The sequence below is a fragment of the Clostridium tertium genome, from assembly GCF_017873245.1.
Classification (GTDB): domain Bacteria; phylum Bacillota; class Clostridia; order Clostridiales; family Clostridiaceae; genus Clostridium; species Clostridium tertium.
This window is the reverse complement of the sequence record NZ_JAGGJY010000017.1, coordinates 1-57671: the sequence shown is the minus strand read 5'-3', so window position 1 is coordinate 57671 and position 57671 is coordinate 1. Positions and strand designations below refer to the sequence as shown.

The 57671-nt window shown below is 28.9% G+C and carries 50 protein-coding genes, 8 tRNA genes, 1 pseudogene and 2 riboswitches (1 of these 61 running past the window's edge); of the genes and pseudogenes, 9 read left to right on the top strand and 50 right to left on the bottom strand.

Annotated elements, in window-relative coordinates:
* From J2Z25_RS15975 to J2Z25_RS15960, 4 genes are all read right to left on the bottom strand, one after another.
* A protein-coding gene (locus tag J2Z25_RS15975; RefSeq protein ID WP_209741277.1) for a ligand-binding sensor domain-containing protein crosses the window boundary here: on the bottom strand, positions 1-1207 show its beginning. Its footprint begins 2033 nt before the window's first position; 1207 of the gene's 3240 nt are visible here — the first part of the coding sequence; its start codon is at positions 1205-1207; its stop codon lies off the left edge, out of view.
* Between the two features lie 156 nt (positions 1208-1363).
* A tRNA-Trp gene (locus J2Z25_RS15970) sits at positions 1364-1439 on the bottom strand.
* A 205-nt stretch (positions 1440-1644) separates the two neighbouring features.
* Positions 1645-1720, bottom strand: a tRNA-Trp gene (locus J2Z25_RS15965).
* A 52-nt stretch (positions 1721-1772) separates the two neighbouring features.
* Positions 1773-2651: a metal ABC transporter substrate-binding protein gene (locus tag J2Z25_RS15960; RefSeq protein ID WP_008676652.1), complete on the bottom strand. Its 879-nt coding sequence runs from the start codon at positions 2649-2651 to the stop codon at positions 1773-1775.
* 379 nt (positions 2652-3030) lie between these two features.
* On the opposite strand from J2Z25_RS15960, the gene tsaE reads away from it, so the two are divergent.
* The 3 genes from tsaE to rimI are packed head-to-tail and all read left to right on the top strand — an operon-like array spanning position 3031 to position 4650.
* Entirely contained in the window at positions 3031-3492 is a 462-nt protein-coding gene (gene tsaE, locus J2Z25_RS15955) for a tRNA (adenosine(37)-N6)-threonylcarbamoyltransferase complex ATPase subunit type 1 TsaE (protein ID WP_209741276.1), read from the top strand.
* Positions 3489-4205, top strand: coding sequence for a tRNA (adenosine(37)-N6)-threonylcarbamoyltransferase complex dimerization subunit type 1 TsaB (gene tsaB / locus J2Z25_RS15950; RefSeq protein ID WP_209741275.1), 717 nt, complete (start codon positions 3489-3491; stop codon positions 4203-4205). Before tsaE ends, tsaB begins: the two co-directional genes overlap by 4 nt.
* Positions 4189-4650 (top strand): ribosomal protein S18-alanine N-acetyltransferase, encoded by a 462-nt coding sequence (gene rimI / locus J2Z25_RS15945; protein ID WP_035284919.1) that lies wholly within the window; start codon positions 4189-4191, stop codon positions 4648-4650. The genes tsaB and rimI overlap by 17 nt, the downstream gene beginning before the upstream one ends.
* Before the next feature lie 26 nt (positions 4651-4676).
* Here rimI and J2Z25_RS15940 read toward each other — a convergent pair whose 3' ends face one another.
* Positions 4677-6059, bottom strand: coding sequence for an MATE family efflux transporter (locus J2Z25_RS15940; RefSeq protein ID WP_209741274.1), 1383 nt, complete (start codon positions 6057-6059; stop codon positions 4677-4679).
* Between the two features lie 927 nt (positions 6060-6986).
* On the opposite strand from J2Z25_RS15940, the gene J2Z25_RS15935 reads away from it, so the two are divergent.
* The gene (locus J2Z25_RS15935) at positions 6987-7562 is read left to right on the top strand and encodes a GGDEF domain-containing protein (protein WP_209741273.1); all 576 of its coding nucleotides are present in this window, start codon (positions 6987-6989) and stop codon (positions 7560-7562) included.
* Positions 7563-7599: 37 nt separating this feature from the next.
* Here J2Z25_RS15935 and J2Z25_RS15930 read toward each other — a convergent pair whose 3' ends face one another.
* The 3 genes from J2Z25_RS15930 to J2Z25_RS18850 all read right to left on the bottom strand — a co-directional run bounded on the left by J2Z25_RS15930 (position 7600) and on the right by J2Z25_RS18850 (position 11383).
* The gene (locus tag J2Z25_RS15930) at positions 7600-8202 is read right to left on the bottom strand and encodes an ECF transporter S component (RefSeq protein WP_209741272.1); all 603 of its coding nucleotides are present in this window, start codon (positions 8200-8202) and stop codon (positions 7600-7602) included.
* A 219-nt stretch (positions 8203-8421) separates the two neighbouring features.
* A riboswitch (FMN riboswitch) is annotated at positions 8422-8539 on the bottom strand.
* A 264-nt stretch (positions 8540-8803) separates the two neighbouring features.
* A complete protein-coding gene (locus tag J2Z25_RS15925; protein WP_209741271.1) occupies positions 8804-10969 on the bottom strand; it encodes a Tex family protein in 2166 nt (721 codons plus the stop codon).
* Positions 10970-11254: 285 nt separating this feature from the next.
* Complete coding sequence (locus J2Z25_RS18850; protein ID WP_268875675.1) at positions 11255-11383, bottom strand: hypothetical protein; 129 nt, start codon at positions 11381-11383, stop codon at positions 11255-11257.
* Positions 11384-11590: 207 nt separating this feature from the next.
* On the opposite strand from J2Z25_RS18850, the gene J2Z25_RS15920 reads away from it, so the two are divergent.
* Positions 11591-12946, top strand: a complete 1356-nt coding sequence (locus J2Z25_RS15920) for a M28 family metallopeptidase (RefSeq protein WP_209741270.1) — start codon at positions 11591-11593, stop codon at positions 12944-12946.
* 134 nt (positions 12947-13080) lie between these two features.
* Here J2Z25_RS15920 and prfB read toward each other — a convergent pair.
* From prfB to recD2, 6 genes are all read right to left on the bottom strand, one after another.
* Positions 13081-14182 (bottom strand): peptide chain release factor 2 gene (gene prfB / locus J2Z25_RS15915; RefSeq protein ID WP_209741269.1). Its coding sequence is split into 2 segments (ribosomal slippage): positions 13081-14103 and positions 14105-14182, totalling 1101 coding nucleotides; the frame shifts between segments, so codons are not numbered across the junction.
* 74 nt (positions 14183-14256) lie between these two features.
* Positions 14257-16770 carry a preprotein translocase subunit SecA gene (gene secA / locus J2Z25_RS15910; protein ID WP_008676639.1) on the bottom strand — a complete coding sequence of 838 codons (2514 nt, stop codon included), beginning with the start codon at positions 16768-16770 and terminating at the stop codon, positions 14257-14259.
* 237 nt (positions 16771-17007) lie between these two features.
* Positions 17008-17544 (bottom strand): ribosome hibernation-promoting factor, HPF/YfiA family, encoded by a 537-nt coding sequence (hpf, locus tag J2Z25_RS15905; RefSeq protein WP_209741268.1) that lies wholly within the window; start codon positions 17542-17544, stop codon positions 17008-17010.
* 475 nt (positions 17545-18019) lie between these two features.
* Complete coding sequence (locus J2Z25_RS15900) at positions 18020-18664, bottom strand: ComF family protein (protein ID WP_209741267.1); 645 nt, start codon at positions 18662-18664, stop codon at positions 18020-18022.
* Entirely contained in the window at positions 18637-19659 is a 1023-nt protein-coding gene (locus tag J2Z25_RS15895; protein WP_209741266.1) for a hypothetical protein, read from the bottom strand. Before J2Z25_RS15895 ends, J2Z25_RS15900 begins: the two co-directional genes overlap by 28 nt.
* 15 nt (positions 19660-19674) lie before the next feature.
* Entirely contained in the window at positions 19675-21903 is a 2229-nt protein-coding gene (gene recD2 / locus J2Z25_RS15890; protein ID WP_209741265.1) for an SF1B family DNA helicase RecD2, read from the bottom strand.
* 284 nt (positions 21904-22187) lie between these two features.
* Here recD2 and nagA point away from each other — a divergent pair, with 284 nt between their 5' ends.
* A complete protein-coding gene (nagA, locus tag J2Z25_RS15885) occupies positions 22188-23318 on the top strand; it encodes an N-acetylglucosamine-6-phosphate deacetylase (RefSeq protein ID WP_209741264.1) in 1131 nt (376 codons plus the stop codon).
* A 72-nt stretch (positions 23319-23390) separates the two neighbouring features.
* On the opposite strand, the gene metK is transcribed toward nagA, so the two are convergent.
* The 8 genes from metK to J2Z25_RS15845 form a co-directional block, all read right to left on the bottom strand.
* The gene (gene metK / locus J2Z25_RS15880) at positions 23391-24566 is read right to left on the bottom strand and encodes a methionine adenosyltransferase (protein ID WP_097033582.1); all 1176 of its coding nucleotides are present in this window, start codon (positions 24564-24566) and stop codon (positions 23391-23393) included.
* A 98-nt stretch (positions 24567-24664) separates the two neighbouring features.
* A riboswitch (SAM riboswitch) is annotated at positions 24665-24773 on the bottom strand.
* Between the two features lie 150 nt (positions 24774-24923).
* Positions 24924-25008 (bottom strand) — tRNA-Tyr (locus J2Z25_RS15875).
* Between the two features lie 8 nt (positions 25009-25016).
* A tRNA-Thr gene (locus J2Z25_RS15870) sits at positions 25017-25091 on the bottom strand.
* A gap of 104 nt (positions 25092-25195) precedes the next feature.
* Positions 25196-25271, bottom strand: a tRNA-Val gene (locus tag J2Z25_RS15865).
* 17 nt (positions 25272-25288) lie between these two features.
* Positions 25289-25373: transfer RNA gene (locus tag J2Z25_RS15860), tRNA-Tyr, on the bottom strand.
* A 6-nt stretch (positions 25374-25379) separates the two neighbouring features.
* A tRNA-Thr gene (locus J2Z25_RS15855) sits at positions 25380-25454 on the bottom strand.
* A 24-nt stretch (positions 25455-25478) separates the two neighbouring features.
* Positions 25479-25563, bottom strand: a tRNA-Tyr gene (locus tag J2Z25_RS15850).
* Positions 25564-25859: 296 nt separating this feature from the next.
* Positions 25860-26426, bottom strand: a complete 567-nt coding sequence (locus J2Z25_RS15845) for a hypothetical protein (protein WP_008676625.1) — start codon at positions 26424-26426, stop codon at positions 25860-25862.
* A 110-nt stretch (positions 26427-26536) separates the two neighbouring features.
* Here J2Z25_RS15845 and yyaC point away from each other — a divergent pair, with 110 nt between their 5' ends.
* Entirely contained in the window at positions 26537-27073 is a 537-nt protein-coding gene (gene yyaC / locus J2Z25_RS15840; RefSeq protein ID WP_008676623.1) for a spore protease YyaC, read from the top strand.
* Between the two features lie 53 nt (positions 27074-27126).
* Here yyaC and mreB read toward each other — a convergent pair whose 3' ends face one another.
* The 24 genes from mreB to J2Z25_RS15720 all read right to left on the bottom strand — a co-directional run bounded on the left by mreB (position 27127) and on the right by J2Z25_RS15720 (position 49404).
* The gene (gene mreB, locus J2Z25_RS15835) at positions 27127-28161 is read right to left on the bottom strand and encodes a rod shape-determining protein MreB (RefSeq protein ID WP_008676621.1); all 1035 of its coding nucleotides are present in this window, start codon (positions 28159-28161) and stop codon (positions 27127-27129) included.
* A gap of 137 nt (positions 28162-28298) precedes the next feature.
* Complete coding sequence (spoIIID, locus tag J2Z25_RS15830; RefSeq protein ID WP_008676619.1) at positions 28299-28550, bottom strand: sporulation transcriptional regulator SpoIIID; 252 nt, start codon at positions 28548-28550, stop codon at positions 28299-28301.
* 94 nt (positions 28551-28644) lie between these two features.
* Complete coding sequence (locus J2Z25_RS15825) at positions 28645-29373, bottom strand: M23 family metallopeptidase (RefSeq protein ID WP_209741263.1); 729 nt, start codon at positions 29371-29373, stop codon at positions 28645-28647.
* Between the two features lie 285 nt (positions 29374-29658).
* Positions 29659-30705, bottom strand: a complete 1047-nt coding sequence (spoIID, locus tag J2Z25_RS15820) for a stage II sporulation protein D (protein ID WP_209741262.1) — start codon at positions 30703-30705, stop codon at positions 29659-29661.
* 178 nt (positions 30706-30883) lie between these two features.
* Positions 30884-32143, bottom strand: a complete 1260-nt coding sequence (gene murA / locus J2Z25_RS15815; protein WP_008676614.1) for a UDP-N-acetylglucosamine 1-carboxyvinyltransferase — start codon at positions 32141-32143, stop codon at positions 30884-30886.
* Positions 32144-32164: 21 nt separating this feature from the next.
* Positions 32165-32812, bottom strand: a complete 648-nt coding sequence (locus J2Z25_RS15810) for a hypothetical protein (RefSeq protein WP_209741261.1) — start codon at positions 32810-32812, stop codon at positions 32165-32167.
* A gap of 192 nt (positions 32813-33004) precedes the next feature.
* The gene (locus J2Z25_RS15805; protein WP_209741260.1) at positions 33005-33409 is read right to left on the bottom strand and encodes an ATP synthase delta/epsilon chain alpha-helix domain-containing protein; all 405 of its coding nucleotides are present in this window, start codon (positions 33407-33409) and stop codon (positions 33005-33007) included.
* An 11-nt stretch (positions 33410-33420) separates the two neighbouring features.
* Positions 33421-34812, bottom strand: a complete 1392-nt coding sequence (gene atpD / locus J2Z25_RS15800) for a F0F1 ATP synthase subunit beta (RefSeq protein WP_008676611.1) — start codon at positions 34810-34812, stop codon at positions 33421-33423.
* Between the two features lie 15 nt (positions 34813-34827).
* Entirely contained in the window at positions 34828-35679 is an 852-nt protein-coding gene (gene atpG, locus J2Z25_RS15795) for an ATP synthase F1 subunit gamma (RefSeq protein ID WP_008676610.1), read from the bottom strand.
* Positions 35680-35715: 36 nt separating this feature from the next.
* Positions 35716-37230, bottom strand: a complete 1515-nt coding sequence (atpA, locus tag J2Z25_RS15790; RefSeq protein ID WP_209741259.1) for a F0F1 ATP synthase subunit alpha — start codon at positions 37228-37230, stop codon at positions 35716-35718.
* A 10-nt stretch (positions 37231-37240) separates the two neighbouring features.
* Positions 37241-37780, bottom strand: a complete 540-nt coding sequence (locus tag J2Z25_RS15785) for a F0F1 ATP synthase subunit delta (protein WP_008676608.1) — start codon at positions 37778-37780, stop codon at positions 37241-37243.
* Positions 37780-38262 (bottom strand): F0F1 ATP synthase subunit B, encoded by a 483-nt coding sequence (locus tag J2Z25_RS15780; RefSeq protein WP_035285569.1) that lies wholly within the window; start codon positions 38260-38262, stop codon positions 37780-37782. Before J2Z25_RS15780 ends, J2Z25_RS15785 begins: the two co-directional genes overlap by 1 nt.
* A 39-nt stretch (positions 38263-38301) precedes the next feature.
* Positions 38302-38532, bottom strand: coding sequence for an ATP synthase F0 subunit C (atpE, locus tag J2Z25_RS15775; RefSeq protein ID WP_008676605.1), 231 nt, complete (start codon positions 38530-38532; stop codon positions 38302-38304).
* Positions 38533-38606: 74 nt separating this feature from the next.
* Complete coding sequence (locus J2Z25_RS15770; RefSeq protein WP_008676604.1) at positions 38607-39305, bottom strand: F0F1 ATP synthase subunit A; 699 nt, start codon at positions 39303-39305, stop codon at positions 38607-38609.
* The gene (locus J2Z25_RS15765) at positions 39306-39668 is read right to left on the bottom strand and encodes an ATP synthase subunit I (RefSeq protein ID WP_008676603.1); all 363 of its coding nucleotides are present in this window, start codon (positions 39666-39668) and stop codon (positions 39306-39308) included.
* A gap of 639 nt (positions 39669-40307) precedes the next feature.
* Positions 40308-41489: an acetyl-CoA C-acetyltransferase gene (locus J2Z25_RS15760; RefSeq protein ID WP_008676601.1), complete on the bottom strand. Its 1182-nt coding sequence runs from the start codon at positions 41487-41489 to the stop codon at positions 40308-40310.
* Positions 41490-41606: 117 nt separating this feature from the next.
* Positions 41607-42758, bottom strand: a complete 1152-nt coding sequence (wecB, locus tag J2Z25_RS15755) for a non-hydrolyzing UDP-N-acetylglucosamine 2-epimerase (protein WP_209741258.1) — start codon at positions 42756-42758, stop codon at positions 41607-41609.
* A 232-nt stretch (positions 42759-42990) separates the two neighbouring features.
* Positions 42991-43620 carry a uracil phosphoribosyltransferase gene (gene upp / locus J2Z25_RS15750; protein WP_008676599.1) on the bottom strand — a complete coding sequence of 210 codons (630 nt, stop codon included), beginning with the start codon at positions 43618-43620 and terminating at the stop codon, positions 42991-42993.
* 32 nt (positions 43621-43652) lie between these two features.
* The gene (gene rpiB / locus J2Z25_RS15745; RefSeq protein ID WP_209741257.1) at positions 43653-44102 is read right to left on the bottom strand and encodes a ribose 5-phosphate isomerase B; all 450 of its coding nucleotides are present in this window, start codon (positions 44100-44102) and stop codon (positions 43653-43655) included.
* A gap of 75 nt (positions 44103-44177) precedes the next feature.
* A complete protein-coding gene (locus tag J2Z25_RS15740; RefSeq protein ID WP_209741256.1) occupies positions 44178-45227 on the bottom strand; it encodes an L-threonylcarbamoyladenylate synthase in 1050 nt (349 codons plus the stop codon).
* Between the two features lie 20 nt (positions 45228-45247).
* On the bottom strand, positions 45248-45835 hold the full coding sequence (locus tag J2Z25_RS15735) for a hypothetical protein (RefSeq protein WP_209741255.1): 588 nt from the start codon (positions 45833-45835) through the stop codon (positions 45248-45250).
* Between the two features lie 51 nt (positions 45836-45886).
* A complete protein-coding gene (gene prfA / locus J2Z25_RS15730) occupies positions 45887-46972 on the bottom strand; it encodes a peptide chain release factor 1 (protein WP_209741254.1) in 1086 nt (361 codons plus the stop codon).
* Between the two features lie 63 nt (positions 46973-47035).
* A complete protein-coding gene (prmC, locus tag J2Z25_RS15725) occupies positions 47036-48799 on the bottom strand; it encodes a peptide chain release factor N(5)-glutamine methyltransferase (protein ID WP_209741253.1) in 1764 nt (587 codons plus the stop codon).
* 17 nt (positions 48800-48816) lie between these two features.
* Complete coding sequence (locus J2Z25_RS15720; protein ID WP_008676591.1) at positions 48817-49404, bottom strand: thymidine kinase; 588 nt, start codon at positions 49402-49404, stop codon at positions 48817-48819.
* 152 nt (positions 49405-49556) lie between these two features.
* Here J2Z25_RS15720 and rpmE point away from each other — a divergent pair, with 152 nt between their 5' ends.
* Both rpmE and J2Z25_RS15710 read left to right on the top strand, forming a co-directional pair.
* A complete protein-coding gene (rpmE, locus tag J2Z25_RS15715) occupies positions 49557-49763 on the top strand; it encodes a 50S ribosomal protein L31 (RefSeq protein WP_008676589.1) in 207 nt (68 codons plus the stop codon).
* A gap of 273 nt (positions 49764-50036) precedes the next feature.
* On the top strand, positions 50037-51137 hold the full coding sequence (locus tag J2Z25_RS15710) for an MGDG synthase family glycosyltransferase (RefSeq protein ID WP_008676588.1): 1101 nt from the start codon (positions 50037-50039) through the stop codon (positions 51135-51137).
* A gap of 46 nt (positions 51138-51183) precedes the next feature.
* On the opposite strand, the gene rho is transcribed toward J2Z25_RS15710, so the two are convergent.
* From rho to J2Z25_RS15690, 4 genes and pseudogenes are all read right to left on the bottom strand, one after another.
* The gene (gene rho / locus J2Z25_RS15705) at positions 51184-52632 is read right to left on the bottom strand and encodes a transcription termination factor Rho (RefSeq protein WP_209741252.1); all 1449 of its coding nucleotides are present in this window, start codon (positions 52630-52632) and stop codon (positions 51184-51186) included.
* Positions 52633-52917: 285 nt separating this feature from the next.
* The gene (locus tag J2Z25_RS15700) at positions 52918-56436 is read right to left on the bottom strand and encodes a 5'-nucleotidase C-terminal domain-containing protein (RefSeq protein WP_209741251.1); all 3519 of its coding nucleotides are present in this window, start codon (positions 56434-56436) and stop codon (positions 52918-52920) included.
* 228 nt (positions 56437-56664) lie between these two features.
* Positions 56665-57312 (bottom strand): fructose-6-phosphate aldolase, encoded by a 648-nt coding sequence (gene fsa / locus J2Z25_RS15695; protein WP_008676581.1) that lies wholly within the window; start codon positions 57310-57312, stop codon positions 56665-56667.
* 110 nt (positions 57313-57422) lie between these two features.
* Positions 57423-57671 (bottom strand): annotated as a pseudogene (locus tag J2Z25_RS15690) (ABC transporter permease); the annotation flags it as partial.

Here is a 57671-nt window from a genome sequence, read left to right as displayed (position 1 = left end):
TATCTATTAAATTTAATCCTTCATTCACTGTTCCAACCCATAAAAGGCCTTCATCATCTTCATATATTCCAGCCATCATATTTTCACTTAATGAATTCGTATTGAAAGGATCATTTTTATAATTCTTAAATGAATTTTGAGGGTTAAATAAACTTATCCCATCATAAGTTCCAACCCAAATTGCTCCTGATTTATCTTCAAATAAACTTAATACATTATTACTAACTATACTTTGTGGGTCATATATTTTAGATTTATAGTTAATAAATTTATTTTCTTCTTCATTCAATCTGCTTAATCCATTATTAGTTGCAATCCATAACTCATTTCTACTATCTCTTAATATGTATCTTATAAAATTTCCTGCTATGGAAGTGTCGTCATTAGGATCATTTTCAAACTTTTCTATTTTATTAGTTTTTAAGTCAAGTTTATTCAATCCTCCATTATATGTACCAATCCAGAGATTATCTAAATTATCAGCATATAGCTTAAATATGAAGTTATCATTAATAGAGTTATCTCCTCCATCAGAATAATATTTAATTATTTTCTGTGAATTATTTTCTATTTTATTTAAACCATTATCAGTTCCAATCCAATAGTTACCATAATTATCTTCCACAATAGAATATACAAATTGACTGCTTAATGAATTTTTTTTATCCCCTGAATTATATAATCTTATAAAATTATCATCTTCTTCATTATATAAATTTAATCCGTCTTCTGTAGCTATATATATATCGCCTTTTGAATCTATTAATATTTCTGTTATATTGTAATTGGATAAATTACATCCATTTATTCCTGGTAAATATGTTGTTATTTCACTTGTATGTGTATTTATTCTATTTAATCCTCTAGATGTACCAACCCATATGTTTCCTTCATCATCTTCAGTTATTGCAGAAATATAATTACCACTTATACTATTAGGCTTATCTTTACTATATCTAAATACTTCAAATCTACTTCCATTGTATCTATTTAATCCATCTATTGTTCCAATCCACATATATCCTTTACTATCTTGAAATAAATACTCTACTGATGTTTGTGATAATCCATCTTCTACTGTTATTCTTTTAAAATTTATATTTTTATCATCATTTGTTATCGCAAATGCATTATTTACGCTCATATTTATTATAAAAATAATACTTACTATAATCATAAATATAACTTTATATAGCTTTTTTCTCATCTTAACCCCTCGTAAAAGTTTAAAAATTCTTACAATTAAGTAACTATATTATATCAGATTTATCATCTATTTATATAAATTTATAGTACATTAATGTAGTTACTTGTAATTTTTCACAAAATAAATAAGAGAGTGTAATATCTACACTCTCTTATTTGGCAGGGGCAGTAGGAATCGAACCCACAACCAACGGTTTTGGAGACCGCTACTCTACCAATTGAGCTATACCCCTTCAACAAAACTTATTCTATCATGACATTTTAACACTTGTCAATAAAATAATTTACTTAACTTTCAATTATTCAATATATTATTTAGATTATTAATTATTTTTTATTTTAAAAAATATCATTCTTATTTACTTATATTTTTAAATTTATAATAATAAATCTTCTTTTACAAAAAAATAAATCGATAATTATCATTATCGATTTATTTGGCAGGGGCAGTAGGAATCGAACCCACAACCAACGGTTTTGGAGACCGCTACTCTACCAATTGAGCTATACCCCTTTGCAACAATAATTATTATATCTTATGTATACATAAAAATCAACCATTAATGTTAGTTTTTATTTTTTATACCATCAATTATCTTAGTAACATTATCTTTTAGTATATTATTGTCACCTTCAGTATTCAATTCTATATAATCACAACTTATTGCAATTTTATTTTTTAAATCGTCTAAGTTTCCTAATTTATTATCATGAATAAATATAATCTTAGAATTCTTATTTTCATTAGCAATATTTTTAATCTCTTCATTATTCTTTATCTTTTTTACTTGGATTCCAAGATCCTTAAATAAATAATCAAACTTATCACTATCTGTAACAATTAAATAATCCTTATGTTTTTTTAATTCTTCCTTTGAATTAGTTAAAAATTCATCTAAGTCCTGAATAATAGTATTATAATTTTCTTCATAATAATTTCTATTAATAATATCTCTTTCTTGTAATACGGTCTTTATATTATATAAAGCAATCTTGTACTCATTAAATCCTAATAAATAATAAGGATTTTCTTTATTTTCATCAGATAACTCTCTAGTAATTGATCTTATACCTCTACTCATATTTATAATACCTATACTTGAATTTTTTGCACTATCTATTACATCACTTATCCAAGTTTCATATCCTAATCCATTATATATAAATAAATCCATATTTAATATGTTACTTTTAACATTATCACTAACCTCAAAAGATTCCATATCACTTTCATTACTAAACAAATATTCAACGTTATGTTTATTTCCAACTAATGCTTTAGTCATCTTATATTGCTCTTTGTTAACTGTTAATATATTTAAAAAAGTCTCCTTTTCCTCATCAAATTCATCAGTAGGGTTAGCCATTAATGGATTATAGGAAAATGTCAGTCCCAAAAATAAAATAGAAGTAAAAATAACTAAAGCATATGTTAACTTCTTCATAAACCTTTCCTCCAGGAAATAAATAATTATATATATGTTTCAATTGATATATCTATTTCCTTAAAATATCAAAATCAAATCATATATTATTTAATTTTTTATATACGTTGCTAAAATTCTAACTTTATTTAACTTCCGTCAATATATTTATAGTTTTTTAAAATCAAATCTTTATTACAACTTATATACTTTCATAATATCTTATCACTGATAAATAAAAATTACAATTCTATTACATCTTAATTACAATTCCAATTATATTAATATTTTACTATATACTCACCTACAATTCCATATTATGTATATTATTTTACCTTTCTTTTTTTTCGTATTTTGGATAGAATATATTAATATAGAATATTTAGAAAGGAGTCTACTTATGCATTTTTATGTTAATGATATAGAAGAAACAACAAAAATAGGTTTTTCTATAGGTAAATTAATAAACCCTGGCGATATAATCTGCTTAACTGGTGATTTAGGAACAGGAAAAACTCATATAACTAAAGGAATAGCTAAAGGTTTAGATATTGATGATCATATAACTAGTCCAACATTTACTATTGTAAATGAATATGATTCAGGAAGACTAAAGTTATACCACTTCGATGTTTATAGAGTTAGCGATCCTGATGAAATTTATACAATAGGGTTTGATGATTATATATTTTCTGATGGTGTTTCTATAATTGAATGGGCAAATTACATAGAAGAAATTTTACCTAAAGATTACTTACATATATTGATTGAAAAGGACTTATCAAGAGGTGAAAACTTCAGAAAAATTTCTATTACTCCATATGGAGAAAGATATAATTATATAAAGGAGTTAGTCTTATGAGAATTTTAAGTATAGATTCAGCCTCTAAAGTAGCAACAGCTGCTCTTTTAGATGAAAATAACTTAATAGCAGAATATACATTAAATAATAAAATGGAACACTCTACTTTAATAATGGACATGGTAGATAAGTTATTAAAAGATTCTAATTTATCAATTGATGATATAGATGGATTTGTAGTATCAAAAGGTCCTGGATCATTTACTGGACTCAGAATAGGTATGGCTACAATTAAGGGGTTAAGCTTTGGTTCAAACAAGCCCTATATTAGCATTTCAAGTTTAGATGCCCTTGCATACTCTCTTATAAGTTTTGATGGTATCATTTGTCCTATAATGGATGCTTTAAGAGACAGCGTTTATACATGTCTATATAAAAATAATAATGGTAACTTGGAAAAATTAACAGATTATTCAGCACTTGATCTAGATGAATTAATAGAAGTTTTAAAGGAAAAAGGTGAAAAAGTCATATTTACTGGAGATGGATTAATTAAGCATAAGGAATATCTATCAACTAATCTTCCTAATGTCTACTTTGCACCTAATCATCTTAGTATAATAAGAGCATCATCATTAGGAGATTTAGGGGTAAAATTATTATTAGATAATGTGTCTGATGAATTAAATTCTTCTCCTTTTTATCTAAAAAAACCTCAAGCACAGAGAGAATTAGAAAAAAGGCTAGCATTAGAAAATGAAAATAAGCTATAACTTGATGAATGAAGATGATGTTAACGGTGTATTAGCTATTACAAATTTATGCTTTTCTACACCTTGGAGCAAAAGCTCTATTACTGGTGAACTAAATAATCCTTTGGCAAAGTATATAATTGCTAAAGATCTAGAATCAAACTCAATAGTTGGATTTGTTGGCGCTTGGATAGTTGTCGGTGAAGCTGATATAACGAACATAGCTGTTCATCCAAACTATCGAAATCTTGGAATTGGAAGTAAACTACTTTCTTCTTTAATAGTTCTTTGTGAAGATTTAAATTGTTCATTAATAAACTTAGAAGTTAGGGTTTCAAACACTTCTGCTCAAAATCTATACAAGAAATTTTCTTTTATAGAAAATGGTCTTAGAAAAGGATATTATGAAGATAATAAAGAAGATGCACTTTTAATGACTTACTTTTATAATAAGAAACAGGTATAAACTTTAAAGTTTATACCTGTTTCTTATTAATTTGCTTCTTTAAGCAATTCCTCTTCAACTTCTACTTTTTCTTTAACTTTCATACTTTTTACTAATATAAAAATCGTTACTGCAGTTGTTAATACATCACTTACTGGCTGAGCAATCCATACTCCATCTAATCCTAATCCAAAAGTTCTTGGAAGAATTATTATAAAAGGAACTAATAAAATTACTTGTCTAAGTAAACTCAAAAACATTGCAGTTTTAGCTTCTCCTATAGATTGTATATAATTTGAACCAGTTATTGATATTCCCACTATCGGAAGCATAAGTAGATATATTCTCATTCCTTTAACTGATATGTCCATAAACTGAGGATCTTTGTTGAATACTCCTATTATAGCTTCTGGGAATACTTGAACTGCAATAAATGCAATCACTAATATTATTGTAGCCACTATCGCTGAAAGTTTAAATGCCTTTTGAGCTCTTTCTTCTTGTTTTGCACCATAATTAAATCCTATTATAGGTTGTGCTCCTTGGTTTATTCCAAAGATAGGCATTAAGCACATTAAACTTACAGATGATATAGTTGCCATAGCACCTATTGCTAAATCAGTTCCATATTCCTTTAAAACATTATTAGATATAACTTGAACTAAACTTGCTGCTATTTGCATAGCAAATGGTGCAGCTCCAATTGATAATATCTTTAAAGTTATTTGCTTATCTAACTTTAAACTTGATTTAACAAATTTCAAATTAGACTTTCCACTAATATAGTACCCTAGCCCTATAACTGCTGTTACAAGTTGAGATATAACTGTAGCTATTGCTGCACCTTGTATCCCCATATTAAATATAAATATAAATACTGCATCTAAAATTATATTAGTTACGCATCCAATTACCATAATAGTTGCTGCTAATTTAGGATTTCCATCTCCTCTTATAGTATTATTTAAAGCAAATGCTACCATATTAAATACTGTTCCTAATAAAATTATATATATGTAAGCTTTAGCATAATATAAAGTTTCATCACTAGCACCAAATTTTGTTAAGATTACATCTCCAAAAACTAATCCAACAATTGTAAGTATAAGAGATAAAATAACTGCTAATGATATTGCATTTCCAATTACTTTAGCTGCTTCTTCTTTCCTTCCTTGCCCAAGCTTTATTGATATAGTTGTTGTAGCTCCTACTCCGACAAGCATGGCAAATCCAAGTATGATAGTTGTAATAGGCATTGTTACACCAACACCAGTAATAGCTAACGATCCTACCCCTGGTATATTTCCTATAAAAATTCTATCAACTACATTATACAAAGCATTTACAATCATTCCTATTATAGCTGGTACAGAATATTTTAATAATAATTTTCCTATTGACTCTTTTGCAAGTAATTCTTGTGTTCCCATTTAATCACCTCTTTCTATTTTTTTCAAACAAAATTTATTTTATTAATATAATCATATTATATAATTACATAAAAAAAGAAACTGCCCATATAAAATTTAAAGTTGAGCTAATTCCTTTAAAGAAATCATATTCTCTTTTCATTTTAAGAATAAATTTTTATATTTTTTGGTTATGAATACAACGTTATATTTTATCTAATTTCATACTATATTAATATACAACTGATTTACATTATATCATATTTATCAACTGTTGCAACCAGTTTTATATGGCATTAAATCTCAAAACAATTTTATCAATATATAACACACTTCATACATATAATATAAATAATATATTATATATACATCATGGAAGGAAGAAAAATGGATAAGATTATACAAACTCAAGTTAATATAATGAGCCTTTTCACATTATTTATGCTCATTTTTCACAGTTATGTAAAGCTTGATATGAAAAAAATGTCCAATAAACTATTCATAAATATATGTACTCTAACTTCTTTTATATTAATTTTAGAAATTCTAAAAGTCTTTATAAATATTAATATATTAAATTATAAATTTATATATATCAATAAATTAGTTAATACATTGTTACTTATAGCTTCACCACTTCCTATATATATGTGGAACAAATATTTATCAATATGGATTAGCAAAAAAATTATTAATTTTAAGATAAAAATAAGCTATTTTGAAATACCCTTAATCATAAATACTACAATACTTATTTTGAATTTAAAGTATAATATAATTTTTTCAATTAATAGTTCAAATTTATATCATCGTGAAAGCTTTTTTATAATTCCATTATTAACTTGCACATTATATTATATAAATAGTTATTTAATTTTACTAAAAGAAAGACATAACCTTTCTAAGGATATATATAAATTTTTACACATACTTTATATTTTCCCTATTTTGACATTAGTAATACAATCATTAATTCCTCAATACTTATTATTTTGGAATAGTATCGCAACTATTTTTGTATTTACTTATATTTTAGTACAACAAGAACTATTGGAAACTGACTCTTTAACTGAAGCTTTCAACAGAAATTATTTTAATAACTTTATTTCCAAACTAAATAAACTTAATATCAATTTATCTAGGCTAGGTGCAATAAACATAGATCTAGATGAATTTAAATATATAAATGATACCTATGGTCACCAGGCTGGTGATGAGGTTCTTAAAGATTTTGTCCTTATATTAAATAAATCCTTTGGAAAAAAATCAAAAATTATTAGAATGGGTGGAGATGAATTTTTAGTTATTATAGAAAACACTTGTCCCAAAGAAATTGAAAGTGACTTAGAATTATTAAATTCTATAATAGAATCTCATAATTCTCACAGTAAATATACCATTAAATTTAGTTTTGCATATTGTATTTATTCTGATGACTTTGATAACATATATGATTTTTTTAATTATATTGATAATAAAATGTATCAATATAAATACTTAAAAAAGACAGATAATATTAAATAAAGCTAACTATTAAATTTTTAATAGTTAGCTTTATTATTTATATTGAATTTAATTTACTTTTTCTAGAATTATCAAAATTTGAATCTACTTTAAAGATAGATAAAGAAACTCTTTTATATAGTACGTATGTTATTCCACATACTAATACAGATTTTATCCCATTAAAAGGTAATAATCCTATAGTAACATATTGAATTAATTCATCTTTTACCATATTCATTCCAAATGCAGGTAATAACAAATAAACATTTGCTATTATTCCTATAATTTCTATTGATAATGTTCCTAATGCCATTCCAAGTAATGCATTCTTTCTACTTTTATTTCTATGATAAACCCATGCTGCTGGAGCTACCAGAGAGACCCCTACTATAAAATTAGCAAGTTCTCCAACAAAATACGTTGATGTTCCCTTAACTATTAAAATTAATAAATTCTTTATCAATTCTACAACAATACCTGCCATAGGTCCAAAAGCAAATGCTCCCATAAGTGCTGGAATATCACTTAAGTCAATTTTAAGCCATGGAAATGGTAGAAATGGTATTGGAAAATCAAAGTACATAAGCACTACCGCTATTGCACCTAAAAGTGAAATTTTAATAAATTTGTTTAGGTTTTTGTTTTGTTGACTGTTCATTCTTTCTCCTCCCAAAAGTCTATCCCCTGGGGCAATGGGTTAGATTACATCTCAGTAAAATGACATTAATTTAACAATTTATTTTAATAATTTACCCATCTTATCTTAATTAGATACATATTAATAAATAAAAAATCCCTGATATATTAAAATATATCAGGGCTCAAAATACATAAGAAATAAGATGTGCTTAAAATAAATATCAAGCAATATCTAACCACTTACCTTCTTTCATCCAGACTATACTGTCGGCCTCGGAGTTTCACCGAATCATGCTAAAACTTAGCTCGCGGGCTATACCGCCGGTGGGGAATCACGCCCCGCCCTGAAGATAATTTATTTACACTCATATTATATGCCTTACTATACCTTTTTGCAAGTATCTTTTTTAACAATTGTATTATTTCGCGAAGCAAAATAGTGAAAAAATGAAAGAATGAAAAGTGAAAGAATTAAGGAGGTTTTGCTTTGCAAAACTTAAATTTAATTGTACAAAGCACTATTTATTCAAAAATCCTTAAGGATTTTTTACCTTAATTTTTTCATTCTTTCATTTCTTAATTATTTCATTAAAAATAAATTGCTTCGCAATTTATAACTATTATTCAGTAATGTCTTTCATTGATAATGAGATTCTATTTCTCTTACTATCTACTTCTAATATTTTAACCTTTACTATATCTCCAACTTTAACAACATCTAATGGATGCTTCACAAACCTATTAGCCATTTGACTTTTATGAACAAGCCCATCTTGATGGACTCCAATATCAACAAAAGCTCCAAAGTCGGATACATTTCTTACTGTCCCCATAAGTATCATACCTTCTGATAAATCTTTTAAATCAATTACTCCAGTTTTTAAAATAGGCTTTGGCATTTCCTCTCTTGGATCACGGCCCGGTTTTTTAAGTTCTTTTATTATATCTGACAAAGTAAGTTCTCCAATTTCTAACTCCTTAGAAATATTTGATATACCTTTATCCTTTACTCTTTCATCTATATCTTTAAGATTATTTTCTTTTAAATCTTCTTTAGTATATCCTAATAATTGAATTAAATTTCTTGCTGCATCATAAGACTCTGGATGAACTGATGTATTATCTAAAGGTTCATTACTTTCCATAACTCTTAAGAATCCTGCACATTGCTCATAAGCTTTTTGTCCAAGTCTTTTTACCTTTAACAACTCTTTTCTATTTTTAAATCCGCCAGCTTCATCTCTATAGATTACTATATTATTTGCAATGCTTGAATTTATACCAGCAACATAAGTAAGTAATGATGGTGTTGCAGTGTTTAAATCTACTCCAACCTTATTAACAGAATCTTCAACAACACCCTTTAATGATTCATCAAGTCTTTTCGGTGTAACATCATGTTGATATTGCCCAACCCCCAAGGCTTTAGGATCAATCTTAACTAACTCAGCCATAGGATCTTGTAATCTTCTTCCTATAGAAATTGCTCCTCTTACTGTAACATCTAAATCTGGATATTCTTTAGTAGCAAGCTCTGAAGCTGAATAAACTGATGCACCAGCCTCTGAAACTATAACATATGCTATTTCTTTTCCTGTTTCCTTTTTTACTTCTGATATTATTTCAGATACCACTTCTTCTGATTCTCTTGAAGCAGTCCCATTTCCTAATGAAATTACTTCTACATCGTACTTATTAATTAAATCCTTTAATATATCTTTAGTTTCTTTAACTTTGTTTTGTGGAGCAGTTGGATATACTGTTGACTTATCTAGGAACCTTCCAGTACTATCTAATATTGCTATCTTACAACCTGTTCTAAATCCTGGATCATACCCCATAACTACTTTGCCCTTTATAGGTGGTTGCATTAATAATGCCTTTAAATTTTCATTAAATATTTTTATAGCACCTTCTTCACCTATATTTGTAAGCTCACTTCTAACTTCTCTTTCTATAGATGGATATATTAATCTTTTTAGAGAATCTCTTATTGCTAATTTTAAGTATTCATCAGTAATATTATTATTTTTTAATATTTCATTTTCTAAGTAACTTATTATTTTCTCTTCATTCACTGCTATTTTTACTGATAATACTTTTTCTTTTTCTCCTCTATTTATGGCTAAAATTCTATGTGGTGGTATTTTAGCTACTTCTTCACTATAGTCGTAATACATCTCGAATGGTGTATGTTCATCGCTTTCACCTGTTGACTGTATCTTCCCTTCCTTGAATACTAATTCCCTTATCCACTTTCTATATTTTGCTTCATCAGATATTTCTTCTGCTATTATATCTAAGGCTCCATTAATTGCATCTTCTTTACTATTAACACCCTTTTCTTCATCAATAAATTTAAGTGCTTCACTATTTAAATCAGCATTAAATTCACCTCTTGAAATAATATCTGCAAGTGGCTTTAATCCTCTTTCCAAAGCCATAGTTGCTCTTGTTCTCTTTTTTTGCTTATAAGGTCTATATATGTCTTCTACTTCTGTCAAAGTCTTTGAAGCTTCCAAGGCCTTTACTATATCATCATTTAATTTTCCTTGCTCATCTATAAGTCTTAAAACATCTTCTTTTCTTTCTTTTAAATTTCTAAGATATATAAGTCTTTCTTGAAATTTTCTTAATACTTCATCACTTAAAGCGCCTGTTTGTTCTTTTCTATATCTTGAAATAAAAGGAACAGTATTTCCATCATCAAGCAGTGATATTACATTATTTACTTGGGTTATACTTATTCCTAATTCAGATGATAATCTTTCAACAATATCTACCATAAAGTCCTCCTATGCTATAAAAAATTTTTCTCCAAATTTTACATAATGATATTATAATACAATATCATACTTTTATGTAACATATAATTCATTTTTATAAATATATTAATAAATATGGAACATTTACTTTAATTACAATATTGATATTATGTAAAATTAAGATTATAATATAATTGTAAAAATTTTACAAATAGGTGATGATATGAATAAATTTATAATGATAATTAATAAAATAATAAGTATTCTTCTAATCTTCTTTATAGTCTTTATTATACTAAATGAATATTATGTAATAGAGTTTTCCACTACTTTAAAGTATGTTTTGTATTTCTTAACATTAATACTTATACTTATTTCTTCAACAAAAGAAATAATAGTAAATAAGTCTGGATTATCTAAATTTATAAACTGCATAATATTATTTTCATCAATAGTTGGTGGTGTTTTTTCAATAGTTACAAACCAAATAAATATCTTTATTTATATATGCATTCTTTTCTCACTAATCTATGGATTTATAGAATTAGTTTATAAAAAGGCATAAATGACTACACTTATTTTTTCATAATCTCATACCTCAAGTAATAGTATTAAGTATAACTATTATTTGAGGTATATTTTATGAAAAAAAAATTGTTTTATTCTGTATCACTAATTACTAGCATAGTATTATTATCTATTTCTATATTTTTTAATTTTACATATTCGCCTTTCAATGCTAATAATGTAAAAGAAAATATTGCGATATTTTCTTCTGAAACTTATGGTGGTAGACTAGCTGGTAGTAACGGTAATTTACTTGTAGGAGAAATAATAAGAAAAAACTTTGAGGATAATAAATTGGTTCCACTTAATGAAAATTATAAAGAGAGCTTTAAAACACTATGTCCAATAAATAATAATAGCTCTCCATATCTTAAAATATCATTAGATGACGAAGTTGTTGAAACTTTAAAGTATGGCGTTGACTACAAAGAGGATATGCTTAATTTTAAGATCAATAGTTTAAGCTTTTCTGAAGATGATAAGGTAAATATTTATACAACTTCAATTGAAGTTGTAACTGATGAAGGAAATTGTTTATTTTATGTAGCTCCTAATAATGATTTTTCATTTAGAAGTTCATTTATGAGTAATTTTCCTTATGATATGATAGTTTTAATAACAACTGATACTTATAATAAAATATTAGATTCAGTTCGTTCTGGACTAACGGTTTCTGTTAATTTACCATTTTCAACTTCTGAAAAAGAGCTAGTAAATATAGTCGGAGTTCTAAAAGGATCTTCTAGCGATCTTCCCCCTCTTGTTTTAACTGCTCATTATGATCACTTAGGTCAAGATGGTCTAAAAAACACTTATTACGGTGCCTTAGATAATGCATCTGGAACAGCATTTTTATTAGAATTACAAAGGTCCATTACTAGCTTCGGAACACCAAAAAGAGATATAATTTTTGCTGCTTTAAATGCTGAAGAGTTTGGACTTCTCGGCTCTAAGAGTTTTGCAGAAAATAATCTTGAAAAGCTTAAAGATGCCGAAGTAATTAATTTTGATATGATAGGTAGTGATAATTATCCTCTTACTTTAATGCTTGGAGCATCTTATAAAGATAAGGATTCTGAACTACTTAATTCTGTTGAAAAGATTTCTAAAAAAAATAATGTTGATACTAATGTTGTTTACGAAGATTCAAGTGACCATGCTAGCTTTAACAACTTAGGTATAGATGCTTTAAGCTTTTGTCATAGTGATATGACTAAAATTCATACCCCTAATGATACTGTTGATTATATAAGTGTTGATGCAATAGACAGTGCTTATAGTGTCATAGAAGATAAGATAAATGAATCTTGTTATGGAACACTCACTTTATTTTTCCATAATAAAACTTCACTATTTATATTTGCAATAATATTTGGCTTCTTAGCTTCAGCACCATTTGTATCTTATATAAAAAAGAAGAAAATAAGTTAATAAAAGTAGTTACTTATTTAAAGTTATAAAAAGTAGTTACTTATTTAAGTTATAAAGTAACTACTTTTATTTTAAACTCTATATTAAAAATTAAGGGGCGTTTTTATACAGCCCCTTTACCTTCAATAAATTTTTTAGTTATTATTTTTTAAATATGCAGTAATAAAATTATCTATTTCACCATTCATAACCGCATTTAAATTAGCTGTTTCTTCCCCAGTTCTATGATCTTTAACCATATTATATGGATGGAAAACATATGATCTTATCTGACTTCCCCATCCCATATCTTTTAATTCACCTGTTAGATCCTCTATTTTCTCCTTATGTGCTCTTTCCTTTAGGTCTATAAGTTTAGATTTAAGCATTGCCATAGCTGTATCTTTATTAGAAAACTGACTTCTTTCACTTTGGCATTGTACAACTATTCCAGTTGGCAAATGTGTTATTCTTATTGCTGATTCTGTCTTATTTACATGCTGACCACCAGCTCCACTTGCTCTATAAGTATCTATCTTTAAATCTTCACTTCTTATTTCAATATCTTGATCTTTTGTTAGTTCAGGAAGTACTTCAACTGATGCAAATGAAGTTTGTCTTTTACCATTTGCATTAAAAGGAGATATCCTTACTAATCTATGAACTCCCTTTTCGGCTTTTAAATATCCATATGCAAACTCGCCTTTTACCTTTAATGTTACACTCTTTATTCCAGCTTCATCGCCTTCTAAATAATCAAGAGTTTCTACCTTGAAACCTCTTTTTTCACACCATCTTGTATACATTCTAAGTAGCATTTCAGTCCAATCATTTGCATCACTTCCACCTACTCCAGCATGTAGTGTTAATATAGCATCGTTTCTATCATACTCTCCTGATAAAAGTAATTCTATCCTATAACCTTCTACATCTTTTTCTATATACCTTATCTCTCTTATAACTTCATCTATAGATTCTTCATCATCTTCATCTATTAATTCTGCTAGTATCTCGACATCTTCAATTCTTGATACTAATGATTCATATCTATCTATTTTGTCTTTAATTCTTTTACTTTCCTTTGTAACTTCTTCTGCTCTTTTTATATCTTCCCAGAATCCATTTTCCTGCATTTGAAGTTCTAATTCTTTTAATTGCTTTTCCAGTGCTTCTTTGTCAAAGAGAAGCCCCCATTTCTTTTATAACTTTCTTTATATCATTAAGTTTAGCTAATTCTGATTCTAACTTAATTATCATATAATCACCCTATCTTTTTTTTATTTCTCTAAAATAGCTTAATAGCTTTAAAAAAGTGCCCAAAGGGCACTTTTTTATACTTCTCTTCCACAGCAGTTCTTATACTTCTTACCACTTCCACATGGACATAAATCATTTCTACCTACTTTAGGTTCATTTCTAACTGGTTGCTTCTTTACATCTGAATCATCCCCACCATGGCTTGCTGATGTTTCTTCTGCTACTCTTTCTCTTTCAACAGTTTTTTGAACTTGGATATGGAATAAGAATTTAACTGTATCTATCTTTATTCCATTAATCATTTCTTCAAACATAGCACTACCTTCCATTTGGTATGCTTGTATTGGATCTAATTGCTTATATGCTCTAAGTCCTATCCCTTGTTTTAAGTGATCCATATTATCTATATGATCCATCCACTTTTGGTCTACTACTCTAAGAAGTATTACTCTTTCAACTTCTCTAAAGTGCTCTTCACCAAACTCTTCTTCTTTTTCATGGTAAACTTTCATTAATATATCTAATAATTTATTAATTATTTCATCATTAGATAATTCTACTAACTCCTCAGTCTTAACTGCTCCATGAGGTAAGCATATATCTTCTAAGTATTGAATTAACCTTCCTATTTCTTCTTCAATGTTTTCATTTACACCATCTAAATGAGCTTTAACTGCATCGGATACTATTTCACTTACCATTACATTAATTTGTTCTCTCAAGTCTTTTCCTTCTAAAACTTCAGATCTTTGTTTGTAAATAACTTCTCTTTGCATATTCATAACATCATCATAACCGATAAGGTTCTTTCTTATGTCAAAGTTATTACCTTCAACCTTCTTTTGTGCATTTTCTATTGCTTTACTTACCATCTTATGATCAATAGCTTCATCTTCTTCTAGTCCTAATTTATCCATTAATCCTTGAATCTTTTCTGATCCAAATATTCTCATTAAATCATCTTCCAAAGAAATATAGAATACTGATTCCCCTGAATCTCCTTGACGACCTGATCTACCTCTTAACTGGTTATCTATTCTTCTTGATTCATGTCTTTCTGTACCTATTATCTTAAGTCCGCCAACTTCTTTAACACCTTCTCCAAGCTTAATATCTGTTCCTCTACCTGCCATATTAGTAGCAATAGTAACACTACCTAATTCACCAGCATGAGAAATTATTTCTGCTTCTTGTTCATGGTATTTAGCATTAAGTACTTTATGCTTAACTCCTCTTTTCTTTAGTAAAGAAGATAAGTACTCTGATTTTTCTATACTTACTGTACCAACTAGAACTGGTTGACCTTTCTTATTAGATTCTATTATCTCTTCTATAATAGCATTATACTTTCCTTTTGTGTTTTTATAGATTAAATCACTCTTATCTACTCTAGCGATTGGTCTATTTGTTGGAACAACTATTACATCTAATGCATAGATTTCTCTAAATTCATTTTCCTCTGTTAATGCTGTACCTGTCATACCAGATAACTTATTATACATTCTAAAATAGTTTTGGAATGTTATTGTAGCAAGAGTTTTTGATTCTCTTTCTATTTTAACTCCTTCTTTAGCTTCAATAGCTTGATGAAGTCCATCTGAATATCTTCTACCTTCCATAAGTCTACCTGTAAATTCGTCAACTATTATTACTTGACCATCCTTCACCATATAGTCCTTATCTATTTTCATTCCGTAATTAGCTTTTAACGCTTGAGTTATATAGTGTTGTAATTCTAAATGATCTGCATCGGCATAGTTATCTATCCCAAATGCTCTTTCAGCTTTTTCCACCCCTGCATCAGTTAACATTACTGAATTAGCTTTTTCGTCAATTGTATAATCTGCTTCAGCTAATAATTGTTTAACAAAATTATCTGCAACATTATAGAATTTAGTTGACTTTTCTCCAGCTCCTGAAATAATAAGTGGTGTTCTAGCTTCATCAATAAGTATTGAGTCAACTTCATCCACAACTGCAAAGTTCAATTTTCTTTGAACTTTTTCCTCTTTGTAAATTACCATATTATCTCTTAAGTAATCAAAACCAAACTCATTATTAGTTCCATATGTTATATCTGCAGAATATGCTTCTCTTCTTTGCTCAGATGTTAAGCCATGAACTATACATCCTGTACTTAATCCTAGGAAATTGTATAACTTACCCATCCATTCAACGTCTCTTGTTGCTAAGTAATCATTAACTGTTACTAGATGTACTCCTTCTCCTGTTAATGCATTTAAGTATAATGGTAATGTTGCAACTAAAGTCTTACCTTCACCAGTTTTCATCTCTGCAATTCTTCCTTGATGAAGAACCATACCACCTATAAGTTGAACTCTATAGTGTTTCATACCTAAAACTCTCCATGCAGCTTCTCTACAAACTGCAAAAGCTTCTGGTAGTATATCATCAAGAGTTTCACCATTTTTTAATCTTTTCTTAAACTCATCAGTTTTAGCTTTAAGCTCATAATCTGATAAGCTTTGCATAGTTTGATCTAAGGCTTCTATTTTATCTGCAAGTTTTTGTAATTTTTTGACTTCTCTTTCACTATATGACCCAAATAACTTTTCCAAAAATCCCATTATAATTTTCCTTCCAATCGTTTTATTTTATTAATTAGTTTAATCATGTACATGTATTTTATTTATCAATTTTCATGTATTTTATTTATCAATTTTAATTTATTGAATTTCATTTATAAATTATACCATTTTACTAATAATTAATTCAATAAATAAGTTACTTTTTAATAACATTATAACTAAAAAGGAAGTGCATTGCACTTCCTTTTATTAATTAAATGTAATATTCGTAAAATTTTAAATATAATCTGGTTCTAATAAGCCATAATCTCCATCTTTTCTCTTATATACTACGCATACTTTATTTGCTTCTGAATCTTGATATACGAAGAAATTATGTCCCACTAACTCCATTTGAAGTACTGCTTCCTCAACTGACATAGGCTTAACTCCAAATCTTTTGACTTTAACAACTTCTCCATTTGTTTCTACAACTTCGTCGCTTAAAGCAACTTCATCTAATTGTGGGAATCTTAATGACTCATTGTTTCTTCTAGATAACTTTGTTCTTTGTTTTCTAATTTGTCTTTCTAGCTTTGCAACTACTAAATCAATTGATTTGTACATATCTTCAGTTGCTTCTTCAGCTCTTAATATTATTCCATTAAACGGTATTGTTATTTCTACCTTCTGTTTATTTTTTTGCACTGATAAAGTAGTTTTTGCTTCTACCTCTGGATCAAAATATCTTTTTACCTTAGAAAGCTTTTTTTCAATCATTTCCTTTAATGCTGGTGTTGCTGTAGTATTTTTTGCTATTACTGAAACTCTCATATAAGTTCATCCCCTCTCTATAAGCTTAAACCTTACTCAGTAGTCTTAAATTTGTTTGTTTTATGATTATATTATACTACTTAGAAACCTTTTCAATCAAGATGAATATGAGCAATTGACAGAAAATTCACTTTATTTTACTCAATAAAACTTCTGTTTACTCCTTGTTTTATATATATTTTAATTTTAATAAATTTTAAATCTTTTATTCTTACATACATAAAAAATAGCCACTAGTAAATACTAGTGGCTATTTTTTCGTAAAGTTAGCTGACCTGGATTTTGACCCCACACTCGCCTACTGGAGCTTTTGCTACTCGGAATTAACCTCTCACTACTAACCCTCTCAATTTTCTTGGTAGGACTTACTTCTATACCGCACCATGCTCATTAGGAATTTTTCCAAACTTACGTGGATCGTTTTGCCTGCGACTGGCATCGACTTTCATCCACAGACCTAAACTTTACATTATTATTATATATAACTTTTTGCAACTGTCAATATTTTTATCGAATTAGCTCCACTTTTTTTTAGTAGTTTTTCACATTCAAGTAGCGTCGCACCTGTTGTTATTACATCATCAATTAAAATTATATTTTTATCTTTTATATTTTTATTGCTTTTAATTCCAAAAGCACCTTCTATATTTTTAAATCTATCTTCTTTTGATAAAGTTTTTTGCTCTTTTATATTTTTCACTTTAATTATGTCACTATATATTGGTATATTTAATGTTCTACTTATCTTTTGCGCCATAAACTCACATTGATTAAATCCTCTATCTTTTAAAGCTTTTTTACTGCTAGGAATAAATAATATTGCATCTACATCAATATTATTTTCATTTATTAACTCACATAAATAATCTGCCAATATATTGCCAGCTAAAAAATTTTTATTGTATTTAAATTCAAGTATTAATTTCTTCATTACTCCACTATAATATCCATATGATAATATCTTAGATTCTTCTTTTACTCTCATTATCTTACTTTTACATATTGGGCATACACCTATGACTTCATTATCACAGGTAATACATTTATTTTTAGGTGGATATATTATATCTAGTAACTCATCTATAATCTCTCTTAATAGTTTAATAATCCCTTTTCCCATATTTCCTTGTTATATCCCCTTGTTATTTCTTTAGCCAAGTCCATATCCTCTGATATTTCCTTACCAACTAGAATTACTTCTCCTGTTTTATTTCCCTTTACATTTTTTCCAACCTCAGCACAAAAGTATATTATTTTTTTATAACTATAAAATATTTCATCAGAAAATAATGCAACTATATCTATATCCTCTGAATCTATTTTATATTCCCTAACATTATTCGTAATTACAAAAACGCTTTTATTTTTTAATTTATATAAAGAATCTATTTTTTTTATATTTTCGCCTCTAAAAAATTTAACTATCTTTATATCCTTAATCTTTAGTTCTTGTGTATAATAATCAAATAACTTATTAATCTTTTCTTCATTAGGTACATATATAATAACCTTTCGATTATTACTTTTAAACCACATTAAATAATCATATAGTGTATAAGGCATATCTTCATCTAACTTTACTCTAGTTGTAATTATTCTCGGCTCTACAAAAGGTATGTTTCTAGTTAAGTCCGAAACTGATATACATCTACCCATGTTAACTATTCTTTCTACAGAAAATATTATCATCCTTCTACTACATAAATATAAATATTCAATAGATTGTCTAAGCTCTTCTTTTAAACTAAGCGAGTATAAACTTATATCGTCAATTATACATAACTCATAACAATTACTTATTTTATTAACATTTTTAAAATTTACAAAAACTAAATCCTCATTTCCTTCTTCTTCCTCAATATATGAATATTTAAATTTGTAATTATTATTTTTTAAATCCTCTATTATTTCTTTATTAAAATCTGTTCCCGCCCACACATATAATACTTTTTTATTTTGTTCTAGTATTGACTTTATTAACGGTAAAAATATAAATGTACTATTATATGGACTAGTTATTACAGTTAGTATTTTGGATTGCTTATTATACCATTTATTTATCTTAGATGTACAATTATTAAACTCTTTTAGGTTTATTAATTTTTTATCTAACATTTAACCTCTCCTCATTTATTCACTAAACACATCTTGACTTGTAATATCTATTATTCTATCTCGAAGTGAAGAATATCTCTCCATACTTCTTGTGTTAGATACCATATATTTTAAAGCCTTTGGAATACCAACAACAACTACAAGTTCTTTTGCTCTAGTTATAGCTGTATATAATAAATTTTTATTCATTAATAGTGGTGAACCCATAAATGCTGGAGTAATTATTACCTTAAATTCACTTCCTTGACTTTTATGTATAGTAATTGCATATGCTAACTCTAGTTCATCCAAATATATGTAATCATAAACGACTTTTCTTTCATCATCAAAGATTATAGTAATTGTCTTCTCTTCTTCATTTATGCTTTGAATAAAGCCCATATCTCCATTAAATACCCCTACACCTTCATTTTCTCCACTTCCATTAACTCTAATCCATTTTAAAGAATAATTATTTTTAGTTTGCATTACTTTGTCGCCTTCTCTAAAAATAACTTCTTTCAACTCTTTTTCTCTCTTGCTAGGGGATTTAGGATTCAAAACTTCTTGAAGTTTATTATTCAAATTTTGCACACCTAATATCCCTTTTCTTGTAGGTGTTAATATTTGAATATCTCTATACTTATCCCATGCTTTTTTAAAATTAGGTAGCCTTCTATTTATTAAATCTATTATTGTAGATAATATTAAATCCACATTGTCTTTATTTTCAAAAAAGAAGTCACCATCTCTTCTATTTATATACGGCATTTCACCATTATTAATTTTATGTGCATTCGTTACAATAAGACTTTCTTCTCCTTGTCTAAAAATATCCTTAAGTCTTACTACTTTTATAAAATTACTTTCTATTAAGTCCTTTAATACATTTCCTGCACCAACTGATGGTAATTGATCTACATCACCAACTATTATTAATCTTGTTCCAAGCTTTATTGCTTTAAGCAAACTATGCATAAGCATTATATCTATCATAGATGCCTCATCTATGATAATTACGTCAGCCTCTAATGGTTCCGATTCTCCTTTTCCATAATAAGAATTTTCATCTTCACTTACTCCCATTTCTAATAATCTATGAATTGTTTTTGCTTCTCTACCAGTAGATTCAGTCATTCTCTTAGCTGCTCTTCCTGTTGGTGCTCCTAATAAAACCTTCATGCCATTATTTTCATATATTTCTATGATAGATTTTATAATTGTAGTCTTTCCTGTTCCAGGACCTCCAGTTATTATCTCTATACCATTTTCAAAAGCTCCAACAATAGCTTCTCTTTGGGAATTGGCAAATTTCATTTTATTTTTTCTCTCAAAAGTTTCAATTTCAAATTCGACATCTGTATTTATCGTTCTAAAGTTCTCTATACTTAATGTTATTATTTTATTTGTAACACCTAATTCACAATAATAATATGGTAATGAAAACACCGCTTCTATATCATTAATTTTTTCTATTTTTATTTTAGTTTCTAATGCTAAGTTATATAAGTTTTCTTCTACCATTTGACCCGGTACACCTAATATTTTAGATACTTCATCAATTAAATTATTTTTAGGCATATATGTATTACCCGATGCTGAAAATTGATTCAATATATATCTTATTCCACTTTGTATTCTAAATGGTGAGATAGATTCTATTCCAAGGCTTTTTGCTATTCTATCTGCCGTTATAAATCCTATTCCAGAAATCTCATCGCAAAGAATATAAGGATTTTCTGAAACAATAGCCTTAGCATCTACCCCAAACTTTTTATATATTTTTATGCATTGGTTAGTTGTCATCCCATGACCTTGAAAATATATTATTATATCTTTTAAATCTTTTTGTTCTATATAAGATTCATAAATTATCCTAAATTTCTTTTCACCAATACCTTCAATTTCTTGAAGTCTTTCAATATGATTTTCTAATATATCTAAAGTTTCTTCCTTAAATCTATCAACAATTTTTTTAGCAGTTATTGGACCTATTCCATGAATTATACCTGTACTCAAATATTTTTTAATTCCATCTATGGAATCTGGTAATACTTCTTCATATTCATCTATATTAAACTGACGTCCAAATTGCTTATGAAGAACCCATTGTCCTTTTAACTTAACATGTTGCCCTTCCTTTAAAAAAGGAACTATTCCAACTGCATTTATACAATCTTTATCTATCCTTACCTTTGATACAACATATCCTGTATCATCACTTTTGAATACAATAGATTCTACTATTCCGTTTAGACATTCCATGTTATCTCTCCAAATCTTCTAATAATATTTTAATCTCACTATTTTTATTATATAATTATATCATATATAAGTTGTAATAAAGATTATACATTTATTTAAATCTTACTATAATTAATGTGCTATAATTAAATATATAAGTATACTAACTTATAAAAATAATAAAATTTATATTATTTCAATTTTATACTATATTTGAATACGTTTTATAGCTATTTCTATTATGTCTAGCTATTAATGTTATAGTTTTTAATTGAGATTTATATTAAAAATATGGAGGTGCTCATATGATAATCAAAAATTGTAACATAGTATATTTTGATAGGATAGAAAAGGGCTCTGTCTTAATCGAAGATGGAAAAATTAAAGAAATAAACCCAAATAATATTAATGACTCTGAAGTAATAGATGCAGAAGGACTATATTTATCTCCAGGGTTTATAGATGTTCATATCCATGGTGCAGGTGGGCATGATACAATGGATGGTACTTTTGAGGCAATCAATGAGATTTCTAAAACTATAGTTAAGCATGGAACTACTGCTTTCACACCAACTACAATGACAGTATCAGTAGATGATATAAGAAAATCTATGAAAGTTATAAAAGAAGCCAAGGAAAATGGTACTGATGGTGCTATTGTTCTAGGAGCTCATCTTGAAGGTCCTTTCATTAGTCCAAAAGCTATAGGAGCTCAAAATCCTAATTTCTTAATTCCTCCAACACTTGATAATTTTAATGCTATGGTCGGAGATGCTGAAGATGCCGTTGTATCAATTACAATTGCTCCTGAAGTTCCAGGTGCTAAGGAATTAATAAAAGAATTATCAAAAAAAGGAATAGTTTGCTCTATAGGTCATACTAAAGCTACTTATGATGAAGCTATGGAAGGAATTAAATGTGGTTGCTGTCACTCAACTCATTTATTTAATGCAATGACACCATTTGCTCATAGAGAACCTGGAGTTGTAGGTGCTATATTTGATAGCGAGATAACTACAGAAACAATTTCTGATGGTATCCATATATCATATCCATCACTTAGAATAGCTTACAATCAAAAGACAACTGATAAAGTTTTATTAGTTACTGATGCAATGATGGCATGTGCTATGCCTGATGGCATGTATGCATTAGGCGGCCAAGATGTTGTTGTTAAAGATGGAGCTGCAAGACTTTTAAGTGGAAGCTTAGCTGGCTCAATATTAACTTTAGATAAAGCTGTTAGAAATGTATATAAGAACGTTGGTCTTCCACTAAATGAAGCTGTAAAAATGGCAACTTTTAACGCTGCTAGACATTGTAAAGTTGAAGATAGAAAAGGTCTTGTAAAAGAAGGCTATGATGCTGATTTAGTTTTATTTGATGAAGAGATAAATATAAAAAATGTTATAGTTGCTGGTAAAGTATTAGTATAAACAAAAATGCTCCAATTCAAAATTGGAGCATTTTTTATTTTAAATATACTTTATCTCTTCTACTTTATTATTTTAAAGATATTTCTTTATTTCTTCTACTTTATTTAAATTTTCCCAAGGTAAATTTAAATCATTTCTTCCAAAATGTCCATATGCAGCTGTTTGCTTATAAATTGGTCTTCTTAATTCTAGATCTCTTATTATAGCACCTGGTCTTAAATCAAATACTTTTTCAACTATTGAAATTATTTCTGCTTCTGATTTCTTTCCAGTTCCAAATGTATCTATTTCTATTGATACTGGTTTAGCTACTCCAATAGCATAAGCTAATTGAATTTCTAATTTATCTGCAACTCCTGCTGCAACTAAATTCTTAGCAACCCATCTAGCTGCATAAGCTGCTGATCTATCAACTTTAGTTGGATCTTTTCCTGAGAAAGCACCACCGCCATGTCTTCCATATCCACCATAAGTATCAACTATTATCTTTCTTCCAGTTAATCCGCTATCTCCTTGTGGACCTCCAACAACAAATCTACCAGTTGGATTTATGTAATACTTAGTAGTATCATCTAATAATTCTGCAGGAACTACAGCTTTAATTACATGTTCCATTAAATCTTCTCTTATTTGCTCCTGAGATACATCTTCACTATGTTGTGTTGATATTACAATTGCATCTATTCTTATTACTTTATTATCATCATATTCAACTGTAACTTGAGTCTTTCCATCTGGTCTTAAATATGGTAAAGTTCCGTTCTTTCTCACTTCTGATAATCTTCTTGATAATCTGTGAGCCATTGCTATTGGTAAAGGCATGTATTCTTCTGTTTCATTTGTTGCAAAACCAAACATCATACCTTGGTCTCCAGCCCCAACTGCCTCAACATCATCCTTTTGTCCATCTCTTGATTCTAAAGCTTCATCTACACCCATAGCTATATCGCCTGATTGCTCATCTATTGATGTTAAAACTGAACATGTTTCGCAGTCAAAACCATACTTAGCTCTATCATATCCAATTTCTTTTACTGTTTCTCTAACTAACTTTGGAATATCAACATAACAATTAGTTGATATTTCTCCCATAACTAGTACCATTCCTGTAGTAACAGCTGTTTCACAAGCAACTCTTGCCATAGGATCTTTAGCTAAAATACTATCTAATACTGCATCTGAAATTTGGTCACAAATTTTATCTGGATGCCCTTCTGTAACTGATTCTGATGTAAATAATCTTCTCATTTTCATTTCTCCTTTCATTTTACTTGATATTAATTCTGAATTAATTTATAAAATAAAAAAATCTCTTCGATAAGAAGAGACGTTAAAAATCCTAATCTTTCTTATCTTGCAAAATTACTTTGCAGGAATTGGCACCACACTTAAACTTAATAAAGTAGGTTGCCGGGTTTCATCGGGCCCTTCTCCCTCCACCTCTCTGGATAAGAACTAATATCAAATTTTACTTTTTAGAGTATATCACCTTTAATACTACTAGTCAACTATAAAATATAAATTTATTAAATATTTAAATTTCTTAACTAATAAAATATTAGGTTGTTTGTAAATATAAAAAAAGACAAGAATCCTTGTCTTTTGTGGTGGGGGAGGACGGATTCGAACCATCGAAACGAAACGTAACAGATTTACAGTCTGCCCCCTTTGGCCACTCGGGAACTCCCCCATATTTATTGGAGCTGGCAATAGGAATCGAACCTACAACCTGCTGATTACAAGTCAGCTGCTCTACCGTTGAGCCATGCCAGCATATTTATTAATGAAATATCTACTTCTCTTCTTTCAGTAGATTGGCTTTTACACTAAATTCAGTTATCACTATACTCTACTTCATTAAGTGTTTAATACCAAAATGGTGGAAACAACAGGGATCGAACCTGTGACCCTCTGCTTGTAAGGCAGATGCTCTCCCAGCTGAGCTATGCTTCCATATCAATGTTATAAAATGGTGGGGGAGGACGGATTCGAACCATCGAAACGAAACGTAACAGATTTACAGTCTGCCCCCTTTGGCCACTCGGGAACTCCCCCATTTTATGGAGCTGGCAATAGGAATCGAACCTACAACCTGCTGATTACAAGTCAGCTGCTCTACCGTTGAGCCATGCCAGCATATTATATTAAATAAATTTTATATGGTGGGGGAGGACGGATTCGAACCATCGAAACGAAACGTAACAGATTTACAGTCTGCCCCCTTTGGCCACTCGGGAACTCCCCCATTAAATTTATTTAATTTCAGTTAAGTAAACATTGTCGTCTCAACTGACAATGATTAGTATATATTTATTGTATCCTAATTTCAAGTGTGATATTCACTTATTTAAAGAGATTATACTTATTTTTTTCTATATTTCTTTAATTTTCTTCTATTTAATACTAATATCACTTTTTTATTGTCTTATATTGTCCTAAAAATAAATTCGTCTAAAGCAATATAATTGTATAGTTATTATTAATAATTGTTTGAATTTTTACTGAGAAAATACATACATATTTTTATCAATACTCAAACCATCAAATTTTTTCTTCAATAATATCTAAATCAATATATCTACTTATGATACTCTTAAACTCTTCATAATCCGATAATGACATTCTCTTTTTTACTAATGAAAATCCTTCTCTTACATTGTCATCATCATATTTATCAGAAAAATGATCATTTATCTTCACTATATCTACTATAGATAAACTTTTTAACATTCTGTCTATTTCTAACTTTTCACTTTCTTCTAGTTCTCCAAACAAATTATTTTCAATATCGCTTTGCTTTATTGATAGACCTTCTATTTCATTTTCACCAGTTATTATATTTTCATTAGAATTACTACTATTACTCATATTAGATTTTTCTTTAATATTAATGCTATTTTTATTACTATCTATTTTCTTCTTATTCAGATTATTTGATATATCTTGCCCATTTGAAACTTCACTACTATTTAAAATTTTTTCAGTAGTAGATCTCATTGAATTACTTATAGCCTCTTCGCTTTTTAATGGCTCCCATACTAATAAATAGTATATAGGTATACTAGCTCCAAGAATTATAGTAATTATATAAAAAAATATTTTTTTCACATTTATTCATCTCCTTTTATTTAATTAATTTCCTCTTTATGTTTTTTTATACATTTTATTATATTTATTAATCTTGGAACATATATTGTATAAGCGGAGGTGAATTTTTAGTGAAGCATAAAGTATTATATAATTCTTATAATTCTCATATTGAAATAGCAAAATTTATCAAAGACTATATTACGAATAATACTGTAATTGTATGTATAGGTACTGATAAGTGCATTGGTGACTGCTTAGGTCCAATGGTTGGTACATTTTTAAAAGAAAAAAATTTTCCTCTTCCAGTGTACGGAACTATAGAATCTCCAATACATGCTCTTAATATAAATAATAGATTAAATGAAATTAATAAATTGCATCCAAAATCTTTAATTATAGGAATAGATGCCTGCTTAGGTGAAGCTAGTTCTATTGGTGAAATACATACCAGAGACTATCCAATACATCCCGGAAAAGGAGTGGGTAAAAACTTACCTGACGTTGGTATAGCTTCTATAATCGGTATTATTGATTCAAGTGAAAATGCTGAGTTTTTTACATCTAGAAGTATTCGTCTACATTTAGTCATGGAAATGTCAAAAATAATTTCAGCTGCCATTATTTATGCATATAATCTTACTCATAACCAAAAGGGGAGTCTTTGAACTCCCCTTTAATAATTTTATATATTTACTATGTATTTAATAATATCTATAGATTACTCAACTAATGTTATTTCATTATCTGAAGAATTTGTATCTATCTTGTCTAAGTATCCTAAAACTTTACCTGTTCCCTCTGCTACTGCTTCTACTGAATTATTCGCAACCTCAACAGTAACCCCAGTTTCATGCTCTATTAGCTTATCTAATCCATCTAATAAAGAACCTCCACCTGTCATTAGTATCCCTCTCTCTATTATATCAGCAGCAAGCTCAGGTGGTGTTTTTTCCAATACAAATTTAACACTATCAACAATTAATGATACCGATTCTTTTAATGCATATATTATTTCATCTGTTGAGATAGAAAGTTCATCTGGTAACCCAGTAATTAAATTTCTTCCCTTCATATTTGCAGTTAAGCTTCTTGATCCTTTAAACGCTGATCCTATAGTTACTTTTAATTCTTCTGCGGTTTTCTCACCTATCATTATCTTGTACTTATTTCTTACATACTTTATTATTGCATCGTCAAATGTATCCCCAGCTACCTTAATAGATGACCTTACAACAACTCCACCAAGAGATATTACAGCTATATCAGTAGTACCTCCACCAATATCTACAACCATGGATCCACTTGGTCTAGTTATATCTAATCCTGCACCTATTGCTGCAGCTAAAGGTTCTTCTATTAAATGAACTTTTTTGGCTCCAGAGTTTCTTGCCGCATCAATTACTGCTCTCTTTTCAACTTCTGTTGCTTGAGACGGAACACATACCATTACTTTAGGAGCCGTAATCTTACTCTTTCCATACGCCTTTTTAATAAATTCTTTTAACATCTTTTCTGTTATATCATAATCTGATATAACCCCATCTCTTAATGGTCTTACCGCAACTATGTTACCTGGAGTTCTTCCAATCATTTTCCTTGCCTCTTCACCAACTGCAAGTACTTTATTATTATTCTTATTTATTGCGACAACTGATGGCTCTTTTAATATTATTCCTTTACCTTTTGCATAAACTAAAACAGTCGCTGTACCTAAGTCTATTCCTAAATCGCTCCTATTTCTCCAAAACCACATTCCTTGTTCACTCCTACTCTATTCACACTATATAATATTTGAAATCTCTCTTATTTTACAATATTCGCTCTATTTCTTATTATATATGGAATATGGTAATCCTTCAATATATTTGTATTTAATTTTGTAATCAATTACTACTCTGCGGCCTTATATTTCATTTTGGTAGCTTTTCCACCTCTTATGTGTCTTTCAGCTTTATTTAACTCTAGTATTGAATGAGTTTGTTCTGCTATAGCTGGATTTATCTTAGGTAATCTTTCTGTCATATCTTTATGAATAGTACTTTTACTTACTCCAAATACTTTTGCAGTTTTTCTAATTGTATCTTTTGAATCTATAATGTATTTCGCCACTTCTAAAACTCTTTCTTCTATATAATCTTTCAAAATATTACCTCCCTTTGGATAGCTTATTAATACGCGACCATTAAACTTTAATATATTCATCAGCCATTTTAGATTAATGGCTGATGAATGTTTATTATTCTTGATTAAATGTAAAATATGTTGTTGGATCTAAATCTTTTCCATCTACATCTTGAACTTGAATATTTAAATGTTCGCCAAATTCATTATTTGTAAATATTTTAGAACTATCTCCTACAGTTCCTATAACAGTTTCTTCTGTTACTTTATCTCCAACGTTTACCCTTATATCCTTGGATAAATTACAATACTTTGTATATAATCCATTTGCATGGGCAACAACTACATAATTTCCTTCTTCAATTTTGCTTGAAACTTCTTTTACTTCACCTACAGCTGCGGCTTTAACTTCTGTTCCAACGCTAGCTTTTATATCTATTCCTCTAATATTTCTACTGCTTCCATCACTCATAGCTTGTGGCTTTGGATAAGAATATCCTCTTGCAATTGATCCATCTAAAGGATTTGCAAAACTCACTTCTACATTAGTTCCTGTAGAAACATTAACATCTTCTTCTGTAGATGCTATTTCATTTTCTGCTAATTCATTATTTTGAGTATTTTCTACTCTATCAGCATTTTGTTTTTGTAAATCTGAAGTTGCTTTATCATCAACATTTAAAGTAAATTCATTTTGTGATTGATTACTTTGTTCTAATGCCTTATTTTTCTTTGTTGTAACAACAGCAACAGTTGCAATTACACATAAGCAAAGGAATAGTACTAAATAAAAGCCCTCCTTTCTGAAAAAGTCTTTTACCTTATCTTTCTTATTTTGGTCCATATCAACACCTCCTTTTTGTATTCTTGCCCGTTCTAATAAATTAATACACTTGAAAATGGATTTATTTACACCAAATTTCTACATTTACCAACATTTCTAGTAATCATATTAAAAATTAGTATTTAATAAGATCAATTAATAAGTTTTAATTTTATTATCTTAAAATAAAAAAGAAGTAAGATATAATGCAATTTCATATAGCCTTATATCTTACTTCCTTATAATATATTTATATTTAAATTATGAATTTTATCTATACTCTTCCTATTTGCTACTAAATAAAATTCAATTAAACTTTACCTCTTTTAACTCAATCCCTGTATAGTAATGCTTCAATATCTCTTCATATCCCTTTCCATCCTTAGCCATAACATTTGCTCCCCATTGACTCATACCAACGCCATGACCGTATCCTTTGCAATTAAATATTATCTTATCACCATTTATAGTAAATTGAAAATTAGTTGAACTTAATCCAAATGCCAATCTAAAATCTGAGCCCTTAACTTTTGCTCCTCCAAATCTTATTTCCTTTACTCCGCCTGCATCACTTCTACCTAAAATTTCTATATCATTTTGTAAATTTTCTTCACTTATTTTTGCATCTTCATATTTTGAATTTATATTACTTACAAACTTAGAAATATCAAATGAAAACTCACTTGTAAATTTAGGTGCTATTTCTTCTCCCTTACTTTCTGTAGATACTAAATAAGGAACAGCGCTTGAAAATACATCCACAGCATTTTCCGTCATTCCTGAACTTGTAGAGAAAAATTGTGGATATTGTACTAATTCATTATCATATGTTAAAACCATACCTTTTGTTGCATCAACAGCTTCTGATATTTTAGCCCAATATTCATTTCCTTGATCACCCCATTTTTCTAATCGACTTTCTTTAGTTATAAAGACTTGACAGTGAGTAGTATCACATACATCTCCTCCCTTAGCTTCATTGCAAGGTCTAGTTTTTTTTGCTGCTACATATGTTCTTGCAGCTACCGCCTGTGCCTTTAAAGCTTCTGATTCAAAGCTAGCTAGCATTTCACCTGATACTACACTCTTTACATACTCTTCTAAAGGAATTTCTATTATTTTATCTTCCTTTGTCAAATGAACTTTTATAACATCATTTCCTGTTAAAGTTACAAAATTATTTTCTTTTACTTCAGTATTTACATCTGTATTATCTACTTGTGTTTCTTCAAGTGCACTGACTGGATAAGACTTAATCACAAACATTGGAATTGCAATCATAGATATTAAGACTAGAGCGCTAAAAAAAATAAGAGATATCAACCCTTCTATTGAACTTAATTTATTTTTCAATCACATCGCCTCCTAATTAAATAAATACAATTTAATATATGTGAAAATTCATTAAGTATACTTTATTTTTTATTTTTTATGTTAAGTTATCTTGAACTAATATAAAAAAATAAAGAACCTAGATCTAATTCTAAGTTCTTTATTTAGGTGAATATAGCCATATTTATTTAAAATATATTTATCTGTCAACCCTGTATATATTAGCTCCTAAGCCTCTAAACTTTCCTTCTATATTCACATATCCTCTATCTATGTGATATATATCACTAATTTCAGTTTCACCTTGCGCTACTAGTCCAGCTAGTATCATAGCTGCCCCGGCTCTTAAATCTGTGGCTTTTACCTCACAGCCGGTTAGCGATTCAACACCTTCTATTATTGCAGTTCTTCCATCTATTTTTATGCTCGCACCCATTCTTACTAATTCAGCAACATGCATAAACCTATTTTCAAATACAGTTTCTGTTATGATACTTGATCCCTTTGTTACAGCCAATAATGTCATCATTTGAGCTTGCATATCTGTAGGGAATCCAGGATAAGGTAATGTTTTTATATCAACAGGACTCTTTTTTCCTGTTCCATCAACCAGCATAACATCCTCTTTTATACTCTTAAATTTTACCCCACATTCTTTTAATTTTTCTATAGTTGGTCTTAATTGTTCTTCATTAGCTCCATTTATAGTAATCTTACTATTTGTTATAGCTGCTGCTACCATGAATGTTCCAGCTTCAACTCTATCATATATTGGTTTATAAGTTACCCCTTTTAATTCTTTGACACCTTCTACAGTTATTTTCCCCATTCCAGCTCCATGAATTTTTGCTCCCATTGAATTCAAAAAGTTAGCTAAATCCCATATTTCTGGTTCTTCAGCTGCATTTTCAATAATCGTTGTACCTTGTGCTAAAACAGATGCCATTAAAATATTTTCAGTTGCACCAACAGATGGAAAATCTAAATATATTCTATTTCCTTTAAGTTTTTTAGCTTTGGCTTCAACAAAACCATGTCCCATTTCAATTTCTGCACCTAAGAGTTTGAATCCTTTTAAATGTAAATCGATGGGCCTACTACCTATGTTGCAGCCTCCTGGCATTGATATTTTACATCTTCCAAATCTAGATAACATAGGTCCCATAATTAAGAAAGATGCTCTCATCTTTCTTATTAGTTCACTATTCATATCTGTTTCTTTAATGCTATCAGTATTTATTTTTAAATCGCCATTTGAGTCATTCTCAATTTGACAATTCATTCCTGATAATAAATCAGTTAAAACTACTACATCTTCTAACATAGGTGCATTTTGAATAATTATATCATTTGGACTTAAAATACTTGCAACTATTATTGGTAAAACAGAATTTTTAGCTAAACTAATATTCACTTCACCATTTAGTTTATTCCCACCTTCAACTATAATTTTTTCCATATTGTCCTCCATAATGAATTGTTAGTATGTTACGAATATCACTGGTGTTCCTATAATTAAATATTCTCCTGTATCATATTTAGTAAATCCCATATTAATTTTATTTCCATCATATAGCTCTGCTTTTCCTACTGACCCATTATGAATATTTAATACTTCCAGAGTTTTCATATCTATATTGTTCTTTAGTGTATCTAAAAGATTCTGCTTTTGGTCTTCTATTATTTTTACCTTTATAAAATTAAAATATTTTATATTTTTTGCTGCAATATTTTGTATTTGTTTTAATTCTTGTTTTAATTGAAAAGTATTAGCATTTTTATCATTATTTATATAAGTAATTTGAACTTTAGTGTCTTCATCATTACTCCATACTACTACCTTTATTTCTTTAATTAAATCTTTATAAACAATGATATTTTCATTAGCTTCTATATATTGCCCAAAACTTTTTTTTAAATTTTCTTTAAGTAAAGAAAACTCTTTATTAACAGGTTGACCTATACTATATTCCACCTTAATACCATTTTGAATAAAATCACTGTTTTTTATAAATTCAGTTTCCATAAAATCAAAATTATCTGAGTTCGACTCAGATTTAATTGGAGCTGCACCAATAATTAATAAAGATAAGCTTAAAACAAACATTAATTTCATAACATTCTTCACAATATACCCCTACCTTTCTATTTAATTATTGTCCAGTTTATTTTTTTTTATTCAAAATTAATAGCTATAATATAATATATAGATTTAGTTGAAATTTGTGATTAATTGTCACTATTTATACAAATCTAAATTGATTATATAAAAAATAGAGGGATAAAAGAAATTCTATTTCTTTTATCCCTCTATTTAAAACTAATGATTAATACTTATAGTACTAATTCTTGCATTAGCTCTTGCCAATGCCCTTTTAGCTCTTTCAACATCTATATTTTTATCTTCTTTTAACCTTTTTTCTGCTCTTTCCTTTGACTTTTCTGCCCTATCTACATCTATATCAGACTCTCTCTCTACAGCATCACAACAAAACTTTAATTGATTATCTTTTAAATAAATTATTCCTGATGATGTAAATATTCTTTCTTTCATAGTTCCATTTATTATTAATGTAGTAGTTGGAATAGTACTTAATATTATAGGAGCATGATTTGCTTTGAATTCAATTTCACCATCTTTAGTCAACGTAATTAAACTTTCAGCTTCTAATTTTAAAGGTTCTTTTCCTGGGGAGATTATACTTATATTAAAAGTTTTACTCATAATTCCATCCCCTATCTTAAGGTCTTAGCTTTTTCTATAGCTTCTTCTATAGATCCTACAAATAAGAATGCTGATTCAGGTAGATCATCATGCTTACCATCTAAAATTTCCTTGAATCCCCTTACAGTTTCTTTTACCGGTACATATCTTCCTTGCATACCTGTAAATTGTTCTGCTACTGTAAATGGTTGTGATAAAAACCTTTGAACTCTTCTTGCTCTAGCAACTACTTTTTTATCTTCATCTGATAATTCATCTACTCCAAGAATTGCAATTATATCTTGTAATTCCTTATATCTTTCTAGGATATTCTTTACCTCTGTAGCTACATCATAATGTTCTCTTCCAACCACTCTTGGATCTAATATTCTTGAGTTTGATTCTAACGGATCAACTGCTGGATATATTCCAAGTTCAGCTATACTTCTTGATAAAACTGTTGTTGCATCAAGGTGAGTAAATGTTGTAGCTGGTGCTGGGTCTGTAAGGTCATCTGCTGGAACATATACTGCTTGAACAGATGTGATTGATCCATTCTTTGTTGATGTTATTCTTTCTTGAAGTGCTCCCATTTCAGTTGCAAGAGTTGGTTGATATCCAACTGCTGAAGGAATTCTTCCTAATAACGCAGAAACTTCTGATCCCGCTTGAGTAAATCTAAATATATTATCTATAAATAAAAGAACGTCTTGACCTTGATCTCTAAAATATTCAGCCATAGTTAATCCAGTTAATGAAACTCTCATTCTTGCTCCTGGTGATTCATTCATTTGTCCAAATACTAAAGCTGTCTTATCTATAACCCCTGACTCTTTCATTTCATAATATAAGTCGTTACCTTCTCTTGACCTTTCTCCAACTCCTGTAAATACAGAAAGACCACCATGCTCTTTTGCTATATTATTTATTAATTCTTGTATAAGAACTGTTTTACCAACTCCAGCTCCTCCAAATAGTCCTATCTTTCCACCCTTTTGATATGGAGCTAATAAATCTATAACTTTTATTCCTGTTTCAAACATTTGTGGCTCTAAAGATTGCTCCTTAAAACTTGGTGCTGGTCTATGAATTGGGTACATCTCTTTAATTTCTACATCTCCAGCATTATCAATAGGATGCCCAAGAACATTAAATACTCTTCCTAATACCTCTCTACCAACTGGAACAGATATACATCTTCCCATATCAGTAGCCTTCATTCCTCTTTTTAATCCATCAGTAGATTCCATAGCTATAGTTCTAACAATGTCATCTCCCATATGCTGTTCAACTTCAACTATCAGTAGTTTTTCTCCCATATCTATTCTAATTTCATTATAGATATTAGGTAAAGCATCTGAATCAAATTTTATATCTACTACTGGTCCAATTACTTGAACTACTTTTCCTACTCTTTCAGGCATAGTAATACCTCCTTACTATTTTTGAGCTTCTGCGCCTCCTACAATCTCTGATATCTCTTGTGTTATCATTCCTTGTCTTATTCTATTGTACTTAAGGTTTAAAGATTGTAATATGTCATTAGCATTTTGTGTTGCTCCGTCCATAGCAGTCATTCTAGCATTTTGTTCGCTAACTTTTGAATGCAGCATAGCTCTTCTTAATTTACTCTTAAAATATACATCTAAACTTGAATTTAAAACCTCTTCTAAACTAGGTTCAATTAATAATTGTTCTGACTTTTTATTTTCTATATCCATTGGAAATAATCTTTCTATCTTTACTTCTTGCTTTATAGGAGATTTAAATTCTGTGAAAACTATATTAACTTCACCTATTTCTCCAGTTTTAAACATATATAAAGCATCATCGTATATAGATCTTACTTCTTTTATTGTAGGTATATCTGGAATTTCTACATATTCTCTAACTGTATCAAATCCATATTTCTTCATATAAGAAATTCCCTTACTTCCTGCAACAACTATTCTAGCTGATCCTTTATCTTTGATCATTTCATTCATACTACTAGCTATATTTCCATTGAAGCCTCCACAAAGACCTGTATCAGAAGCTATAACAATATATAGTTTATCTAAATCTTTAGAAGCTTTCTTAAAGAAAGAACTCTCATAGTCTTCTGGTAATGCTGACATTAAATTAATTAATATCTCTTCACATAATTTATAGTATTCTTCATTATCATTAAGCTCTTTCCTTGCTTTTCTAAGTTTAGAAGTGGCTACAAGATTCATAGCTTTTGTTATCTTTCTTGTACTTTCAACCGACTTTATTCTTCTTTTTATTTCTATAAGTCCTGCTGATCCCAAATTTCCACCTCCTAAAGAAGTGCATAGCTATTTAAGCTATGCATCTTGTAAGAATAATTTCTTAAACTCTACAATAGAGTTTTCTAATTCTGTCTTTATTTCATCTGTTAATGATTTTACATCTACTATTTTCTTTAATAATTCTCTATGGTGAGTATCCATATATTCTAAAAGTTCTTTCTCAAACTTTCTAACATCCATAACTTTAATATCTGATAAGAAGTCTTTTACTATTGCATATAAAATTACAATTTGTTTTTCTACTGCCATAGGTGAGTATTGATCTTGTTTTAATACTTCAACTAGTCTCTTACCTTTTTCAAGTCTCTTCTTAGAATCTTTATCTAAATCTGAACCAAATTGAGCAAAAGATTCAAGTTCTCTATATTGAGCTAACTCAAGTCTTAAAGTTCCTGAAACTTGTTTCATTGCTTTAATTTGAGCATTTCCACCAACTCTTGATACTGATATACCAGCGTTAACTGCTGGTCTTTGTCCAGAATGGAATAAATCAGATTCTAAGAATATTTGACCATCTGTTATTGATATAACGTTAGTTGGTATATAAGCAGTTACATCTCCAGCCAATGTTTCTATTATTGGAAGAGCTGTTAATGATCCTCCACCATTTTCTTTAGATAGCTTTGCAGCTCTTTCTAAAAGTCTTGAATGAATATAGAAAACATCTCCTGGATAAGCTTCTCTACCTGGTGGTCTCCTAAGTAGTAGTGACATTGTTCTATAAGCTACTGCATGTTTAGAAAGATCATCATATATTATAAGTACATCTTTTCCTTGATGCATAAAATATTCACCCATACTACATCCTGCATAAGGTGCTAAATATTGCAATGGTGCTGATTCAGACGCTGTACCACTTACAACTATTGAATAATCTAAGGCACCAAATTCTTCTAAAGTATTTACGATATTTGCAACTGTTGATTGTTTTTGTCCAATAGCAACATATATACAAATTACATCTTTACCTTTTTGATTTAAAATTGTATCTAGGGCTATAGCAGTCTTACCTGTTTGTCTATCACCAATTATAAGTTCTCTTTGTCCTTTACCTATAGGAATCATGGAGTCTATTGCTTTTATTCCTGTTTGTAAAGGTTCGTTAACTGAACTTCTATCTATAATACTAGGAGCTGGAACTTCTATTGGTCTATAACCAGAGTTATTTATTGGTCCCTTTCCATCTATAGGGTCTCCTAATGAGTTAACTACTCTTCCTAATAATGCTTCACCTACTGGTACTTCAACTATTTTATTAGTTCTTTTAACTATATCGCCTTCTCTAATTCCTTCTTCTGATCCTAAAAGAACACACCCTACGTTATCTTGCTCTAGGTTTAGAGCCATACCATAAACATTATTAGGGAATTCTAATAATTCACCTTCCATACAATCATCTAATCCATAAACTCTTGCTATACCATCACCAATTTGGATTATAGTACCTGAATCTACAGTTTTTATTTCTTTTTCATATCTTTCTATTTCCTTTTTGATTATGGAAGTTATTTCTTCAGGCTTAATATTCATACCTTCACCTCTATTCTGTTCTAAGCATTAAATCTTTTAGTTCATCTAATTTAGATTTAACCGTTCCATCTATAACATCATTATTAACTCTTACATATATTCCTCCAAGAATATTTTCATCAATAATTTGCTCTAATATAATGTTTTTATTATACTTTTCTTCTAATGTTTCTATCAAATTATTGAACTCTTCTTGAGTTAAAGGAACTGTAGTTTTTACAATACCATTTAAAGTATTTTTTCGCTCTAAATCAATTTTTTCCATTTCTTTAAGCTTTTCTTTTAAATAAAGTATTCTATCTTTCTCTATAAGAATTAATAAAAATGATAATAATTCCTCGTCTATATGTCCTTTAAAAATATTTATAAAAGTTCTTTTTTTCTTTTTAGTACTAATTTGAGGGTGCTTAATTACTTCGTAGAATTCCTTATTTGTTTCTATAAGATTACAAATTTCTCGTAAATCTTGTAGATACTGTTGAACTTTCCCTTTTTGTTCAGCCACTTCATATAGAGCTAATGCATATCTACGGTCTAAATATTCATACATTATGAATTACCTACCTTAGTTATAAATTCTCCAATTAACTCTCTATTTTTTTCTTCATCTATATTTTTTTCTATAACCTTTTTAGAAAGTTCAATAGCTAAATCTATAGCTTCCTTCTTTAATTGATATTCTACTTTTTCTTTTTCTCTATTTATTTCAACCTTAGCTCTTTCTAAGATTATTTTAGCTTCTTGATTAGCTTCTTCAACTATTTCATCATATATCTTTTCAGCTTTTTGCTTATGTCTTTCTGTAATTAACTTCCCTTCTTCTCTAGCATTTTTTAATACTCTTTCATTTTCTATAGCCAGTATTCTAGCCTTTTCAGCCTCTTCTTCAGCATTATCTAATTGTTCATTAATCAGATTTTCCCTTTCATCAATAATAGCCTTAACTTTATCGAAAAAGAAATACTTTAGAATTGCAAAAAGAATAATAAAGTTAATTATAGTGGCTATAAGGGTACTAGGGTTTATTTCCATTAACATATATTATTGCCTCCCTTCTGGAGCCCTAAGACACTATTTTACTCCAACGAATATTAAAAGGATTGATACTAATAAACCGTAAATAGCAGTTGCTTCTGCGAAAGCTGATCCAAGCATTAATGCAGTAGTTATCTTACCACTTGCTTCTGGTTGTCTTGATATTCCTTCTACAGCTTTAGCTGTTGCATTTCCTATTCCAATTGCAGCTCCTATACCTACTAATACAGCTATAGCTGCTCCTAATGCTCTCATTGATATTTCCATAATAAAATCCTCCTTTAATATAAAACAAAATAATAATTATATAATTGATAAATTAATATAATACTTAATTAAATTTAATGTTCTGTATGTCCTGAATGCTCTGCTATCATTTTGATATTTATCATGGTTAACATTATAAAAATTATTGTTTGAATACCACCATCAAAAATATCAAAATACGCATGTAAAGGCACAGGTATTCCTATTTGAGCTATAAATCCTATATGATTTAGTGCTTCATAACATAACTCTACTAAGAATGTAGCTGCAAGTATATTACCGAATAATCTCAGTGCTAATGATACAGGAAGCATTATTCTTTCTAATATATTTATTGGTGTAATTATAGCAAGGGGGAACGTATATCCTCCAAAATAACTTTTTAAACCGTACTTTCGAATTGTATAAAACTGTACCATATAAAAAGTTATTAAAGCTAATGCTACTGTTACACTAAAGTTTTTGGTAGGTACAGGTAGTCCTATCAGTCCAGTAAAATTCATAAATAATAAAAACACTGCTAAACTTCCTATAAAAGGAATAATGTCTAAAAATTCCTCTCCCATATTTGCTGTAACTACATTTTTTAGCATAGTGTATATAGATTCCACTACAGCTTGTTTTTTATTAGGCCTAAGCTTCATATTTCTTGTTGCCCATATAGCAATAATAGCTATTAATACAATAGTTATCCACTGCATTACCACTTCAGGAACTATTTCAAGTTTAATAGGTCCAATAGCGTAAGACCAAATAGGTTCTAGTGGTTCCACCTAATCACTTCCTTTCCCTGTTCTTATCGAATAGAATACAATAAAAATAAAATGTGATAAATATCCTATAAGATATGCCATTAGTTGTATTAAGTTATTTAAAAATGGCAATGCTATAATAATGATAGTAGCTATTCTTATAATATAACTAAAAGCTAATAATGTTTTTTTATTATTACTTAAAGAGTATTCTAAAATTAAGCCACTAGCTATTGTATTTAATAATGATATCATTAAACCTAATAAAAAAATAAGCGCCACTTTTAAATTAATCAGAAGGGATACTATAAGTACAAAAATGAATCCTGCTATTAAATCATATTTTACCAACTTAAATATTAACTTATTCATTTCTCTACTCATTTTATCCTCACCCCCAACTAACTCTTGTTATTATAGTACTCTGAAAACATTAATGAAAATCTTATTTTAATTCATTTAACTCATTTAATCTTTATATTTGATGATTTAATGAGTTTATTACTATTTTACTTAAGTAACTTCACTTTTATTTCTATTTTCTTCATATATAGTAATATTAAAGGAATGTTATTCATTTTTCAGAATTATTTCAATATTCTTTATATAGATTTTTGCTATTGATATCATTTTCATACAAACTTTTTTATATTTTATTTCCATAATATGTATTTAAGAATGATTTTTATAAGCTTTTATAAACTTTTAAAATAATTAATTGTCTATTATTATTTAAAAAAATGAATAAACATTTATTTGATTATTCATTTTTTTTATTTTGTTCTTTTTTAGTTTTTTATAAGCTTTTATAATATGCACTTTTTTATTCAAAGCAACCATTTTATAAGTTTTTAATAATCCTATTTTTAATTCATTTAACCATCATAAGAGTTCTTAATTAATACATCTACATTCTATTTATTATTTCTCCTTATATAATATTATTATCTATTACTATTTTAATAATTCATATAAATATAAAAACTCTTGATATATCATCAAGAGTTTTTATATTTATATGAATTATTTTCTTTCAACTATAAGTGCTGTTCCCATTCCTCCACCTATACATAAAGTTGCTAAACCTTTTTTAGCATCTCTCTTTTGCATCTCATGAAGTAATGTAACTAATATTCTAGCTCCAGATGCTCCAACAGGATGACCTAAAGCTATAGCTCCTCCATTTACATTAACTTTACTCATATCAAAGTTTAAATCCTTTGCTACAGCTAAGCTTTGAGCTGCAAATGCTTCATTAGCTTCTATTAAGTCTAAATCTTCTATTTTTAAATTTGCTACTTCTAAAGCTTTTTTAGTAGCATGGAATGGACCATATCCCATTATTGATGGATCTAATCCTCTTTGTCCATAAGATACAATTTTTGCTAATGGAGTTATTCCTAATTCTTCTGCTTTCTCTGCACTCATTACTACAAATGCTGCTGCACCATCATTTATCCCTGAAGCATTAGCAGCTGTTACAGTACCATCTTTTACAAATGCAGGTTTTAATTTAGCCATTCCTTCAATTGTAGCTCCAAATCTTGGATATTCATCAGTATCAAATATTTTTGGTTCACCTTTTCTTTGAGGTATAACCACTGGAACTATCTCATCTTTAAATCTACCTTCTTTAATAGCAGCTTCAGTTTTTAACTGAGAATTAAGAGCAAATTCATCCTGCTCCTCTCTTGATAAATTCCATTCCTTAGCTATATTTTCAGCTGTCACTCCCATATGGTAATTATTAAAAGCATCCCATAAGGCGTCATTAATCATAGAATCTACCATTTTCCCATCGCCCATTCTTTGGCCCCATCTTGATGTTTTTAATAAGTACGGAGCCTGAGACATATTCTCCATTCCGCCAGCAACTACTATATCTGCGTCTCCAGCTTTTATCATTTGAGCAGCTAAAGCAACTGTTCTTAATCCTGAGCCACATACCTTATTTATTGTCATAGCCGGAACTTCTACTGGTAATCCAGCTTTTACCGCAGCCTGTCTTGCTACATTTTGTCCAAGTCCAGCTTGAATTACATTTCCCATTACTACTTCTTCTACTAACTCGCCTTTTATGCCTGCTTTAGATACGGCTTCCTTTATTACTATTGCACCTAAATCTGCTGCTGACACATCTTTTAAAGCTCCTCCAAATGAACCAATAGCAGTTCTTACTGCACTTGCAATTACAACTTCTCTCATAATCCAAATCCCCCTCTATATAATCATCAGAATTGTTGAATTTGTTAAACAATTAACACAATTTAATTATACCACTTTATTCCTTTTAATCAACCATAAAATTTTATATTTTTATATTTATCTTGAGAATTCCTCTATTTTCATTGTTCTTATATTAAAATAATTTTCTATTATATCTGCAATTCTTTTTGATGCTAGGCCATCTCCATATGGATTTGCCGCCTTACTCATCTTTATATAAGCATCTTTGTTATTTATTAGATTATTAGCCTCTAACAATATCTTATCTATATCAGTTCCAACTAATTTTACTGTACCGTATTCAACAGCCTCTGGTCTTTCTGTAACATCTCTAAGAACTAACACTGGTTTTCCTAGGTGTGGAGCTTCTTCTTGTAATCCTCCTGAATCAGTCATTACCATAAAACATTTATTCATTAAATTATGTGTTTCTTTAGTATCTAACGGAGGTAATAAATGTACTCTTTCTTTATTTCCTAATTTATTATAAACAACATCTTTTACTACCGGATTTAAATGAACTAAATATATAAGTTCAACATCTTCATTTTCATCTACTATTTTATTTAGAGCTTCACAAATATTATCTATTCCTTCTCCCCAATTTTCTCTTCTATGTGCAGTTATCATTATTACTTTTTTATTCTTAAAATCTATTTTATTTAATGTATCATTATCAAATATATAATCTTCTTTAACAGTATGAAGCATTGCATCTATAACTGTATTACCTGTTATATAAATATCATCTTCATTAATACCTTCTCTTAAAAGGTTTGATTTTGAACCTTTAGTAGGAGCAAAATGTAAATCAGCTAAAGCTCCTGTAAGCTTTCTATTCATTTCTTCTGGAAATGGGAAATACTTATCAAATGTTCTAAGCCCTGCTTCCACATGACCAACTTTTATTTGTTGATAAAAAGCTGCAAGAGCTCCTGAAAATGTAGTAGTAGTATCGCCATGAACTAAAATCATATCTGGTTTTTCTTGTAAAAATATTTCTTCTAAACCTTCTAAAACTCTATTAGTTATTCCAGTTAGAGTTTGCTTATTCTTCATTATATTTAAGTCAAAATCCGGTTCTATATCAAAATAATCTAAAACTTGATCTAGCATTTCTCTATGTTGTGCTGTTACACAAACCTTTGAATCAATTCCTTCTCTTTTTTCTAACTCCTTTACTAAAGGAGCCATTTTTATCGCTTCAGGCCTAGTACCAAATATAGTTATTATTTTTTTCTTATCCATTTTAGGTTCCTCCTAATTAAAATCAAAAATAAATTTTCCATTACTATATAATTTAATATTTCTATTTATTAAAGGCTTTATTCTAATTAATTCTACATTCCTTATAAGTGGCATGTTTATCTAATTATACACTTTTAAATATAAATAAACAAATAATACTATATCTTATAATATAATTCATAAATTAATTGATAAAGAGTAGCTCAAATATAAGCTACTCTTTATCAATTAATTATTTAGTTCCAAATAATCTATCTCCTGCGTCACCAAGTCCAGGAACTATGTATCCATGTTCATTTAACTTTTCATCTATTCCTGCAACATATATATCTACATCAGGATGAGCCTTTTGAACAAATTCAACACCTTCTGGAGAACTTATTAAACACATAAGTCTTAAATTTTTTGCTCCCCTTTTCTTTAACATAGTTATAGCATCTGCTGCTGATCCCCCTGTAGCTAACATTGGATCTACTACTATTACATCTCTTTCTGCTATATCTTGAGGTAGCTTACAGAAATATTCTACTGGTTGAAGAGTTTCTTCATCTCTATATAGTCCTACATGACCAACTTTAGCTGCTGGTATAAGCTTAAGCATACCATCTACCATACCAAGTCCTGCTCTTAATATAGGTACTATAGCCACTTTCTTACCTGATAACATTTTACATTTTGTTTTACAAATTGGAGTTTCTATTTCTACTTCCTCAGTGCTTAAATCCCTAGTTACTTCATAAGCCATAAGCATTGAAACTTCTTCTACTAATTCTCTAAAGTCTTTTGAACCAGTTTCCTTGCTTCTTATGAAAGCTAATTTGTGTAATATTAATGGGTGATCTATTTGTGTTACTTTACTCATCTATATTCCTCCTACAGCACTTTAAATTTTTATTATTTATAATATTTTTTCTCTATCTCTGTTATTTTATCAATTCTATTTTGATGCCTTTCACCTTGGAACTCGGTATTTAAAAATGTTTTTACTATATCTAATGCTAGCCCTGGTCCAACTACCCTTTGACCAAGAGTCAATATATTAGCATCATTATGTTCTCTTGTTGCATGCGCACTAAAAGTATCAGAGCATAATGCAGCCCTAACTCCAGGTACCTTATTTGCTGCAATACCTATACCTATACCTGTTCCACATATTAAAATTCCAAAATCAAACTCTTTTGCAACTACCGCTTCTGCTACCGGTAGTGCATAATCAGGATAATCACATGATTCAGTAGAGTTAGTACCAAAATCTTTTACTTTATGTCCTTCTGTTACTAGATATTTTTTTATTTCTTCCTTCAATTCAACTCCACCATGATCTGAACCTACTGCTATCTTCATAAGAATTTACCTCCTAACCATTATAATGATAAATTTATATAATAAAAAAGGAAAGGTGCCCCCTTCCCTCCCTAATTATACTTCTAATATATCAAAGCCTGCAGCTTTGTTTAATCTATTCATTATAGCAAGACCTACTCCCTTTTCATCAAATGCTTGACATAATATAATATCAACATTTAAATCATCACATTCTCTAAGTGATTCAAATAAATTTCTTGCTACATCGTATAGATTTTTTTCACTTCCTAAAGAAATCACTTTACCTTTATTGAAATAACTACACAATTCATCTGTTGATAGTATAGCAACCTCTTTTTGATTTTCTATATAATTTTGTACTATTTCATTAATTTTTTCAATAGTTTTTTGCTTATTTCCCTTTATTATTTTTAATTTGGCCTTTGGAGCATAATGTCTATACTTCATACCTGGTGCTTTAGGCTTCAAGTTTTCATCTGGCTTTCCTTGTATTGCTTTATCTATTTTTATATCCTCACAAACCTCTTGTAGCATTTCTAAAGTTACTCCACCTGGTCTTAAAACCATAGGTGGATCAACTGTACAATCTACTATCGTTGACTCAACACCGACATTACTTCTTTCTCCTCCAAGGATATAATCTATTCTTCCACTTAAATCCTCAACACAACGTTCCACTTCAGTTGGACTAGGTCTTCCTGATATATTTGCTGATGGTGCTGCAATCGGGCATCCAGATAATTCTATAAGCTTTAATGCTATTTTATCATTTGGCATTCTTATACCTATTGTATCTAAATTTGCACTAGTTCTATTTGGAATTATTTCCTTTTTATTTAAGATTATAGTCAAGGGACCTGGCCAAAACCTATTAATAAGTTTTTGTGCTATCTCTGAAACATCTTTAACTAAGGTATTTATATTTTTTGAAGAAACATGTACTATTAAAGGATTATCCTGTGGTCTACCTTTTGCGTTAAATATTTTTTCTACCGCTTCATCATTTAAAGCATTAGCTCCTAAACCATATACTGTTTCTGTTGGGAATGCAACAACTCCTCCATTATATATAATGTCAGCTGCTTCCTTTAAATATTCAATGTCTTTATTAATATCTTTTATAATAGCTACCTTTGTTTCCAAAAGTTCTACCTTCTTTCTCTTTATATTTCTATCTGTTCTCTTGCTATTTTTATATTTTCTATAGCTGAAGATGTATAAGATGCCCTAACACAATTTTTATATATCTCATCTAATAAATTATATTTTTTTAAAGCACCTCTTTTTATAACTTGAAAATAGTAATTTTCTTCTGGATTTATTTTTTTTACTTTTAAGTATTCTTCTGCTGCTTCTGGATATTTCTTAATAAAAGCTTTTGTTACAGGCTTTAAATATTTATTTCTAAATCTAACAGTAGCTATTAATATAATATCCATTTCTTCCTTTGTTTTATCAGTATGTACAACTGCTACCTTATCACATAGAATAACTGATTCTTTTGAAAATAATCCACTTTTAAATTTTAATTTATTATTGTTACAATAAAATCTTAATCTATGATAATTCAATTTATTTATACACGATATTATTATTAATCCCTCTATAAGCACTAAATAAGCCCATAAAAACATATTCTTATTTTGCGCCAAGAAAGCTACTAAAGGAAGTATTGTAAATAGCATGAACATTAATATAAAGAATTGCCTTTTATGATTCTTTTCCTTTTTTAATGCTTTGTTTATTTTCATTCTTCCCACCTACTTTAAAAGCCCCACATTATAAAATGTAAGGCTTTTTTATTAAATAGCGTCTGTATTACCCATTTTTTTCATTTTTTCAGCTTGATCAGCTGTAATCAATGCATTAATCACTTCTTCTATATCACCATTTAAATATGATTCTAACTTATAAAGTGTTAATCCAATTCTATGATCAGTAACTCTTCCTTGTGGATAGTTGTAAGTTCTTATTCTTTCACTTCTATCCCCTGAACCTACTTGGCTCTTTCTATCTTCTGCTATACCAGCATTTCTTTCAGCTTCTGCAGCTTCATATAATCTAGATCTTAAAACCTTCATAGCTTTTTCTTTATTTTTTAACTGTGATTTTTCATCTTGACATGCAACAACAACCCCTGTTGGAATATGTGTAATTCTTACTGCAGAGTCAGTTGTATTAACGCATTGTCCTCCATTACCAGAAGATCTATAAACATCTATTCTTAAATCTTTTTCGTTTATTTCTATTTCTACATCATCAACTTCTGGCAGAACAGCTACTGTCGCTGTAGATGTATGAATTCTACCACTTGATTCTGTATCAGGAACTCTTTGTACTCTATGTACACCACTTTCATATTTTAGTTTAGAATATGCTCCTGATCCCTTAATCATAAATACTACTTCTTTGAATCCACCAATATCAGTTTCATTAGCACTCATTAATTCAACTGACCATCTTTGTGTTTCTGCATATCTTGTATACATTCTAAATAAATTTGCTGCAAATAGAGCGGCTTCATCTCCACCTGCACCACCTCTTATTTCCACAAAAACGTTCTTATCATCGTTTGGATCCTTAGGTAATAAAAGTATTTGGATATGCTTTTCTAATTCTTCTTCTCTCGCTGTTAAGTCTGAGATTTCTTCTGAAAGCATTTCTCTCATTTCTCTATCATTTTCTTCAGCTAACATTTCTTTGTTAGCTGCTAAATCATCTATAACTGTTCTATATTCCTTATATGCAGTAACTATGACTTCTAAATCAGCATGCTCCTTACATAGCTTTCTCCATTCATTTTGGTTAGCCATTATTGAAGGATCTGATATCTTTACAGATAATTCATCATATTTATTTTCTATAAAAGCCAATTTATCTAATAACATAAATATCACTCCGTACTATATTTTTTAATATCTCCCTATTATATCACAAGAGATAGAAATTTATCAATATTTAAAGTATCCCAGCACAACTCTGTCTAATCCTGCTAAGTCCTTTACTAATTTTATATTATAAAATCCAGCTTCCTTCATTAAATTACTAACTTCTTCTCCTTGGTCATAGCCAATTTCAAATGCCAGTACCCCTTCATTATTTAATGTAGTTTTACTTTCTTCTATTATTCTTTTATAAAATACTAATCCATCATCACCACCATCTAGTGCTGTATGCGGCTCATATTTTTTTACATCATCCATTAAGTTGCTTATTTCATCTGCTTTAATATATGGAGGATTTGAAACTATTACATCATACTTCTTTCCTTGATTTATTGGCTCCTTTAGTAGGTCGCTTTTAATAAATTTAACTCTACTTTCTAATCCATGTTTTATAATATTTTTTTTAGTTACTTTTTCTGGAACCTCATAAAAATCAATTTCTTCTACATTTATTTTTTTTCTATAATTTGCAATAGATATACCAATTGCTCCACTTCCAGAACATAAATCACAAACATTTAGTTCATCTTCTTCATTTATTATTGATAATACTTCTTCTACTAATATTTCTGTATCACCTCTTGGAATTAAGACTCCTTCTTCTACATTAAAATCTAATCCCATGAACTCTGTTTCACCTAAAATATACTTTATCGGCATTTTATTTTTTCTTTTCTCTATTAGCTCAAAATATTCCTTTTCATCTTTTAAAGAAACATTCTTATCCCTATTTGTTATTATATACAACTTATCCTTTGCTAAAACATTACCTAACAATAACTGTGCATCTAAAATATAAGTATCTATATTCTCTTCTTTTAGCTCCTTAGATGCTTTATCTAACAATTCTCCTATTGTTTTTTCCTTAGGTTTAAGGCCTTCTGCCTTCATAAGAGCTGCAATGGCTACTTCTATTTGGTCATCGTCTGGCTCCTTTGTTGTAAGCTCTTGAAGTTTTAATCCAGGATATGCAATTATCTTTGCTAATTTATTATCATTTTTCCCAAGCCATTTAATTAACTCATATGTTATTCCTGATACAACAGGAATTAATAGTATTCTAAGTATTAACCTTTCAAGAAATCCCCCCCATCCAGTAAAACTAAATATTAAGATACTAACAAACATAATTAAAAATAAAAAGTTTGTTCCGCATCTTGGGTGAAACCTACTAAATTTTTTTACATTGTCTACTGTTAATTCTTCTTCTGCCTCATAACAAAAAATTGACTTATGCTCAGCTCCATGATACTGAAAAACCCTATAAATATCCTCCATTTTACTTATAGAATACATATAGCCAAGTAAAATCACCATTCTAATTACAGCTTCTATCAAATTCAGAGCTATAGGATGTAAATTTAAATAACTAAACAATGATGCAATTGCTGTAGGTAATGCTACAAACAATCCTACAGCAATAGCAAATGATAATATCATAGTTGCTCCAATTATTAAATCATTACTTCTTTCACCAAATTTATTTTTTAGCCAAATTTCAAATTTTGATTCACTTTCATCCTCATCTTCCAAAAATGATGCTGAATAATTTAAAGTATTGATTCCAGTAATAAGAGAATCTAAAAGCACAAATATTCCTCTAATAAATGGAACATTTAGAAATTTATATTTTTTAGTTATAGGTACTATCTTTTTAAAATCTATTCTTATTTCTTTATTTGGAGTTCTAACAGCTGTAGCTTGCCCCTTGCTCCCCCTCATCATAACGCCTTCAATAACAGCTTGTCCTCCCACTTCACACTTTCTCATTTTACCACTCTTTCTATTTATAAATTATTTTTATATTTAAAATAGCAGTGTCCACATAAAGATTCGTATTCAACATTATCAACATTATCTATTGCAATCTGCTCCCCTTCAAAAACAAATCTATCGTTGATTTTTCTTCCATTCAACACAGCTTTTCTTCCACACTTACATATAGTTTTCATTTCTTCTATACTATGTGCAAGCAATAATAATCTTGTACTTCCTTCAAATCCTTGCATTTTGAAGTCAGTTCTTAATCCATAACATATTACAGGTATATCTAATACAACTGCTATCTCAAATAATTGATCTATTTGTTTTGATTTTAAAAACTGAGCCTCATCTACTAATATACAGTCTATATTTTTATTTTTTTCTCTATATTCTTGAACTTTTTCTAATACATTGTCTTCATCATAAATAACTAAATCTACTTTTCTTTCAACACCTAATCTTGAAACTAGTCTTTCTCCACCCTTTTTATCTGTAAAAGGTTTTATTAATGTAACATTCATTCCTCTTTCTTCATAATTATAAGCAACCTGCATAAGATGTGTTGATTTTCCAGAATTCATAGCTCCATATCTAAAATATAATTTACTCATTTTAATTCTCCTTTTTCATTAGATATATTTAAATTATAGCATCTTATATAATAACTAATCAAAGATATTTTTATTATGTAATCTCCTTGACTCAATAAAACACCTATGATATACTCAAATGGTTATTTAAGTAGTTGAAAGAGGTGAAAAATATGAGAGAAGGCATACATCCAAAATACAACCACGAAGCTGTAGTTAAGTGTGCATGTGGAAATACTTTTACAACTGGTTCAGTTAAAGATGAACTAAAAGTAGAAATATGCTCTAAATGCCACCCATTCTTCACTGGTAAACAAAAAATTATTGATGTTGGCGGAAGAGTTGACAAATTCAATAAGAGATTTAATCTTAACAAATAGGAAATTCTGGGAAAGACATAGTCTTTCCCATTTTTTCTTTTATTTCTTAAATTTATCTTAGAATTTTATTTTTTTATGTTTTACGTCAATTTTTATAATATAATATAATAGTAATTATATTTAAATAATTTTCTTAATTTTAACATATACATATAGATCAAATTATTTATTTTTATGGAACTAATATCTAATTATACTTTTACCTTAATTATATTATGTTATGTTATTTAAAAAATATATTATGTTATTTAGAAAAGTGAGTGTTATTTAATCATGAAAAAAATTTTAATATTAACAACTTCTACAGGGGAAGGTCATAATCAGGCTGCAAGCTCGATATCTAGCTCATTTGAGAACTCTGGATATGAAGTTATACGCCATGATTTTTTAAAAAATAATAGTAAAATATTAACTAAATTATTCATTAGCGGATATGAAATATCAGCATCTTTTTTTCCAAAAACTTATGGTTTAGCATATAAACTTACTGATACAAGTTTTACAAATAAGCTTTTATCTTTAGTTTTTTGCTTTACTAAAAGAAAGATATCTAAACTAATTAATTCAATTAGTCCTGATATAATATTAGTTACACATCCTTTTGCAGTAAATATAATGGGATCTCTTAAAAGAAAAGGCTTAAATAAACCTGTAATAGTTATAGTAACTGATTTTAAAGCTCATTCAACTTATATAGATAAAAATATAGATGCTTACATCACTGCAAGTGAAAATACAAAAGACGATTTAGCTAAAAGAGGAATAGACTCTAGAAGAATATTTACTTTTGGAATTCCTGTCAAAGATGAGTTTTTAGAAAATAAATCTGATATAAAAGCAACGAAAAATGATGATTATTTCAATATTCTACTTATGAGTGGTAGCATGGGATTAAAAAATATTTCTTATGTTTTAAAAGAATTATTGAATAACTCCAATAAGCTTAGAATAACAGTTGTATGTGGAAAAAATGAAAAATTAAAGGAAGATTTACTGAAAGAATATAAACATTCAATCAAGGATAAAAAACTTCATATACTAGGTTTCTCAAAAGATGTTGATTCTTTAATGGAATATTCAGATTTAATAATAAGTAAACCTGGTGGTCTTACAGTTACTGAAGCAATAAGTAAAAACTTACCTTTATTAATTCCATTTGCTATTCCAGGTCAAGAAACGCAAAATGTAGAATTTTTAACCTCTAATGGATATGCTTTGTATATAGATAATCTTTTAGAGTTAAACTTAACAATAGATAATTTAATTTCTAACCCAAAGGAATTAGAAAAAATGCGCTACAAATTATCTAAATTATCTTCTTGTTATTCCAAGCAAAGAATAGTAGGTTTAGCTGATAAATTAATATTTAAATAAAAAAATGTGTATAAGGTAGTACCTCATACACATTTTTTTATTTAAACTATTTTTTCTCTATTTCGCTTTTACTGAATATATTTATAAATTCCTTATTATTTTTAGTTTTTGTAAGCATATTTATTAATTTTTCAGTAACATTTTCTATATTTCCATCTCTATACATAACTCTTCTAATTGAATATGCAACTTCTTTCTCTTCATCTGATAAAATTAAATCTTCTTTTCTAGTTCCAGATTTATATATATCAATTGCAGGGAATATTCTTCTTTCTTGAAGCTTTCTATCTAAATGAACTTCCATATTTCCAGTCCCTTTAAATTCTTCAAATATCATATCATCCATTCTAGAACCAGTATCAATTAAAGCTGTTGCAAGTATAGTTAAACTTCCACCCTCTTCAATATTTCTAGCTGCTCCAAAGAATTTTTTAGGCATTATTAAAGCACCTGGATCTAATCCGCCAGATAACGTTCTTCCCGTTGGAGTAATCGTCAAGTTATACGCCCTAGAAAGTCTAGTTAAACTATCTAATAATATAACTACATCTTTTCCTTGTTCAACCATTCTTTTAGCTCTTTCTAATACCATTTGAGATACCTTTGCATGGTTTTGAGGCTCTTCATCAAAAGTTGAATATATAACATCACCATTTATAGATCTCTTCATATCTGTTACTTCTTCTGGTCTCTCATCTATAAGTAGAACTATAAGTTTAACTTCCGGATAATTCTTAGATATATTTTGAGCAACCTTTTTTAATAAAGTTGTTTTCCCTGCCTTAGGAGGTGCAACTATTATTCCCCTTTGCCCCTTACCTATAGGACAAATTATATCCATTAATCTTGAAGATAAATCTCCTTCGTTATTAGTCTCTAAATGTAATCTATCTTGAGGATATATAGGTGTTAATGTTTCAAAAGATTTTCTTCCAACTGCTCTTTCAGGATTTTCTCCATTTACTCTTTCAACGTAAAGTAATGCTTTAAATTTTTCTCCTTCTTTAGCTTCTCTTACCTTTCCTTCAACTTCATCCCCAGTTCTAAGGTTAAATCTTCTTATTTGAGATGGTGATACATATATATCGTTTTCCCCAGTTTGATAATTGTTGCATCTTAAAAAGCCAAAACTATTATTTTCTAATATTTCTAATACACCTTTAGCTGTGTTAGACTCATTTATCATAACTTTTAATCGTTCTCTTTTTTCTTCCCTATTTTCTTCTTTAATATCTTCTTTTCTTTCTTCTTTATTTTCTTCTCTCATATCCTTATTAAAACTATTATTTACTACATTAATTTCTTCAGATTTCACCTTAGGTGTTATCTTTTCTTGCAATATAACTCCATTTTTTTCTATACTTTTTGGTGAATTTTCAATTATTGCATCAATAAGCTCACTCTTTTTTAACTTACTTATATTTTTTATATTAAGCTGCTTAGCTATTTCTTTCAACTCAGCTAATGTTTTTCTTTCATATATTTCTTTACTCAAAACTGCACCTCCATAGATAATTTTATTTATAATTAAATTATGAATAAAAAATCAATTTTTAAATTTAATAAATTCTAAATTGGGATATTTTCAGATATAAATATTAAAGATATGAATCTCTTGGACTTTATATATGTATTTCTATTATGAATTAATATATTTAATTTATCAAGAATAATTTTATTAATTATAATATTACTATTATTTCCTTTTTTATAATTTTAATACTTATTTAATTAAAAAGGAGCTATCTATAGTGTTAAGATAGCTCCTAAATGATTAATTTTAACTAGCTTTTTCTTCAGTCTTCTTTCTAAACATCACATAACCAACACCTGATATTAATATAGCAAATACTAATAGGTTTATAGGATTTTGTCCACCAGTAGTTGGTAAATTGCTTTCATTGTTTGAACCTTCTTGTCCATTGTTGTTTCCACCTGGATTTTCTCCTGGATTCTCTCCTGGATTCTCTCCTGGATTTGTAGGCTCTTTTGTATCATCAACTCCAGCTATTAATAGATTTTCTATATCTGTATCTACTCCATTCACCTTCCAGTAATTGCTGATTTCATCTCTCATTACAAGCATTGTGTCTTTCATATTTTTAGCATTTGTGAAATCATATCCATCTCCACCAGTTGCCATAAAATCATTAACTACAACTGTATAATATTTATCCATATCTAATGGAGTGCCATCTGCTAATCTAATTGAAGTGATTCTTTCTCCTGCTGGAGCATCTTTATCATACCAAACTTTAATTCCTGAGAATTGTCCCCAGCCAAAGTTTTCCGGCATAATTCCATGTTCTATCGCAGATTTTACGTCTGAACCCTTTAATTCCATTGTTACTAAAGTATTATCGAAAGGTAATATTGTATATAAATCTCCAATTGTTAATACTCCAGCTGATAATGGCGCTCTTACTCCTCCACCATTAGTTATACCAATATCCACACCTGTAATTTTTCTCATTGTCTCAGAAACAACTGTTCCAAGAGGTGTAAGTCCTTCATTTCTATCGTGATCTAAATCCTTATCTAGATCAGCTACTTTTTCACTTAATATTGGTTTTAATTCAGATTCATATTTCTTAACTATTTCTGCTGAAGTTTCATCTGGTATTATATTAGCACTTCTCTCATAAAGCTTATCTAAATTGGCTCCAAGTGAAACTAATTTTCCTTCATTATCAAAATCAAATGTTAATATTGATAAAGCCCTACCATTATATCCAGCTTCAATTATCTTAATTCCATTAGCTTCAACATTTGTAAGTTGGTGATCATGAGAAGCTATAATTGCATCAACATTTTTAATTTTATTTGCTAAATCCACAGCTTCTCCAACAGGCTTTCCATCTTTATCTTTTGTTGCTCCTAAGTGAGATAATACAACTACTGCATTAACTTTATCTTCTTTTCTTAATTTATCAGCATATTTTTGAACTGATATTGAAGGATCTTCAAAAGTTAAATCAGCAACATTTGCTGGAGTTGTCTTATAAGCTGTTTCAGGTGTTGTAACTCCTATTAACCCAACTTTAATTCCATCTACTTCAATAATTTTATAAGGTTTTGCCCATTCAACAGGTTTTCCTGTTTTCTTGTCTATAATATTAGCAGCTAAGAAATCAAAATTTCCTGCTTTTGCCCATGTAGGAATTAATTCTTTTCCCCAGTCAAATTCATGATTTCCAACTGCAGATGCAGGAATTTTTATATCATTTAAAAATTCGCTTACTGGTGCACCTTTAGTAAGATTTGATATTGCTGTACCTTGATATAAATCTCCCGCAGCTAGTGGTATAGCTTCATAGTTAGAGAAGTCATTTAATGAAGTTCTTTCTTTTATTGCTGACGCTAACTTAGCTATACCAACATTTTTACCACTTTCTTGTACATTTCCATGTAAATCATTAAAACTTACTAATTCAACTCTCTTTAGATTTTTAGCCATTAAAACATCATTTATAGTTAAACTTTTTACATTAGGAGTTCTTCCATCATCTGATACCGGTATGCTAAGCACTCCATCATTTACTAATTTAACAACTTCTTCTCTTAATTTTTGATCATAATTAACTCCTGTTAATTTCCAATTGTTATCTATATTTCTACTTATTTTTCCACCCTTAACTTTTACTATATAGTCTGTTATTAAATCTCTCATATCTGATATTTTATCATTATTAGTGTCATAAACTTTTTCATGTGTTCCTGGTTCAAATACAGGATTATTAGCTGCATTAAGAACTGAGTCGTATCTATAGTTATTTACTGATAAATAAACTAAATCAGTATCTTCAACAACTTTCCCATCCTTTTCAAACTTAATATTTTCAATTCTACTTCCAGCCGGCTTAGAAATATTTATTTCATAGCTTATTCCATCAAACATATCGTATTGGTATAATCTAATCTTTTCATTTAATGATACCGTTAAATCTCCTGGTTTAAATGTATTATATATTGATGATGTCCACTCCATAAATCTCTTAAGTTGCTTTCCATTTGTTTTTATTGTGTAAAGCTTATTGTCATATTTGTATATATTTGATATATCAGATTTCTTAATATCCCCAGATAGCATATTTGATCCTGCATCGAATAATGCTGCTGCTGATACCATATATCCTGAATTTATATCTATTCCTTGTGATTTCAAATGATTTTTACTATTATATATTTGAACTTCATTTACTAAGTCTGTTATACCTTGATCTCTAACTAATGATTCTGGTATATCAGCTATTTCATTTTTATCAGCTAAGCTTGGACCTTCTAATTGTCCTATAACTATACTTGCATCTGACTTTGCTCTTTCATCATATGATTTTAAAGCTAATGCTAGCTTTTCATTTTCTGCTACTCCTGTAGTTTTTAATAGTGTTCCTTTCTTCTCTTTAACTACATATCCATCATTTGATTTTTCTAATTTTAGTTCTACTTTACCTAAGCTTCCTGCATTATTAGCTGGTTGAATTAAAATAGCATTTCCAGCAGTTTTTTCTGCAAAAGCTTCATGGCTATGTCCCATAACAATTACATCTACATCAGGATTAGCTTCAGCAAGTTCCTTCGCTGAATCACCTTTACCATATTCATTATTGAATCCCATATGTGATGTAACTACATATACATCTGCTCCACCAGCTGCCTTTATTTCTTGAATAACCTTTGCAACTTCTTCAGTTGGATTCTTAGGTGTGTACCCAACTAAATTTGGTCCATCCCACTTATCAATATGCGGAGTAACAACACCAATTGTTGCAACTTTTACTCCATTAGGTAACTTTTTTATTGTATATGCATCAAAAACTCTTTCATCACCCTTATATAAATTAGCACATAAAACCTTTACATTATCTTTTATTTGATTAGTTATTTGGAATAACTTGTCCATTCCAAAATTAAATTCATGATTACCTAAACTAAACGAATCATATCCTATTTCCTTTACTGCTAGCATCATAGGATTTTTTTCATCATTTAGAAACAAATGATTATAGTTCCCTTGAATATTGTCTCCATTATCAACAAGAACAGTATTTGGATTTTTAGCTCTTTCTTGCTCAACTAATGTAGCTATTTGAGTTAATCCTCCATCTGATCTTGTTGCTCTTGCATATTCATATGGAACAAACCTTCCATGCAAATCGGTAGTTGCAAGAATTTGAACTGTTTCCGTTGATAATTCCTCTGCTGCAGCTTTTACTAAATTCATTGGTAAATTACCTATGATAAAAGTAAGAGCTACAACCGAAGCCAAGAATTTTTTTAGGTTTCCCTTAATCCTCATTTTACCCCTCCTAATATTTGTTTTATGTTATTTTTAATAATAACCAAAAAAATAGACATCCAAAGTATCGCTACATAAATCATGCTTTCTCTCGTTAATACTTTAGATGTCTTTAATAAAAATTATCTTTAAAACTTATCATTGTAATGATATTAATGATTTTCTTCCATTAAGTATCATCCTAAAATTAATTGTTATGACCATATTCCATAATATAAAAAGAAAATATTATTTTTTATTACTATTATTCCAGTCACTTAGGAACTTTTCTATTCCTATATCAGTTAATGGATTTTTAGTCATTTGAACTAATACATTGTAAGGAATAGTCGCAATATGTGCACCAGCTAATGCTGCTTCTATACTATGTATAGGATTTCTAACACTTGCAGCTATAATTTCTGTATCTATATGATGTATTTTGAAAACTGATGCAATTTCTTTTATAAGTTCAATTCCCTTACTTCCTATATCATCTACTCTTCCTATGAAAGGGCTTACATAAGTAGCTCCAGCTCTAGCAGCTAATAAAGCTTGTGCTGTTGAAAAAACTAAAGTTACATTTGTTTTTATACCTTTAGAAGATAATATATTAACAGCCTTTAACCCATCTATAGTCATTGGAATCTTTATAACTATATTAGGATGAATCTTTGCTAATTCAAGGCCCTCATTTACCATCTCATTATATTTCAAACTAATTACCTCTGCACTTATAGGCCCATCAACTATAGTAGTAATTTCTTTTATTACTTCTTTGAAATCTCTTCCTTCTTTTGCTATTAATGATGGATTTGTAGTAACTCCACAAATAACCCCCATATCATTTGCTGATATAATTTCCTCTACATTTGCAGTATCTATAAATATTTTCATAACTCAAGCCCTCCTATACGATTATCTAAATATTTTATTAGAAATTCATTCAAAGAATGAATTTCTACATTAACTTTTTCATTTTTCAATTTTATCTTTTAACTTAAATTCTATCTCTTACCAGCATCAAATGGTTCTCCAGATGCCTTTGGTGCTTGTGATGATTTAGAGAATAAAACTAATGCTATTAAAGTTACCACATATGGGAAAATTTTTAATAATACACCAGGTATTGCTGCTAACGATGGTATCGCTTGAGATACGTTAGCTATTGTTGAAGCAAATCCAAAGAAGAATGTTGCTCCTAATATTCCAAGTGGTTTCCATTGTCCAAATATTAATGCTGCTAATGCTAGGAA

Excerpts from the sequence above, each read along its gene's own strand:
- J2Z25_RS15960 (WP_008676652.1), bottom strand. The coding sequence starts at position 2,651 with ATGAAGAAGTTAACATATGCTTTAGTTATTTTTACTTCTATTTTATTT.
- tsaE (WP_209741276.1), top strand. The coding sequence starts at position 3,031 with ATGCATTTTTATGTTAATGATATAGAAGAAACAACAAAAATAGGTTTT.
- tsaB (WP_209741275.1), top strand. The coding sequence starts at position 3,489 with ATGAGAATTTTAAGTATAGATTCAGCCTCTAAAGTAGCAACAGCTGCT.
- rimI (WP_035284919.1), top strand. The coding sequence starts at position 4,189 with ATGAAAATAAGCTATAACTTGATGAATGAAGATGATGTTAACGGTGTA.
- J2Z25_RS15940 (WP_209741274.1), bottom strand. The coding sequence starts at position 6,059 with ATGGGAACACAAGAATTACTTGCAAAAGAGTCAATAGGAAAATTATTA.
- J2Z25_RS15930 (WP_209741272.1), bottom strand. The coding sequence starts at position 8,202 with ATGAACAGTCAACAAAACAAAAACCTAAACAAATTTATTAAAATTTCA.
- J2Z25_RS15925 (WP_209741271.1), bottom strand. The coding sequence starts at position 10,969 with ATGGTAGATATTGTTGAAAGATTATCATCTGAATTAGGAATAAGTATA.
- J2Z25_RS18850 (WP_268875675.1), bottom strand. The coding sequence starts at position 11,383 with ATGCAGTTTATAAATTTAGATAATCCAGACTTATTTACTATTATTTCT.
- J2Z25_RS15920 (WP_209741270.1), top strand. The coding sequence starts at position 11,591 with ATGAAAAAAAAATTGTTTTATTCTGTATCACTAATTACTAGCATAGTA.
- secA (WP_008676639.1), bottom strand. The coding sequence starts at position 16,770 with ATGGGATTTTTGGAAAAGTTATTTGGGTCATATAGTGAAAGAGAAGTC.
- hpf (WP_209741268.1), bottom strand. The coding sequence starts at position 17,544 with ATGAGAGTTTCAGTAATAGCAAAAAATACTACAGCAACACCAGCATTA.
- J2Z25_RS15900 (WP_209741267.1), bottom strand. The coding sequence starts at position 18,664 with ATGGGAAAAGGGATTATTAAACTATTAAGAGAGATTATAGATGAGTTA.
- J2Z25_RS15895 (WP_209741266.1), bottom strand. The coding sequence starts at position 19,659 with ATGTTAGATAAAAAATTAATAAACCTAAAAGAGTTTAATAATTGTACA.
- recD2 (WP_209741265.1), bottom strand. The coding sequence starts at position 21,903 with ATGGAATGTCTAAACGGAATAGTAGAATCTATTGTATTCAAAAGTGAT.
- nagA (WP_209741264.1), top strand. The coding sequence starts at position 22,188 with ATGATAATCAAAAATTGTAACATAGTATATTTTGATAGGATAGAAAAG.
- metK (WP_097033582.1), bottom strand. The coding sequence starts at position 24,566 with ATGAGAAGATTATTTACATCAGAATCAGTTACAGAAGGGCATCCAGAT.
- mreB (WP_008676621.1), bottom strand. The coding sequence starts at position 28,161 with ATGTGGTTTTGGAGAAATAGGAGCGATTTAGGAATAGACTTAGGTACA.
- J2Z25_RS15825 (WP_209741263.1), bottom strand. The coding sequence starts at position 29,373 with ATGGACCAAAATAAGAAAGATAAGGTAAAAGACTTTTTCAGAAAGGAG.
- murA (WP_008676614.1), bottom strand. The coding sequence starts at position 32,143 with ATGGAAAAAATTATAGTTGAAGGTGGGAATAAACTAAATGGTGAAGTG.
- J2Z25_RS15805 (WP_209741260.1), bottom strand. The coding sequence starts at position 33,409 with ATGAGTAAAACTTTTAATATAAGTATAATCTCCCCAGGAAAAGAACCT.
- atpD (WP_008676611.1), bottom strand. The coding sequence starts at position 34,812 with ATGCCTGAAAGAGTAGGAAAAGTAGTTCAAGTAATTGGACCAGTAGTA.
- atpA (WP_209741259.1), bottom strand. The coding sequence starts at position 37,230 with ATGAATATTAAGCCTGAAGAAATAACTTCCATAATCAAAAAGGAAATA.
- J2Z25_RS15785 (WP_008676608.1), bottom strand. The coding sequence starts at position 37,780 with ATGTATGAATATTTAGACCGTAGATATGCATTAGCTCTATATGAAGTG.
- J2Z25_RS15780 (WP_035285569.1), bottom strand. The coding sequence starts at position 38,262 with ATGGAAATAAACCCTAGTACCCTTATAGCCACTATAATTAACTTTATT.
- atpE (WP_008676605.1), bottom strand. The coding sequence starts at position 38,532 with ATGGAAATATCAATGAGAGCATTAGGAGCAGCTATAGCTGTATTAGTA.
- J2Z25_RS15765 (WP_008676603.1), bottom strand. The coding sequence starts at position 39,668 with ATGAGTAGAGAAATGAATAAGTTAATATTTAAGTTGGTAAAATATGAT.
- J2Z25_RS15760 (WP_008676601.1), bottom strand. The coding sequence starts at position 41,489 with ATGAGAGAAGTTGTAATTGCAAGTGCAGTAAGAACTGCTATTGGTTCA.
- wecB (WP_209741258.1), bottom strand. The coding sequence starts at position 42,758 with ATGGATAAGAAAAAAATAATAACTATATTTGGTACTAGGCCTGAAGCG.
- upp (WP_008676599.1), bottom strand. The coding sequence starts at position 43,620 with ATGAGTAAAGTAACACAAATAGATCACCCATTAATATTACACAAATTA.
- rpiB (WP_209741257.1), bottom strand. The coding sequence starts at position 44,102 with ATGAAGATAGCAGTAGGTTCAGATCATGGTGGAGTTGAATTGAAGGAA.
- J2Z25_RS15735 (WP_209741255.1), bottom strand. The coding sequence starts at position 45,835 with ATGAAAATAAACAAAGCATTAAAAAAGGAAAAGAATCATAAAAGGCAA.
- prfA (WP_209741254.1), bottom strand. The coding sequence starts at position 46,972 with ATGTTATTAGATAAATTGGCTTTTATAGAAAATAAATATGATGAATTA.
- prmC (WP_209741253.1), bottom strand. The coding sequence starts at position 48,799 with ATGAGAAAGTGTGAAGTGGGAGGACAAGCTGTTATTGAAGGCGTTATG.
- J2Z25_RS15720 (WP_008676591.1), bottom strand. The coding sequence starts at position 49,404 with ATGAGTAAATTATATTTTAGATATGGAGCTATGAATTCTGGAAAATCA.
- rpmE (WP_008676589.1), top strand. The coding sequence starts at position 49,557 with ATGAGAGAAGGCATACATCCAAAATACAACCACGAAGCTGTAGTTAAG.
- J2Z25_RS15710 (WP_008676588.1), top strand. The coding sequence starts at position 50,037 with ATGAAAAAAATTTTAATATTAACAACTTCTACAGGGGAAGGTCATAAT.
- J2Z25_RS15700 (WP_209741251.1), bottom strand. The coding sequence starts at position 56,436 with ATGAGGATTAAGGGAAACCTAAAAAAATTCTTGGCTTCGGTTGTAGCT.
- fsa (WP_008676581.1), bottom strand. The coding sequence starts at position 57,312 with ATGAAAATATTTATAGATACTGCAAATGTAGAGGAAATTATATCAGCA.